Raw genomic sequence first — 54,133 nt, 5'->3', positions numbered from 1 at the left:
CGTAAATCAGTGGTAGGTGTGCTAGCAGCAGAGGGCGTGTTTTCACGAACTGAATCAGCAACTTTTTCTTGAGTTGATGAACTTGGCTGTAGCGCAGATTTTGCTTTCGCTTCAGTGCGTTCATGATCCATCTTATCCTGCATTTTACGTAAGAAGCGAGCTGCAGCTTCTTGACCACCAAGACCAAATGATAGGGCAAAGGCAACGGCTACCGCGCCTAGTGTTAGACCAAATGCTAGGTTAACGATTGAATCGGCAATACCCATCGCTTTTAGACCCATTGCTAATACTAGGCCCATGATTAATACACGTACGATGTTTGCTAGGAATTGTGAACCTTGCTCAGAACGTTCAACCACACCTGCAATGATATTGGCAAGCCAGAACCCGATGAATAGGATAATTGCGCCTAGGATGATATTTGCACCGAATGCGATAAACATCGTGATAATAGCTGAGATAGGCTCGAAACCTAACAAATCAGCAGCTGCAATAGCGGCAAATAGCATAGCGAAGAAGATAATCGCATAACCAACTAGGTCAGAGATTTTCTTATCACCCATGGTTTCTTGTAGACCAACTTTCGCAGGTAATTGATTGATTTGAGTGTTCTCAATCAGACCTTTGATGATGTTGGCAACCATACGTACAACATAGAAAGTCACTACTAGGATAGCGACTGCCATGAAGATGTTTGGCAATGCTTCCATGATTTTGTTAAGCATATTGGTCGCAGGGCGAGCAATTACTTCAATTTTTAATGCGTTTAGAGCAGCAATAATGGTTGGAATAATAACCACTAAAAATGCTAGCGAACCTGCAATGTTAGGCAAGCTATTTTGCTCACTTAAACCTGCTTTTGACGCCAATTCTTGTACATTAAAAGTAGAAACAAGATTGGTGACGATGCCGCGTACGACTTTGGCAATGATATAACCAACGACGAAGACCACACCAGCAATCAAGATATTAGGGATGAAGCTAAAGATTTTGTCTACCATATTAGTTAATGGTGCAAACAAACCATCAAGCTCTAATTGACCAAGTACCATGGTCAACACAACCAATAAGATGAACCAGTAAACCATATCAGCAATCGTGCTGCTCATTGGTTTTACACCAGCTTGTGCACTTAAACGCTCATCCATAGAGGTTTTTGCGAGTGCAGCGTTGATCGCTGTGCGTGCAACAGTAGCCACGACCCAACCGATCACACCAAGTGCGATAGCACCGATAAGATTAGGGATAAATGCCAATACTTGATTAACCATATTTGCGAATGGTGCTGAGATAGAGTTTAAGTTTAATTGGCTCAGTGCGCCTGAGATAGCAATGATGAAAATAAACCAGAAAACAATTTTGGAGATGATACCTTCAAGGTCGTAGGTCTTACCTGTTGAAGAGTTCATACGTTGATTGAGATTAACTTTAGAGAGTACGCCGCGTACCAGCGCTGCGATACCAAGGGCTACTAGCCAACCAATAACGAATATCAAAATAGCACCAATGATGGAACCGATAGGTCCACCGAGATAGCCGTTAAAAGATGTGTACATTGGGTTCATCTTATCCTCCTTGAAGCATCTTATATAACTCGCCAAAAACAATGTTCATACAGCGATTAGTGAGCAAGACATACAGATGGTTGTCATAAATAGTATTTTTAGAATCAGTTATATAGAGATATTATCGTTTTTGAGCATAAATCATTATCAGCAGTATCTCTTATTTATATTACAGTGACTTCGCTATCGATATCTGCTTATTTTTGATAAAAATTAACGCTCGGTTACTTATCTCCTTAACTAATTCAGCTTAGCTTATGTATTGATGGATTTAAAGATAGAAAGCTTTACCTGTTACTATATTTGTGTGATAACTTGTTATTATGATAGAAGATATTAACATAGACTATACATTGACCCGATAATTTCGTGCAAAGCGTGGTTCCCAAAACTAAGATTTGTTATTATAGAGGAATGTGACATCTCGCCACTATTCTTACAATTAGAGAGTACTTTATGAAAAAAATCACTACTTTAGGCGTTAGTGCACTTGCTAGCGCTATGTTGTTAGTAACAGGCTGTAGCACCAACAATGGCAATCAAGAAACAGCCGCTCAAAGCGTTTCCATTACTGAACAAAGCTCAGCTAGTGAAAAAGTAGGTTATAGCTTAGGTTTCATGATGGCAGAAGGCAATAAAGAGGCTGTCAAAGATCTAGACCTAAATACTTTTGAAAAGGGCTTCCGTGATGGCTACGAAGGCAATGAATCAGCATTGACCCAAGAGCAAATGCAACAAGTATTGATGGACTATCAAAAAGAGCAAGAAGAGCAGTTTGTTAAAGACATGGAAACTAAGGCGACAGAGAATAAAGCCGCTGGTACTGCATTCTTAGCAGAGAACGCTAAAAAAGAAGGCGTGAAGCAAACGGAGTCTGGTTTACAGTATAAAGTTATCAAAGCAGGTACTGGTAAATCACCAAAAGCAACTGACGTGGTTGAAGTAAACTACGAAGGTAAATTGCTTGATGGTACGGTATTTGATAGCTCTTATGAGCGCGGTGAGCCGATCGAGTTCCCACTAAACCAAGTAATCGCTGGCTGGACTGAAGGTCTACAGTTGATGAAAGAAGGCGGAAAATACGAGTTCTATATCCCATCAGACATCGCTTATGGCGAAGCGGGTAACGCTGGTATTGAGCCTAACAGCACCCTTATCTTTACTGTTGAGCTATTAAAAGTAAAATAAGTATCTAAAGCAAAAATTATGTAATTTAGGTATTTACCCATAAAAAAGCCTTCATATAATTATGAAGGCTTTTTTATGGGTAATATTTTATCTCAGACTGATACCGAGCTTACAAAGCAAATATCAAATTGGTGATAAATTATAGATTCTTTTGAAAGACTTTAGAGTTACGGCCATTATGGTATTTCTCTAAACGTGCTTCAGGTAAAGCGCTGGCTTCAACTTCAGCAAAGCCTTGCTCGACGAACCAATGTGCGGTACGAGTGGTCAAAACAAATAACTTGTACAAACCATGGCTACGCGCTTGCTGTTCTAGAAACGCTAGTAAATCTGCACCGCGGCTACCACTACGGTACTCAGGGCGCACGGCAACACAGGCAACTTCCGCTGACTCTGAGTCTAGCGTATGCAATGCTGCACAGCCCAAAATCATACCATCGCGCTCAATCACACTATAATTATCAATCTCTTGCTCCAAGCGCTCTCGCGAACGACTGACCAAGATGCCTTGCTCTTCTAGAGGTGACAGTAGCTCAATAAGTCCGACCACATCATCGATATTGGCACGGCGAATCTCTTCATAAGGGTCATGGCTAATCAGCGTACCAGAACCATCACGTGTGAATAGCTCTTCTAGTAATGCGCCGTTTTTGGCATACGAAATAATATGCGTGCGATGCACGCCTTGACGACAGGCCAAGCTTGCACAGTTCAAGAAATAATTGATTTCGCAATTTAAATCACGGTCACGTAAGAAGCGATCAACTTCATTAGGAATCATTTCACGTAATAAACGATCGTCGTCGTTGATACCTGCTTCTTCGCCTAAGAAGATAAGCTTATCAGCGCCAAGTGCTACGGCAGCGCTTAAGGCAACATCTTCCGCCAATAAGTTAAATACTTCGCCAGTCGCAGAGTAGCCCATCGAGCCTAGCACAACGATATGGTCATGAAGTAGATTATTTTTGATGGCTTCCACATCGATAGAACGCACTTCACCCGTCATCTGGTAATCAATACCCTCACGGATACCGTATGGGCGAGCTGTCACGAAATTACCCGATATCGCATCGATACGTGAACCATACATCGGAGAGTTGGCCAACCCCATTGATAGCTGAGCTTCAATCTGTAAACGAATAGCACCAACGGCTTGCAAGATAGACGGCATTGCTGCACGTGGCGTAATACGGATATCTTGATGTAGCGGCGATTCAATGTTAGCGTCTTTTAAGTTCTTTTCGATTTGCGGTCGTGCCCCGTGTACCAGTACTAGCTTGATACCCAAGCTATGCAACAAGGCAAAATCATGAATAAGTGTGCTGAAGTTCGCATGATTGACCGCTTCACCACCAAACATGATCACGAAAGTTTTGCCGCGATGGGTATTAATGTAGGGTGCAGAGTTACGGAACCAATGGACGTATTCAGGGTTAATCTGGGGCATGGAGCTAGTAGTCATAATGGGAGCAGTAGTCGTTAGAATAAGAAAAGGGGCGCAGCAAAAAAATGCCTAACGCTAAAGATTTACCATAGCAAAAAACGCGGTTATGAGCTATCTTTTATTTCAGCTGTATTCAAGCATTCTTATTGCCAATCGCTGATATACACAACCTCAACACTGGGTTAATGTACGTACAAATGCTTTTTGTTATGCTAAGCGCTATTGCTTTACGGATGCTGAGCGAAGATAATCAGGTTAGATAAGTGAGTTCATGTGTTTCATAGATTGTACGAACTATTTTACAGCGATATCTTATATACATCGTAATGCTTTTTATCTGTTGAACAAATTATAAAAATAACTTAAGTTGCACCATCTGTGTTTTACCGATATATCAACCAGGGATAATGAAAATCATGAAAAAAAGTAACCAGTTTGCTAGCCCGTTTAGTGCTTGGAGCGGCCACCGCTTATTTCACGTTGTTGCCGGTACGCTTATCGGTGCGATGGTCGTTACACAAGCCTCAGCAATGCTGCCAACACCAGAGCAAGCGGTTGATAGCTCAATGGCTATTCAAGCAAATGCCAATAAGAGCAGCAACTCAAGTGCTCAGGCCGTTAACAGCAGAATCACAGCGTCATTGGTCAGTGTTGATGCCAACGGTCAAGAAGTACTTGTCCCTGTAGATACCAATACTCGTTTGCAGTCAGGTAATGTATTGGAGTATCAGGGGTACTTTACCAATACTAATGCAGATCGCGTACGTAAAATGACCGTTACGATGAGTATTCCAGAGCAGGTAGAGCTGCTGAAGACTGTTGCTCCTGAATTCCCATATGGCAGTGTAGATGGCAATAATTTTGCTCGTATGCCATTACGTACCAAAGTTGATAATCAACTACAAGATGTCGCGCTTAAATACTATAAAGCGGTACGTTGGGACTTAGAAGGTGTAGGTCTAAATGATACCGTCGCTGTAAAATACCGCGCGCGCGTTAAATAGTCCTGAGTTTTTGGATTAGAATTTAGCTAGTATTGATATAGTTGGCACTGAAAACTATCCGTTTAGTACAGAAAGCTATCAATAAAAAAGCACCACAGTTTATAGCTGCGGTGCTTTTTTATGGTGTGTCAGGACGTTTGATAATTTTACTGATAAGTAAGTAAAAATACTAAGCTACAGCGTGGCATATTTGCTACTAGATTTCTCTTGGATAAGTTGTTTAATAGCATTGATTTGTGGCGTTGTAGCTTGAGCGCCTGCTTGTATTAAATTGCGTCGCTGCCTAGTATCTATCGAACTGTTATGACCGACATTGGGAGTAATAACAATATCCGCTCGATCCCGCTCATTCTGACTTGATACGGAGCGCTTAGCAGGCAGGTTGGTAGCTAGAATATTGGTTTCGAGAAAGCCCCAAAAGTCACTCAATGAGTTCATAGTCGGTATTTGATTATTAGTACTATCACTGCCTTGAGATCCCGTCACATCTACAGCAATGACAATATCCGCACCCAAGTCATAGGCGCTATCTACGGGTACTAAACTGACCACACCACCATCGATATATTTTTTACCGACCTTTTCAGGAATGCGCGGGGCAATAAAAATACTAGGCACGCTACAGGACGCTTGCACGGCAAGCCCAGCATCGCCAGTGGTAAAGACTGTTTTCTTCAGAGTGTGTTTTTCTGCTGCGATTGCCGCAAAAGCAATGGGGAAATCCTCTATGGCTCGCGCATTCACTTTGCTATTGATAAAGTTTTTTAACTTAATACCTTCGATGAAACCTTGATTGGACAAGGTAAAGTCTGTGAGCTGGCTATCAGTAGTGGTCAGTGCCAATTGCTCAAGCTGTGCCGGCGTGTAACCACTGGCATATAAGCTACCAATCAAGCTACCCACACTCGTCCCGACTACCAATGTTGGTTTGATACCGTTTTCTTCTAGCGCCTTGATGACGCCTACATGGGCAAACCCTTTTGCACCGCCACCACCCAACACCAGTGCGACAGTAGGGGCTTTAATAACAGGCTCTGGTGTGGCGGGAGTAGTCGATGGCAAGATGCTACAGGCATTAATGTAAAAACCGAGAATGGGTATTAAGCTCAACCTCAGTAGTTTTAAATTATGACGAATCAGATTGTGACGAAACTGACGAGGCAAAATAGAAACAAGCATAGAAAAACACCTTATGAAATTGCCAGAATTCAAAAAATAAGACATCAGTTATTGGTATGATGAGAAGAAGCGGTTTATCTATAGTAGATGGACTGTATAGATGCTATTTTACTAAATAGCCTAGCATAAGCAATTGTATTGTCAGCTATAATGAAATGAGTCGACGTCTTTATGCATACTATTGTTATCGCTATTTTATGGCATAAGCCATTATATGCAGCCTACTAAAAATGCTCGATTTAGCATACGAAAATTAAAAATAATATTGTTAGGATCTTTAATGCCAATATCGGAGAGTCATGCCTCAGCCAACTCATTAGATCACTTTAGATCTGACATGCCGCTGTCAGCACTAGATATGCCAGTGTCTGCGCTAGCAGGTGTGGGGGTAAAAGTGGCAGAGCAGTTGGCGCAGTTAAATATCAAGCGGATATTCGATTTGCTGTTACATTTGCCCCGTGATTATGAAGATCGTAGTCGACTGGTATCAATCGCCGATGTAGAGCATGGACAATCAGCGCTAATTACAGGTCATATCGTCCATGTTGATACCAAGCGCAGTGGGATGACTGTGATGGTGGACGATGATACGGGTACGATATCGTTGCGGTTTTTTAAGGTCTATCGTGGTCTGGTACAGACTATGAATTTGGGAACACGCTTACAGCTGTTTGGTGAGGTTAAAGTCAATCGTTACGGTAAGCAGATACATCATCCTGAATATCAAGTCATCACTGACAATACAGTTATGACCGATACGGGATTGCAGCCTATTTATCCTACTGTCAAAGGTTTACATCAAAACAAGCTGCGTACTTTAATTAAACTGGCATTGCAAACGGTTCGGAGCCAAGGTCTGCCGATGACATTGTTTACGGCTGAAGATTTTGCGGTTGTATCCGATTTGCCATTAGTGCCTTTTGAGCCATCTAAATCAACAGTATCAGAGGCCGAATATACCGAAGATATTTTTTCGACGTTAGCACGCAGCGTGCCTGATAATGCGATTGGCAATAGCGTATATAAGCCCAATCCTTCTACCTATAAGGCAGATAATGACATACATAACGTCGCTGCCAGTATTGCTCAGCATAATGTCTATAATTTAACGATATTCGAAGCATTGGTACTGCTGCATACGCCGCCTACTTATACCAGCGCGTCTCAGCAATATAAACTATTCACTCAACTTAGTGCTCGTACGCATGCTGCTTGCCAGCGCTTGATTATTGAAGAATTGACTGCGCATCAGCTCAGTCTGCTATATCGTCGCCAACAGCTACATCAGCATAAAGCGCCCAAATGTACTACCAATAGCCCTCTTGCTGACAAGCTGTTTTCTGCATTGCCTTTTGATTTAACGGGGGCGCAAAAAAGAGTGATGAAAGACATCACTGCGGATATGGCGACCTCAATTCCGATGCTACGACTGGTACAGGGTGATGTGGGTGCTGGCAAGACGTTGGTGGCAGCAGGGGCGGCAGGCTATGCGCTCGATAGTGGCTGGCAGGTCGCGGTAATGGCACCAACTGAGATTTTGGCAGAGCAGCATCTACTGAATTTTAAGCAATGGTTTGAACCATTGGGCATTGGTGTCGGTTGGCTCGCCGGTAAGCAAACGGCCAAACAGCGCCGCGAAGCTTTGGAAGCTGTCGCAGAAAATACCGTGCAAGTGGTGGTCGGTACTCATGCACTGTTTCAGGAGCAAGTTCAGTTCGCTAAGTTAGGTTTGGTTATCATTGATGAGCAGCATCGATTCGGTGTTGAGCAACGCATGGCATTGACCAATAAAGGCGTGGCTAACAGTACCCCGCATCAGCTAATAATGACCGCAACACCGATTCCAAGAACCTTAGCGATGAGTGTCTATGGCGATATGGATACCTCAATCATCGATGAATTGCCACCGGGGCGTACACCAATTACGACAGTAACCATCGATCGCAATCGACGCGATGAAGTAATAGAACGTATCGCGATCAATTGCGAAGCGGGCAGGCAAGCGTACTGGGTATGCTCACTGGTAGAAGCGTCTAGTGTCTTGGATGCGCAGGCAGCCGAAGCCACTTATGAGGACTTAAATGAACGTCTAGATATTCGTATTGGACTGGTGCATGGCAAAATGAAGTCTGCTGATAAGCAAGCCATTATGCAGGAGTTCAAAGCAGGTAATTTGGATTTGTTGATTGCGACGACTGTCATCGAGGTAGGGGTCGATGTACCCAATGCATCGTTAATGGTTATCGAAAATGCAGAGCGTTTGGGACTATCACAATTGCATCAGCTGCGCGGGCGAGTCGGACGTGGCTCGACCAAAAGTTTCTGTGTACTGCTATATCAAAAGCCACTATCGGAGACAGGTACTGAGCGACTAAACGTCCTACGTGATAGTACCGATGGCTTCGTCATTGCTCAAAAAGACTTAGAGCTACGTGGGCCAGGAGAGCTGTTAGGCAAACGTCAAACAGGTAACGTTGGTTACTATTTGGCTGATCTAATCCGTGATGAGCAATTATTTGCCATTGCTCAGCGGTTAGCGAAGCATTTGATAGCAGACCCTGCGCGAAAAGCAGATGTCAGTCAATTGATTCATCGCTGGATGCCCGAGGCAAGTCGCTATACCAATGCTTAGCGTTTAGTGTCCATTGTCTAGTAATCAGTGCTTAATGCCTGCAAGTGGGTTCATTATGTCATTGAACACATTTCTAATTATCGTTAAACAGCATGGCCACAACGTTAACATTCTTGATAGACGTTACTCCATCCATAGTCAGTCGCTGAATACATCAGATATTCAGCGACTGACTATACGCGATCTTATTTCTTTGAATTAGTCGATATGCCTTTAATACTGCACATGTATTCGGTCTAGGTTTCAATTAAATTTATGAAAGCTAGACCCTATATATAAAAATAAGATGATGACTAAATATATGCTATTCTCGATAATTTGATGAACTATTATAATAATAAACAGTGCTTTAGAGAACATCGTAATACTCTCTGTAAGTAACGCTCATAGCCCTATATCAGGCTATCCAAACATTGCTTCGATTGCGTGCCACTTTTTATTATTGCTGTGACTGATTGATATTTTTAGTCATTTTATATCGAGTATTTCAATATTGACTGTACCTACAGAGAGTTATCATGAGCGATTTTGAAGAAACCCATTCTAAGCCGTCAGCTGAATCTGAGTTGCCGCCGTATCGTCAAACTGACACTGTATCTCAAAGGCCATCTGCAAAACCACCAATATGGTTATGGCCCGTATTGGCAGCCGTGCTAGTGATAGGGGTGCTACTTGGCAAGTATTGGGGCAATGATAGTAATGCAGCTACAGATGAGTCAGCAGCTTCTAATTCTGTCGCAAACGATCAGTCAACTGGTAGCGATGCCAGTATTGAGCAATCGGTACTCTCAGTAGAAACAGTCAGTCCAAGTCAAGATGATATCGGCAGCACGCTCAGTGCCGATGGAACCATCAATGCTAAGGATACTGCGAACGTCAGTGCAAAAGTCAATGGGGTGGCTATCGAGCGTATTTTGGTCGAAGAAGGCGACCGCGTCAGAGTGGGTCAAGTTTTAGCGGTGTTCGATACTGATGCTATGGAGCAGCAAGTGCTACAGGCGCAAGCAGATGTCGCAGAAGCGGAAGCCACCCTTGCCAATGCCAGCGCTGATGCTGCACGTGTGCTGCCATTGATCGATATCGATGCCATTAGCAAACAAGAAGCCGATCGTTACCGTACCTCGGAAGTCCGTGCCAGAGCTTCTTTACAAGCGTCTAAAGCCCGTTTGAGTAATCAGCGTTTGACATTAGAGAATGCAAAAGTCGTCGCTCCTGTCAGCGGTATCATCAGTGAAAAAATGGTAGAAGTCGGTCAAGTGGCAGGCGGGGATCCGTTATTTACGATTATCAAAGGCGGGGTTTTGGAATGGCGAGCAGATATAGATCCTAAGCTTGTCGGTGATATAAATGTCGGTACGCCTGTACAAGTCAGTCTGCCGGGTGGTGATACAGTGATGGGGCAAGTAAACCGCATCGCACCAACCGCAGACAACAACCGTCAAATTACGATTTATGCTAGCCTAGCTGCCAACTCAAAGATACGTGCAGGCATGTATCAAACAGGCGAATTCCTGTTAGGAAGTACCAGTACGCAAACGATTCCTAATAGCGCAGTGGTCAGCAATGATGGTTATGATTATGTGATGCTCGTTACCGAATCGACTACTCGAGACGATCGATCGATGGGACGTATCAAGCAGCAGCGAGTGACATTGGGTGAGCGATTGGGCGAGAGTGTAGCAGTGCTAGAGCCTTTGCCAAGTGACAGCCGTATCGTAAAGCAGGGCGGCAGCTTCTTAAATGATGGTGACCTAGTACGTGTTGTTGATGGTGTGTCTCAAACCAGTAAGCCAGTGCAGGCACAACCATGAGCTTAAACGTCTCCGCTTATTCGATCAAAAATCCTCTCGTCGCTATCTTGCTATTTGTACTGCTGACGTTGGGCGGCATTTACGGTTTCATGAAAATGAAAGTCCAGCAGTTTCCGGATATAGACTTGCCAGCGGTGGTGGTCACGGTGACGCTACCGGGTGCTGCGCCCTCACAACTCGAAAACGATATTGCCAAAAAGATTGAAAACAAACTGACCAGTATCGAAGGCGTGAGTCATATTCGCACCACGCTACAGACGGGTGCGGCGACCATTGCCACTGAATTTACCCTAGAAAAAGACATTCAAGAAGCGGTAGACGATGTGCGTTCAGCAGTCGGCGAAGTACGTGGTGATCTGCCAGCTGCAGCCAACGATCCTATTATTACTAAAGTATCTACTGCTGGGTTTCCAGTGGTTACGTACTCTGTCGCTGCTGAAAATATGAGCGTGGAGGATTTATCTTGGTTTGTTGATGATACCGTTACCAAACGGCTATCTGATATACCAGGCGTTAGTACCGTGAGCCGTGTTGGTGGGTTGCAGCGTGAAATCACGGTTGCTGCTGACCCAATTGCGTTAAGTGGTCTGAAGTTTTCTATTTCACAATTATCGCAGCAAATCGCTGGTATCCAGCAAGACAGCTCAGGCGGGGAGGCGGAAGTTGGCAATACGACTCAGACCATCCGTGTTCTCGGTGCCGTTGAGCGAGCAAATGAGCTAAACGATTTACAAGTGGCGGTCCCTACGGGGGGCACACAAGCTTTAGGTCGTATGGCAAAAATCACTGACGGCGCAGCAGATCCAAGCTCGATTGCTAAGCTGGACGGTCAAACCGTGGTGGCGTTTAACATCGTTCGATCGCGTGGGGCCAGTGAAGTCGATGTGATGGAGCTGGTTGATGAGGAGCTTGCCAAGCTGACTGCTGATGTCGGTAATATCAGTATTGAAAAAGTCTATGATCGAGCCACACCCATTGCAGAAGATTATGAAGCTTCGTTAAGAATGCTCATTGAAGGTGGGCTGTTGGCTGTAGTAGTAGTCTTCCTGTTTTTGCGCAATATTCGAGCGACTATCGTTGCCGCGGTCGCTTTGCCGTTATCAGTGATTCCAACCTTTTTGGGTATGTATCTGTTTGGCTTTAGTCTTAATATCATCTCACTACTGGCATTATCATTAGTCATTGGGGTGCTGGTCGATGATGCAATCGTTGAAGTAGAAAACATCATACGCCATCTACGCATGGGTAAGACGCCTTATGAAGCGGCGATGGAAGCCGCTGATGAAATTGGTCTGGCCGTTGTCGCCACCACTTTTACGTTGATTGCGGTGTTTTTACCAACAGCCTTTATGGGCGGTATCGTTGGACAGTTTTTCCGTCAGTTTGGTTGGACGGCTGCCTTATCAATTTTTGCCTCGCTGATGGTAGCGCGCCTGATTACCCCTATGATGGCAGCTTATATATTACGGCCTGAGAAAAAGCACGTCGAAAAACAAAGCGCGATGATGAAGTACTATCTTAAGATTGTGTCTTGGACTCTACATCATCGTTGGCTAACCATGGGTGCAACCCTTGTTTTATTTGTAGCATCGCTAGCTCTAGTTAAGCTGCTACCGACGTCATTTATCCCTGATAATGATATCGATCAAACTCGAGTGGCTATTGAGCTGACGCCTGATGTATCGTTGGCAGATACTGAGCGCGTGGCGGCGCTAGCAAGTGATCGCATTTTGGCCATGCCTGAGGTGACCAATATCTTTACCTCAGTGGGAGAGGCGCAGGCGTCGATGGGTGCGTCGGATGGTGGTGGCGGTAAGGCTGAAAACATCGCGGGCCTGGATATCGTGCTTGCTCCGCGTGCAGAACGAGGCACCAAGCAAGAGATAGAACGCAAAATTAGCAAACTGATGACAGAAGTACCAGGAGCAAGGTTTACAGTCGGGTTATCGAGTGGTGGTGAAAGTGGCTATAACTTTTCATTAACCAGTACTAACCCGCAACTGCTTGAACAAACTGCACAAAAAATCATGTCTGAGATTCGCGGGCTACCAAGTGCAGGCGCTGTGACGAGTGATCGCAGTCTACCACGCCAAGAGCTAACGGTAACGCCAGATAGATTGGCAATGGCTGATAAAGGGGTCACTACGCAAGATATCGCTACGACTCTACGTGTGGCGACCGTAGGCGACTATGAACAGCAATTGTCCAAGCTTAATCTTGATACACGCCAAGTACCAATCGTCGTACGTTTACCTGACGTGGCTAAGCAAAATGTTAGCCAACTAGAAGGTTTGTACGTGCCGAGTTCCATGCCTGCAGGTCAAGGTGTGCGCGTCGGTGAGGTTGCTACGCTAGACTTTGGTACTGGGCCTGCGCAGATTAGTAGACTGGATCGAGAGCGTGCTATTAGTATTACAGTACAACCTGCGAGTGGTGAGCTTGGCGATTTGGTACAAGCGGTCAAAGCAGTGCCGACCATGCAGCAACTGCCGCCTTCGATTACCATCATCGATCAGGGCCAAGCTGAAAACATGGCAGACCTCTTTAGTGGCTTTATCATTGCGATGTCCGTCGGTGTGGTTTGTATTTTAGGCGTGCTGATTCTACTTTTTGGTCGTTTATTGCAGCCTTTTACCATCCTGATGGCGTTACCTCTGTCGATTGGTGGGGCATTTGTCGGCTTGGTTATTACCAATAGCAGCTTATCGATGCCTTCGATGATTGGCTTTATTATGCTCATGGGTATTGCGACCAAAAACTCAATTCTATTGGTCGATTACGCGTTGATTGCCCAGCGTCGAGGGCTGGTACGCTTTGAGGCTATCGTAGATGCATGTCGCAAGCGTGCACGGCCTATTATCATGACGACCATCGCGATGGGTGCAGGTATGTTGCCATTGGTATTTGGTTGGGGCGATGCAGATCCTACCTTTAGGCGTCCGATGGCAGCAGCGGTACTGGGTGGTCTGGTAACCTCTACGCTATTGAGCTTGGTTGTCATTCCTGTCGTCTATACCTTGATGGATGATTTATCAGGATGGTTTGCTAAATGGTTAGCTCCACATGGTAAACCTAGTGACCTCTAATAGTCACTTCTCATAGAGAGCCAAATAGCTAACCAAATAGTTAGCTAAGACATGACACAGTAATAGCAATCTGGAAAACGATGTATGATTAACACGCTCTCAATTAGGTCATACACTCGTCAGACTAGAGGACATTCTCATGACTTTCATCAGATTGTTTTGCCTTTGCGAGGTGCAATCAATATCGAAGTTGGGAGCTATACTGGAAAAGTTATCCCGAGCGAATGTGTTGTGGTCAAGTCAAATGAAAAGCACTATTTCAGCGCTGAGGAGAATGCAAAGTTTATCGTTGTGGATACAGATCTATTGCCAGAAAATGTGCTTCATTCATCACAAATTGTTTTTTCTATAAGTTCGCCATTGTTGGCTTTTTTGGAGTTTTCAGAGAGTCAGTTAAGGTATCAAATCAATCCTGAAGTTGAGAGACTGATGTTTGATACCTTTTATAAACTCTTAGAACAACAAAATCTATTTGTGCAATATGACGCTCGAATTAGAGCAGTCGTCGCATATATTCACCACAATTTTTCTAAAAACCTTTCTATCGAAGTGTTGGCGGATATCTCTTGTCTCAGTGCTACGCAGTTCAAAAAGAACTTCAAATTGCAAACAAACCAAACCGTCACTGAGTACATCACAAGGATCAGAATGCAAAAGGCGCAAGCTTTGTTACTGCATACTGATTCACCTATCGCTATCATAGCCGAACTGGTTGGTTATACGGATGTTAGCGCTTTTAGCCGCCGCTTTTCTAAATATTTCGGTATTGCCCCTTCCAAATTAAAACACGTCTAACCAGACATACAAACCGTCCAACCTGCAAAAACAGTAGTCTATAACTCTCTATAATAATGTTATTCATTATAACGTTAGAGGTAGCTACTATGCTGCAGAATAAATCTAGTCTAAGTGCTATTTTATGTGTGATAGCTGCCAGTGTCCTTTGGGGAACGACAGGTACAGCCTCTGCTTTTATACCTGACGTTAGTCCATTAGCCGTTGGTGCATTTTCCATGGGGGTAGGCGGTGTATTGCTAGTATTGAATGCTAAGAATAATTTATTAAGCGATAGACAGAAACTACTTTCTCAGCCCAGTCTCTTATTCATCGGTAGCCTATGCGTTGCTATCTATCCTTTAGCTTTTTATTCCTCTATGAGATTGGCAGGTGTCGCTATTGGTACAGTGATCTCAATTGCTAGCGCGCCATTTTTCACTATTATCATGGAGCGTCTGATTAGCAATAAAATAGTCACTAGTCGATGGGTGGTAAGTTTTATATTTGGTGTGGTTGGCGTTATTTTGCTGACTTTAGGGAAAACCCAATATTTAGATATAAACACACAAGCAAATAATCGAATACTAGGCGTGTTGTTAGGATTAGTTGCAGGACTGACCTATGCCACATATTCATGGTCAGCACGTCAAATGATAGAGAACGGGGTAAACTCAAAATCAGCGATGGCCAGTATGTTCGGTCTGTCGGCAGTCTTATTGTTGCCATCATTATTATTAACAGGGGAAAACCTGTTTTTAGATGCAAAACATATAAGCGTTGCCCTATATCTGGCAATTGCGCCGATGTTCTTTGGTTATTTACTTTTTGGTCAAGCATTGAGAGTAATTGAGGCGAGCAAAGCGACGCTTATCACGTTACTAGAACCTATCGTGGCCACTATATTGGCTATCATTATAATCGGTGAAACATTCTCTCCTATCGGCTGGCTAGGAATGTCACTCATGATAATCTGTCTCTTACTGCAAGTAATAAAGACGCCAAAACTGACGGGTTATCGAGGAAGGCGTGCACTATATAAGTAATCAAACAATATAAGTAACCAAGCAATATTTCTTACGATAAGCAGTATTTTTGATGAGATACTGCTTGGTAAGTATGACTCTTTGTATGACGTTAGTCTAAAACTGGTAAGTTGAATGGATTAGTTGGGACAGTCTTTGCTATAGTCTGTCCAATCAAATCTATTGAAGAAATTGTTTATATCTTATAGCGCTATTTTAATTTTACTAATAGGTGAGTAGCTGCTAGAACGATAAACCAATCTCTACAAACTAATCTTTCAAAAAAACTAGAAAATAAGGAATAACTATGATTAACGCATATGCAGCACAAGAGAAAGGTAGCAAATTTGAGCCTTATGAATATGACCCAGGTGCTCTAGGCGATCACGAAGTAGAAATAGAAGTACATAGCTGCGGTATCTGCCACAGTGATTTATCGATGTGGCAAAACGAATGGGGTATGACTCAATATCCGTTTGTCGGTGGGCATGAGGTTGCAGGTAAAGTCCTCAATAAAGGCAAGCACGTCAAGCATCTAGAATTGGGCGATAAAGTCGGACTTGGCTGGCATAAAGGATACTGTAACGTCTGCGATCTATGCATTGATGGAGACCACAACCTATGCCCTGAGCAAGAAGGTACGATCATTGGTAATCATGGCGGCTTTGCAGATAAAGTACGCGCAAAAGATACTAGCGTCATCAAGATACCTGAAGGGCTTGATTTTAACGCGGTAGGACCACTGTTATGTGGCGGTGTCACAGTGTTTAACCCACTTATGCAGTACGACATCAAACCAACTTCTAGAGTGGCTGTGATTGGTATTGGTGGCTTGGGTCATTTGGCATTGCAGTTTGCCAATGCATGGGGCTGTGAAGTGACGGCATTTACCAGTGAATCAAAAATGGAAGAAGCAAAAGAGATGGGCGCTCACCATTCACTAAACTCAAGAGATGATAGCGAAATTGAAAAAGCCGCAGGTTCTTTCGATCTAATAATTTCAACAGTGAACGTCGATATGAACTGGGATATCGTGATCAAGACGCTAAGACCAAAAGGTAAGCTACATTTTGTTGGACTGTTAGAAGCGCCACTAGAGATATCGGCTGCACCAATGATTATGGCTCAGAACAGTCTATCAGGCTCGCCAGTTGGCTCACCAGCGACGCTACGTAAAATGCTAAATTTTGCTGCTCGCCATAATATTCAGCCAGTCACTGAAACATACAAAATGTCTGAGATTAATGAAGCGTTTGAGCGATTAGAGAGTGGTAATGCTCGCTATAGAGTGGTGCTAGAAAGAGACTAAACGTCGTTACAGGCAACTAAATGTAGCCACCAAATAAGCACAATAATAGTGATACTCTAGTGAATAGATAGAGTGTCACTATTTTTTTTGTATCGAAATTCTGCTTTTCACCAATTTTTAAAATATGCGGATTATTTGGAGCTGGATCTAAGTATCTTTATTTAATTTTTGCTCAGGCAATTATTACTACTTTTTTAAATTGCTAGTAGGTCGTTTTAAAATTATAAAAAACCCCTGCTACTGAGTTCACAATAGCAGGGGTAAATACTTGTCTTTTTCAGAGCTGTCGTAGAGTAATTCTTCTTATTCTACCGTGACTGATTTTGCCAAATTGCGTGGCTGGTCGACGTCTGTGCCACGCATTACTGCTACATGATATGACAACAATTGCACAGGCACGCTGTAGACGATGGGGGCGAGCGTCTCGCAAACATCGGGTACATATACTAAGTGTAGTCTATCTTCCGCGACCATCTGACTGGCTTCACTAGCGAATACAAATAGCTCACCATGACGCGCATGCACTTCTTGCATGTTGGCTTTTAATTTATCAAACATACTGTCTTTAGGCGCCAATACAACGATGGGCATGTCTTTATCGACCAATGCTAATGGACCGTGTTTGAGCTCGCCTGCCGCATAACCTTCTGCATGAATGTAAGAAATTTCTTTTAGCTTTAACGCGCCTTCTAGCGCAATCGGGAACTGTAGCCCGCGACCTAAGAATAGACAGCTTTTCTTATCTTCAAAGCTTTCACTCATGGTCTTGATAGGAGCATCAAGGTTTAAGCTAGCGTAGAGTTGTCCTGGTAATTGATGTAACTCACTTAATAACGTATTTAAGTGTTCGTCAGTCATGCGTTTCTGCGTGACACCAACTTTTAATATCAATAATATCAAGGCTACAAGCTGAGTGGTAAATGCTTTGGTAGAGGCGACGCCAATCTCAGGTCCTGCCAACGTCGGCAAGAAAATATCTGTTTCGCGTACCAGCGATGACGTCGGTACATTACATAATGCCAAGCTGACTAAGCCTGTTGGTGTTTGCTTCTGGATATCACGTAACGCTGATAAGGTGTCAGCCGTTTCACCAGATTGAGAAATACAGATGACCAAAGTGTTATCGACGACGACAGGATTGCGATAGCGGAATTCGCTGGCAACCTCGACCGAACAAGGTATACGAATAAGGCTCTCAAACCAGTATTTTGCGACCATACCAGCGTGGTAACTGGTACCACAAGCAATCACTTGTACATGACGAATACCTGACAGCAGTGCCTCATGACGCTGTAAAAAATCATCGCGTAGTTTAGTCGTTTCACCATTGTCCAAAGCCATTTCTATCGTACGAGCGACGGCATCTGGCTGCTCATAAATTTCTTTGAGCATATAATGTTTGAACTCGCCTTTATCGGCATTGTGCTGGGTGGCATCAATTTCATGTATCTGACGTTGGACTTCAACACCATCTGCATAAACTTGAATGCTATTACGAGTTAATTTGGCGATATCACCTTCTTCTAGATACATGAAGCGATTGGTCACCGGCAGCAAAGCCAACTGATCTGATGCGATAAAATTCTCACCGATACCGACACCGATAACCAAAGGTGAGCCTAGACGTACAGTAATGAGCTCATCAGGGCAATCTACGTGGACGATACCCAATGCAAAAGCACCGTGCAATAACGGAATGATAGTGCGGACCGCTTCCAACAAGTCAGGCGTTTTTTTGTAGATATCATGGATTAGATGCGCCACAACTTCAGTATCTGTCTGTGAAGTAAACACGTAGCCTTTGGCTATTAGTTCTTCTTTCAGCTCAGCATAGTTCTCGACGATGCCGTTATGCACGACCGCAATTTTGCCTGACACATGTGGATGTGCATTACGCTGTGCTGGCTCACCATGGGTTGCCCAGCGCGTATGAGCAATACCAATATGACCATCAAAAAACTCTGGATTGATAGCAACGGCATTAACCAGTGCCTGTACTTTACCCACTTGACGCTCACGGTGTAATTCACCATCACGAATAACCGTCAGGCCAGCTGAGTCATAGCCACGATATTCTAAACGCTTTAGGCCTTCAAGTAAGATATTAGCGATATTTCGCTCAGCAACGGCGCCTACAATTCCACACATGGCTATTCCTTAGATTCAAATTTTATTAGTTCAATATATAATGTTGCAAGATCAAATAATTTGGTTGGTCATTAATGATGAGTCATCAACAGATAAATATGATGAAGCAGCACCACAAAGATTGCCGTACTGCTTAAAATAGTTCAAGAATGACTGAGGTTGACTAAACCACCAATGAGCAATTATTTTTTAGGGGGTCTTTGAAAATCATTTTTTTGTACTTGACGCGCACGACCAAATGCCAACGCACTACTATCAACGTCTTTGGTAATCACAGAACCAGCAGCAACGGTAGCAGTATCGCCAATCGTCACTGGAGCGACTAGACTGGCGTTAGAGCCGATAAACGCATTGTCTTCAATGATGGTTTGCGATTTATTAGCACCGTCATAGTTACAGGTAATGACACCAGCACCGATATTAACGCCTGTGCCAACGGTTGCATCACCGACGTAGCTTAAGTGATTTACTTTACTGCCTTGACCAATAGTCGATTTTTTAATTTCGACAAAGTTACCAATTTTGCTGTTATCAGATAGTACGGTATCAGGACGCAAGTGCGCAAAAGGTCCGATATCAACACCAGCACCAATATCAGCGCGATCGATCACGCAATACGGTTTGATGTAGCAGGCATTACCAATCTGGGCATTTTTGATGACACAGCCCGCTTCGATATAGACGTTGTCACCCAAGGTACAGTCACCTTCAAATACCACATTAACGTCAATAAACACATCTTGACCAGCGGTTAACGTACCACGAATATCGACACGGGTAGGATCGGCAAATTGCACGCCAGCTTCTTGCAAATCAGCAACTAGCTTGCGCTGCCAAGTGCGTTCTAGACTAGCAAGCTGTTGACGATTATTAACTCCTTCAATCTCAAACGTATGCTCAGGCTCAATCGCCGCGATAGTAATACCATCGGCGACTGCCATTTTAACGATATCCGTCAGATAATATTCTTGCTGTGCATTGTCGTTAGAGAGCTCAGGCAAGTATTTGTGCAGTAACGCATTATCGACGCAGTAGATACCGCTGTTAATTTCTTTAATGCTTTGCTCTTCAGCATTGGCATCTTTTTGCTCAACGATGGCTTCAATATTACCGGCTTGGTCACGCTTAATACGACCCAATCCAAACGGATTATCGACCGTCAGCGTCAGCATCGACATGCCATCAATATTGGCAGTTTTCAATGCTGTCAATGTCTTACAGCTTACCAATGGCACATCACCGTAAAGAATAAGACTTTGTCCTGACTTGGGTAAATCAGACAGTGTCACCTTGACCGCATGGCCAGTTCCCAATTGCTCAGTTTGAGCAACCCAAGCAATCGATGCTTGTGTATATTGATTGGTAATCTCTGACTTTACTTGATCACCACCAAAGCCATGAACAATGATGGTTTCATCAACAGTGAGCTGATGACAAGTATCTAGCACATGGCCTAATAAAGACTTCCCAGCCAATGTCTGCAATACCTTTGGCTTTGCCGATTGCATACGTGTGCCTTTACCGGCAGCTAAAATAATTACAGAAAGAGGAGATGTCATAATAGGCTCACAAATGTAACAAAATATAATATTGGATTATAGCGCAAATGTTCATTTATAAAAATGCTGTGATGTGCAGGCTTTGTAATGCCACCTACTAACAATAGATCAATTGTCTATACAGGAGAGTAGCGTTCAAATTGATAACGTTGCTAGGATTAGCGGTTGTAGAGTAGCCAATTCAGCATCGTAGTAGTTAGGGTAGCTTATAACAGCACACCAAACATAACCGCTACCCATACTACTGCTGCCATGATACCGGCGATGATGTCATCGAGCATAATGCCTAACCCGCCAGCAACTCTTTTGTCAGCCCATCCAATCGGTGGCGGCTTAACGATATCAAAAAAGCGAAATAAGATAAAAGCGAAAACAATGGCGAAAATAGAAAGTTCTTGAGACATATTTTGCCAAAAGTTATCGTCAGCAATCCCCATGTAAGAAAGAGGCAGTAGGGTAATCCAAATACCTGCCCACTCATCCCAAACGATATGCGGATCATCATGACCTTGCATCAGCTCAGCAGTGCGTCCGCAAATCCAAACGCCCAAAATACAAGATAGAATTGTCAGAATGAGAAAAGGTATAAAGCCCAAACTCAACAATGGTATTGCAATGATTAACCCACCAACAGTACCCCAAGTGCCAGGTGCACGGCGCGGCAGACCACTACCTAAACCTAGCCCAAGCCAATAAACCACACGGTCAAGCATACTGGCACCGACCGGTAATGGTGGGCAGTCATTTGCTTTACGGATGTCAGGCTTAGATAAGTCGTGATCAGTCATGGATTAGCCTGTAAAGTGTTGGTAACCAGTAAGATTGGGCCACGTCAAAAACGGTGCGGGCTGAGTTGGCGTCACTGGCTGATTTTGATAAAACAGTTCAAGACGTGAGTTATCAGAAGACTTGGTATCTGTCGCTATCGGATCTGCTAGTGCAATTACCTCGCCGATACAAGTGACAGGTGTGTTGCCAGTAGGCGGTTTGATATGTGAAGGCAAAGTAAATGCCAGTTCATAATCATCGCCGCCCGCTAGCTGACCTAATAAGCGATCAGACAAATCGACAGTAGATAATGACTCGCTACTCGGTAGCTTATCTAAATGGATTCGTATGCCGACAGAGCTTTGCTGACAGATATGCCCAAGATCTTGGTAAAGACCGTCGGAGATATCTATCATCGCTGTGGCACCCATCTTTGCCAATGCTGCACCTAGCGCAATACGCGGCGTTGGCATATGTAGACGATGTGCCAACTCGATACCTTGTGCGCTGTCAGGATGTTGCAAGGCGAAAGCAGCATCACCAAGTGTGCCTGAAACATAAACTTTGTCACCCACTTGTGCACCTGAGCGATAAATGGCTGGTGTATCTGCGGCCAGTAATCCCTGCGCGCTGATACTGAGCACTAAACGATCACCACGCGTGGTATCACCACCTATCAGCGTCACGCCAAACAGCTGGCACGCATGAAATAAGCCTTTGGCAAATGTCGTGAGCCAATCGTGATTTGCTAGACGTTCAGGTAGTGCCAACGCTAGCATAATGCTATGTGGCGTCGCACCCATAGCAGCGATATCTGAGACATTAACAGCCACGGCTTTATAGCCAATCGCAAACGCTAATTCGTCGACTCTTTGCCAGTTAGCATGAAAGTGACGACCTTGAACCAGTGTATCAATACAGCTAACCAAGCGTGAGCCTGCTGGCAATGCCATCACAGCCGCGTCGTCACCGATACCCTTTTCGATACCAGTTAATGGCGCATGCGTGGCCTGCATCTGTGAGAATATACGCTCAATCAGCTCAAACTCGTTCATGGCTAGTCTTAGTCTTTGGTATCGTTAGCGTTTTTCTTGCTCGCCTTAAAGTCACTGATATTTGCACTGGCTTTACTGGCACTACTGCGTTTGACGTTAGCTTTGTTAGCACTGATACGCGGCTTGTTTGATGCAGTCGGCTCATCGACGATCGTGCTTTCTGTTTCAGCAGCAGTTTCGATGCTATCCACTGGATTTGCTTCAGACTGTTTAGCCGCCGCTTTTTGTGACGTACGTAGATTGGCATTAGTATCTGCTTGTACCTCTAAAGCGCGCAGCTCACCGGCCATTTTATCCAGTACCGCATTAATCAATTTGTGAGCATCAGTCGCCCCAAAGTGATTATTTAGCTTCATCGCTTCATCAAGCACGACTTTATAAGGAATCTCTACACGGTTTTGTAGCTCATACGCGCCAATCAACAAGATAGCGTGCTCAACAGTATCTAGCTTATCAACCTCACGATCGAGATGCTGACTGATAAGCGCATCGAGTGCTTCAATTTGTTCTGGGATGTCGCGCATCATTTCATGATAATAACCGATATGGACGGTATGCATGGCATTGGTTGCACGCGTGCGAGCAGCAATATCATGCGGAGCATTGGCTTTCCAGCCAAGCTTACCATCTACATCAAAGCGGCGATCAGTAACGAGCCATTCGTATAGGCCCTGCATCGCAAAGCGACGTGCCTTACGGATAGCAGTGTGACTGGTCTTGTAAGAAGACTCACTCATATCGAATGTTTGATCACCCGCACTACTGCTCGCTATACGGGTAGCTTCAGCTTGTCCATCATTGGCTTGTGCGGTTTTCGCAGCGCTAATAGCGCGCTTGAGTTGGTCAGTCATAGGGGGTCTGTACCTAAATTTTTGAGATGATACCCAGTCAAAATATAAATTAACAAAGTAGCTTTTTGACTTTGCTGATTCAAAGCTTTAAAGGGTATAGAAATACGGCGAAAATTCAAAAAGTAGCCAATTGTTTCGATAGCTGGCTAGTGCTATAAGGTGCTGTTATTACTAAATAGCAGCACCAGTTAAACTAATAAACGTGAGCTTTGAAGCTTACGCTTCATCGATACTGTCATCAATATCTAGCTGTGACAAAACAGCGATCATTTCTAGTACAACCATCGCAGCTTCAGAGCCTTTGTTGCCCGCTTTAGTGCCAGAGCGCTCGATAGCTTGCTCGATGCTATCAGTAGTGATGATACCGTTAGCAACAGGGATATTATAATCCATTGCCACAGCACTCAAACCTTTGGCAGATTCGCTAGCTACAATATCAAAATGCGGCGTGCTACCACGGATGATTGCACCCAATGCCACAATCGCGTCAAAACGATCTGATTCAGCAGCACGTTGGGCCACAAGTGGTAGCTCAAATGCGCCAGGCACACGAATAACAGTAATGTTGCTACCCAATACACCATGACGGAGTAGGGCGTCGATTGCACCATCAACCAATGACTCAACGACAAAACCGTTAAAACGACCAACAACGATACCAATGCGAGCATCAGCGTTTTGATGTAGGTTACCATCGATATGAGTCACGTCGTTGCGCTGCTGTTGTAAATTCGACATAAAAAATCCTTTGCTTAATAAGCGTTCAATTGAAATATAGGCGTCAATAAATAGCTAAATAGTCTGATGCGTTCAATCGATTCGGTCGCCTATTATTTTGGCGTTGCCCTAGTTAATTGAACGAAAATAAATGGTTAGCGCTATGATAGCATTTTTTTGGGTTTTATTTGTATATTACGAGCGTGCTAAAGACGCATCTGTATTCCTTGCGCTGCCATATACTCTTTGGCCTCCAATACCGTGTACTCACCGAAGTGAAAAATACTGGCAGCAAGTACGGCATCTACACCGCCTTCTAGTACGCCTTCTGCCAAATGTTGCAGGTTACCGACGCCACCTGAGGCGATAACTGGTACATTGACGCGGCTCGTAATTTGCTGCATCAGTGCCAAATCATAGCCTTTTTTGGTGCCATCACCGTCCATCGAGGTGACCAGTAATTCACCAGCGCCCAACTCTGCCATTTTGCTCGCCCAAGCAACGGCATCGATACCCGTTGGCTTACGGCCACCATGAGTGAAAATCTCCCAACGTGGCACGACAATACCATCGACATTGATATCAGCGACGCGTTTGGCATCGATAGCAACGACGATACACTGGTTGCCAAATTTCTGCGCGGCTTCACCAACGAACTCCGGCGTAAATACGGCTGCTGAGTTAATCGCCACTTTATCCGCGCCAGCATTGAGCAAATTGCGGATGTCAGCGATTTTACGAACGCCGCCGCCAACGGTCAGCGGAACGAATACCGTTTCTGCCATGCGCTCAACAGTATGATAAGTGGTATCGCGCTCATCATTGGTCGCAGTAATATCCAAAAAAGTAATCTCATCAGCGCCCTGTTCGTTGTAGCGTTTGGCTACTTCGACAGGATCGCCTGCGTCTTTGATGTCGACAAATTGCACGCCTTTGACCACGCGGCCATTGTCAACGTCCAAGCAAGGAATGATACGCTTTGCTAACATAGGGTCTTTCACCTTATAATCAATTCATAGGCGCTAGTCTAGCAAAATCACTGCTATTTCAGGCAGGTTTTCGCAAGATTATTACGCTTTTCACCATAGTTTTATCATGCGCGGTACAATTGCTGTCATTACCGCATAAATTTATCCTATTCAACTTCTTATCCAATTGCTATAAGTGAGATGTCATGTCCGTCTATACCCAGTTAACCGATGATCAGTTTGCCGCCTTTTGTCAAAGCTTTGGCGTGTCGTTTGCCCGCGCAATTCCGATTACTCAAGGTATTAAAAACTCAAACTGGTTTATTCAAACAACTGATGATGCAGACGGCACATACTCTTACGTGTTTACATTGTTTGAAGAGCGTCCGCCCGCTGATATCGAAAAAATGGCCGTTATTCTTAATCAATTAAATGGCAAGCTACCAGTCGCCGCGCCGCTAGCCGTTATTGAATCAAATGGTTCGCAAACGGATGGCGACGATAAGCGCTATGTCATCCACTATGAAGACAAAGCGATTACGCTAGTGCCATGCTTAGCGGGCTCACATCCGGATCAAACCACGCAAGCGATGTGTCATGACATTGGCGCGGCATTAGCCATGCTGCATGAGACACTACAAGCATTGCAGCCAAGTGAGCAATATGGCGTGCCTCTGTACCCATGGGCAGATGTGCGCGACCGTGAAATGCAGTTTATGCCAGGTGACGAAGCCAAGCTGATGAGCGATATCTGGCGCTCTTATTCGGAATTGCCATTGGCAACCTTGCCAAAAGGTCTGTGCCATTTAGATATGTTTGCCGATAATACCTTATGGAATCTACAAAAAGGTGAAGCTCGGCTGACAGGTCTACTAGATTTTACCGAAGTCAGTGTCGAGCATTACGTGATGGATATTGCGATCACTATTAATGATTTTTGTACCACGTGGGGCGTTGCAGAACAAGGCGAATCCGTTAACTTTGATCGCAGTAAAATGGCGGCGTTCTTACAAGGTTATGAATCGATCCGCCCGCTAAATAACGATGAAAAGCGTGCACTACCTGTTATGCTGGCAAAGGCGGCGGTGATCTTCTGGTTATTACGCCTAAATGTGATTCACTATAACCGTACCGAAGGCCGTACGGGTGATAACATCATGGTCAAAAACCCTGACTTGATGAAACGTCTGGCCGCTTATCATTGGGCGCATGTTGAAAAGTCGCAAAATACCGTACTTGTACTATTAAGCAAACAAGATAATCAAATAGTCGGCGTGTTTAGCAGTATCACCCAAGCAGAGCAAGCGCAGGAAACATTAAATAGTAGTGAGTTTGCAATCAAAGAATATACGCTAGATCAATTGTCTTAAGCATTGCCTATTCATTTATTCTAGTACCAATGCTAGTACTAATTTTAGCACCGAAACCTTAGAGGCGATCCCATGACCGATCAAGTTGATAACTGGCACAAACTGGCGCGCTACGATACCAATATGCAAGGTGAGCTGCACGCTAACCTACTACGTAATAACGGCATTACCGTGTCCTTGCAGCCGCTTAGCGCTATCCCAGGTATGAACTCGGGTATCGTTCTCTGGGTAGAAAGTACTGATCTGGCAGAAGCTCAGCGCATTTTGGATACCATCCCAACTGATGGTGCCGCTTTGCTTGATGAAATGAGTGATGCTGACTTTGATGCGCTATCTGCTGCTCAAAGTAATCCTAATCAAGGTAACTCGATAATAGACGACAATAACGGCGGTAATGATTAAATGTGTCAACTCTTAGGAATGAACTGTAATACCCCAACGGATATTGGCTTTAGCTTTGCAGGATTTCGCAAGCGCGGCGGGATGACGGACAGTCATGAAGATGGCTTTGGTATTGCCTTTTTTGAGCGCAGCGAATGCAGTAATAATGACAAAACCAACGATGAGACGGCAAATGACTCAACGGGTCTGCGTCTGTTTCATGATAATCGTCCGAGTCATCTGTCGCCAGTCGCTGACTTGGTCAATAACTATCCAATCAAAGCCATGAACGTCATTGCGCATATTCGCAAAGCGACGCAAGGTCAGAACTGCTTGGCAAACACCCATCCATTCGTCCGTGAAGTATGGGGTGAGCAGTGGGTATTTGCGCACAATGGGCAGATGAATAGCGAATTTATCAAACGCTGTCAGCGCTTGCAGGACAACGGCAATGCCTCACACTGTCAGCCAGTTGGTTCAACTGATTCTGAAATGGCATTCTGTTATTTGGTTAATCGTCTAAAGAGTAGCTTTAAATCGCGTCCTGATGACAAAACGTTGTTTAATTTTTTGACCACGCAGTGTCGCTATCTCTCTGCCAATGGGTTATTTAATTGCTTAATATCCAATGGCAGGTGGCAACTGGCTTATGCGGGTAGTTTACTGTTTTATCTCACGCGTAAAGCGCCATTTGGTGAAGCCAAACTCGCTGATGATGATATGGCGATTAACTTTGGTGATGTGACCACAGACACGGATAAAGTCACTATTTTAGTAACTGTTCCCCTTACTGAAAATGAGAAATGGCAACAGTTGGCCGTCAATGAATGCTTAATCTTTCAAGATGGTGATGTCATTTATAAAGACAGCCCAAGCCAGCGCAAGTTTTTGACGGTTGATGAAGGGATTGCAATTGCACGAGCCGTTGGAGCGAGTGTTTAGCTGTTGCTTCTATTTTGAGTTATTAGAGAAGATAACGAAAGGTTATGGTCAAACTCCTATAGAAATAATCTACTTTAAGAAAGTTTTTTAAGAAGTATGACTATAAATTTTTAACTAGATTGAATTATATTCGCTCTTTATTTAATCATCTATTTTATACTTTGCTTTGATTGAGCTGATAATTTGCTGTGTTGATAGTGCATTTTGAGGAACATTAGGTAAATTAAAACCTTTTACTACGACTTGAGTATCGTGTTTAGATACTACAGATGTGACAGGAGCAGATGTTGATGTATTGATGCGTGTTACACCACTGTAGCTATTTATCAAAGTGTTTTGCTGAGTTTGTGACCATTCAACGTTCTTAGCAATGGTACTTGTATCTCCTTGCAGAACAATAAAGTAAGGATAATTATTGTTTTGCATTATTTCAGCTGCCCTCAAAAGAGCAAAATCTCTTGTTTTACTCGCAGAAGTATAACCATTACCTTGAAAATTGACAGCATACGTGTTTTTTGCAAGAGGAGTATCTGAGAAGCCACCTTTCATACCTTGAGCTTTATATGAGGTAGCACAACCCGATAGTCCTATGACAATACCAAAAAAAGCTGCAAAGAATAATGGCTTCATAGTTATCTCTTGAGGTTTGTGAATACACCAGCTAAATATATGACAACTTGTACTAAAACTCAATAAGTTTAAACTAATGTTTTTTCTTAGGAAAATTGAGTAAAAACGAGTGGACATAGCATAGCTTACAAATAACCCCCACAACACCGTTTAAATTTCTCACCAGACCCACAAATGCACGGTTGTTTTTGGCTGACAGTCATCGCAACCGTCGGGTCTAAAAAGTACCAAAGTGCATCTTGATTAGCTTTGCTTTTTACCTTTACGAAAGTAGACAGTTCATGATGCGCCTGTATTTTTTCTGCTAAATCAACTGTATTATCTTTGGCATTAAAATACGCCTTAAATTCAACCTGTGCATGACGTTTACCCAGTTTTGGCGTGTGCTCTACTATCTCTAATCCTGCCCAATGTGTCTCTTTTGCCCAACTTTCAATCGCGTCAAAGTCAAGCAAGCCTTGCTGCGCAGGCACTGTGGTTTTGACGATATACTCTGGCTTAACCAATACAAAGGCACTATAGCGCGTACGCATGAGCCGTTCGGCTGTCTCCGCTTTTGTACCATCTGCTTTATCAATCTCATCATTATAAAAAGCATCATGATATGGCTTGCAGCAGTCTCGATAGGATAGCGGAGCGTCTGCCGTCTCTGCTGTTGGATTGATTTGGCAAGGGCAAATATCTGGGTAAGGTTGCATGTTTTACTCTAATTTTTGTTTGGACTTATTCGTTTAGGCTCAACGGTCTTATGATAACTTTATTGCAGCATGCTTTTTATTAATTCTGGCAATATGCCGACTTTGAGCTGCGCCCATGCAGAAGGATCACTTAATCGTGACCAAAACATCTCAAAAGGCGGGGCGGCATACACCAGTAGCGCAAGGATAGTGTATAGAAGCAAATACCACCATTTGTCTTTTGGCTGATAAAACTTCATCGCTGTGCCCGATGAGCGTTTCATTTTCATATTGGACAAGTTGACGCTATATAGCTCATCCAATGACAAATGTACCATCGCGCCACCAAATAAAAACAGACCATAAAACCAGCTAGTCGTCAGCGGTAGGTGCAAGCCATAGTAACTTAGGCACGTCAGACCTAATCCCAGTATTGCCATATACGGCACAGAGTGGATGACGCCGCGATGCACCGTCATCGTAGTAAAGATATGAAAAACGACATAACGCATAAAACCGTAGCCTGCCAGCCACAATACTATCAATGCCAGTAAGCTCAAGTCACTACGCCAATGCATGACCAGACCAAAGGCAAATATGAACGAGGTGATATTAAAACCGAGCTTAATCGGTGTTGAATTATCAGAATCCAAGTCTGGCAGCAATCCACCGATAGTACCAAGCGCTACGCACACCAAAAATCCCGAATCATCAATCAATCCAGCTTTATAAACTGTCAAACTCAGTGTGCCGCTGACCATAAAAGCGACATTTAAGTGGGTATTAAAATTTGCCATAAAACTCATTCATCCATAGCGCTCAAAAAGTCCTTTCGAGCGGCGTATCTAGCAGTAAAAAAGCGCACCATGATACCATAGACCGTCCATACGTCTAATAGAGATAGCCCGTAAGAGAGAGCTTCTATGCCTGCCAGTGATTTACCCGCCACACTTAACTCTGATACTCATACTAAGCAGCCGCCTGTAGTAGAAGGTCAGCTTGATAACAGCTTTGCTACCATTGACTGGCAAGTGCCTTGGTTATCGCATATTACTCAATTGATTTATATCAGCAACACGATTGAGCGGCTTAGTCGCTCGAAATCACAGAGAAATAGCTTGGATGGTTCGAATGATTCAAAAGGTTTGGATGATGTGAAAAGCCTAGATGAGCACGATATAAATGCTTCTGACATCAATACGCCTGACACGATTGCCAAAGTCTTAAAAACGGCGATGATGCAGCAGGCTGAACATTTGCAACAGCCGTTACCACAGACCATACCAGCTCATGATAACAAGCCGCAGACACTACAGTTCGTCTCTCAAAATGTATTGCCTGAAGGGGAGGCTTATGAGCATTTCATCGGCACAACTGGCAATATCCCGACGCGTGATAATTTGCATGATTTGTTTAACGGCAGTATTTGGCTGACCTTTCCGAAGACTAAAGCTATGCTCAATTACTACCATATGATAGAAATCGCAAAGCAGGGCATTAGTGAGCGTCGAGGGCGTGTGCGCGACACTATTACTGTCTTTGATGAGAATGGCGCAGTGCTAGTGACTTCTGACTCTAGTATCGGTGAGGCGTTGGTTAATTTTGACTGGCAGACAAGTTTGGTGAAACCACGTGCTAAATGGGACAACCCAACTCAGCCTGATAACAGTGTTCAGGCAGCAGTCTATATCTTTGGCCATGCACTGCTTGAGCAGTTGGTACACCCACGCAAACCTCTATGCGCTCATAGCATTGTCATTCATGTTGCACAAGAATTCTTTACCTTATCGTTAGCTGAACGTATGCGCTATTTGGATGACAAGATTACCAAATACATGGACACATTATTATCAAATGATGATGTGAAACCACGCCAGCTTGCGCCATTACCTATTTTAGGGGTGCCGCATTTTTGGGCAGAAAATGCCAATACTGGCTTTTATGAAGACCGCTACGTGTTCCGCAATGGACGACGTAAAAAAGACAAAAAATAAATAGAAAGGGATTGCTCAAAAATAGCTCGCTAAACCGTTGTTACGTTTACGATTGTGCCACGATTCGACAACGTCCAGACGTTAACAAAGCCTTGTATGTTTGTTATGGTAAAAGGAAGTTTCTGTTAATCACTACAGATATGATTATCTCTTTTGTTAACACTGACTTATATCAGACAGTTTTGCGAAACTGCGATATTGATTCAAAACAGATCAATCATTTATTGAGCCACCAGTCATACATAAACTTATAATAATTTATGTCCAGGATTTATAACAACGATAAGGAAGCTATCATGAGTGATATTTTTGATGTAAAAGACACCCTTTCGGTTGCTGGCAAGGAACATGCTTACTACAGCCTACCAAAGCTGACCGAAACTTATGAGCATATCAAGACACTACCATTTTGTATGAAAGTGGTATTAGAAAACCTATTGCGTAACGAAGACGGTGGCCAGTCGGTTGGCAAAAACCATATCGAAGCGGTTGCCAACTGGGATGCAGGGGCTGAGGCGTCAAAAGAAATCGCCTTTATGCCAGCGCGTGTGGTATTGCAGGATTTCACTGGTGTACCATCAGTAGTCGATTTGGCCGCGATGCGTGATGCAGTGGTCGAGCTTGGCGGAAAGGCTGAGCAGATCAATCCGTTTATCCCTAGTGAGCTGGTCGTCGACCACTCTGTACAGGTTGATGCTTATGGTCGCGAAGATGCGCTAGATTTGAACGAAAAAATTGAATTTAAGCGTAATAACGAGCGCTATGAGTTTTTGCATTGGGGCAAGCAAGCCTTTGAAAACTTCGTCGTGGTACCGCCAGCGACAGGTATCGTGCATCAGGTTAACCTTGAGTATCTAGCCCGTGTGGTGATGGCAGCAGACGTCGATGGCGAGCTGACCGCTTATCCAGATACAGTGTTTGGTACAGATAGTCATACCACGATGATTAATGGTATCGGTGTACTTGGCTGGGGTGTTGGCGGTATTGAAGCTGAAGCGGCGATGCTAGGCCAACCGTCATCAATGCTGATTCCACAAGTGGTCGGTTTTGAGTTAAAAGGTAAGCTAACCGAAGGCGTCACGGCGACCGATTTGGTATTACGTGTGGTTGAGATGTTGCGCGCACATGGCGTAGTGGGCAAGTTCGTCGAGTTTTATGGCGAAGGCTTACACAGTATGCCGTTAGCGGACCGCGCCACCATTGCCAATATGTCACCAGAGTATGGCGCGACTTGTGGTATTTTTCCAATTGACCAAATGGCGATTGATTACCTGCGTCTATCAGGCCGTGATGAAGAACAGATTGAACTGGTTGAAAAATATGCTAAGGTGCAAGGCTTATGGCACGATGCCGATACACCTGCGGCGACTTATTCAAGCAAATTAGAACTAGATCTGTCGTCAGTACAACCAGCACTTGCTGGTCCAAACTTGCCACAGCAGCGTATCAATTTGTCTGATATGCATGAGAAGTTTGGCGAAACGCTAGAAAAAATGACCAAAGATCGTAAGTCAGAAGTAGAAGGCAAAGTACGCTTTGATCAAGAAGGCGGCGAGCAAGAGCAAGCTGAACACTTGGCAGCTGAACCGAATATCGAAGTTGATACCAGTGATGACAATGCAGGTTATGCGCCAGCCAACAATGTCTTCTCAAATGTCAGTATCGATGATAAGCAACACAAACTACGAGACGGATCGGTAGTTATTGCCGCCATTACTTCTTGTACCAATACTTCAAACCCAGCAGTAATGATTGGTGCAGGTCTAGTTGCCAAAAAAGCGGCTGCCAAAGGTCTTAAAGCCAAGCCTTGGGTTAAGACATCGCTCGCACCGGGTTCTAAAGTGGTCACCGACTATTTAGAAAAGACCCATCTGATGGATGAGCTAGAAAAAACGGGCTTCTACCTAGTAGGGTATGGGTGTACCACTTGTATCGGTAACTCAGGACCATTGTCAGAAGAGATCGAAAAAGGCATTGAAGAAAATGACTTAGTCGCAGCGGCTGTACTGTCTGGTAACCGTAATTTTGAAGGTCGTATTCACTCGCATGTCAAAGCCAGTTACTTAGCATCACCACCGTTGGTCGTTGCTTATGCGCTGGCCGGTACTGTTGATATTGACTTGACGACTCATCCACTCGGACAAGATCAAGATGGCAATGATGTATTCCTAAAAGACATCTGGCCGACCTCGGAAGAAATTAACGAGTTAATTGCCAACAATATTGATGCTGATATGTTCCGCAAGAACTATGGCGAAGTATTTGACGGTAGTGCAGCGTGGAACGCAATTAGTTCAGCGGATAGCCAATTGTATCCATGGGATGAAGGGTCAACGTACATCAAAAATCCACCGTTCTTTGATGGTATGACCATGGAGCCAGAAGGTATCCCTGATATCGAAGGCGCGCGTATCCTAGGTCTATTTGGTGACTCGATTACTACCGATCATATCTCACCAGCAGGTAATATCGATCCAGACTCACCAGCAGGTAAGTACTTGCAAGAGCGCGGTGTGATGGAAGCAGACTTCAACAGCTATGGCTCACGCCGTGGTAACGATGCAGTCATGACTCGTGGTACCTTTGCCAATATACGTATTAAAAACACCATGATGGGCGGTAAAGAAGGTGGCTATACTTATTACTTCAAAGATGACAGCGCTACGTTACAAGATGGCGAAGAAATGCCCATCTACAATGCAGCAATGAAGTATAAAGAAGATAAGCGTCCGTTAGTGGTATTGGGCGGGGCAGAGTATGGTTCTGGTTCGAGCCGTGATTGGGCAGCTAAAGGTACCATCCTGCTAGGCGTAAAAGCAGTTTTAACCAGCTCGTTTGAACGTATTCACCGTTCAAACCTAGTCGGTATGGGTGTGCTGCCATTGACGTTTAAAGATGGTCAGAATGCAGAAACCTACAAACTAGATGGTTCTGAAGTGCTGAGCGTCACAGGTCTGGACAATGGCGAAAGTAAAACAGCTACGGTTACGGCTACACGTGCTGACGGATCGGTAGAAACCTTTGAGGTAAATGTCGGTCTACAAACGCCAAAAGAGCGCGAATATGTGCGTCATGGCGGCGTATTGCACTATGTACTACGTCAACTGGCAGCTGAGAGCAAAGAAGCTAGCTAGTAGTTAGTTAAGTTTTATATGACAAAAAGCCCAATCTCCGTCAAAGTAGGGGATTGGGCTTTTCTATGGAAGACGTTTTTTCTGCTTGTTACTTTACTATTCAAGCCTTTTCAGTCAACAGCTTAATTCCTAGCCCCATAAATACGACACCACTTATTTTATTCATCATGGATTCAACTTTTGGATTCTCTCTTAGTTTTTTGCTGAACTTTGACGCCAGCAGTGCCAAACTCAAGCACCATATAAAGCCTGTGATGGCAAAAGTCAGTCCCAACATCAAAAATGACAGCATGCCATAAGCATAACTAGCGTCGATAAACTGAGGGAAGAACGCCAAGAAGAATAAAGCGACTTTTGGGTTAAAAGTATTGGTCAACACACCTTGCTTATATATTTGCCAACCATCTACAGCCTTTCGGCTAGTCACGTTCTGATCTTTGGACAAATGGTTCGTTACTGAGTTCGAGTTTTTGCTTAGCAGCATTTTTAGACCCAAATAGCACAAATAGCTGGCCCCAATATATTTAACAATCATAAAAGCGGTAGGGGAATTGGCAAGCAATACGGACAATCCTAGCGCCGCCAATAATGTATGTACCAAAATACCCGAAGTAATGCCAAGAACAGAATAAACCCCTGCTGTTTGCCCCTGTGAGACACTACGGGTGATGATGTACATGCTATCTGTACCTGGCGTTAGGTTTAACAAAATAGCCGCTAAAATAAACCCTAGATAATTCTCGATACCAAACATAGCAATCACTTCCCTTTAATCACGCTAGGCCCCATCATGTATAGTAGATAGGTACGCTTTGTAAATATGCTTGTCAGATCGATATTAACGAGTATTAGATAGGTTGGCAATAGCGCTATCAACACTAAGCTAGCAGCTATTAATAATAAGCTAACGACAATAGAATAGAGGATTTTGAGAAATGACAGATATAAAAAAGCCCAGTCACCGTATGATGACTGGGCTTTTTTATTGTTCGCTTATTAGTCTAATCTGATGCTAAGCAAAAGTGCTAATAAGTGACGCCGAATAGTGGCGTCCCCAGGGGGATTCGAACCCCCGTTACCGCCGTGAAAGGGCGGTGTCCTAGGCCTCTAGACGATGGGGACGCATAGAGTGTTATAACCAGTGGTTACAACGGTACTTCACAATATCAGATAGCTTATTAAATAAGCATTGCCTAGGTGCTGATATCGTCCTACTAGCGAGTATTTATTATTACGTTTCAGTAATACTGAGCGTTGCTATAAATAAGTATGGTGGAGCTAAACGGAGTCGAACCGTTGACCCCTTGCATGCCATGCAAGTGCTCTACCAACTGAGCTATAGCCCCTCGCTAAGAGTGTGCGTATTTTATGTAAGAGCGGCAGTCTTGTCAACAACTATTTTAAAAATAATTCATAAATATGCAAAAAAAAGCGATTTAGCCTATTTTAAAGTCTCAATAAGTCCAAATTAGCGTGGATTTTGCTTCAGCGCGATCTCTTTGATGGCTTTATCGGTATAAAGCTCTTCTTCGCTACCATCAGAAAAAATAATCGCACAGCATTCAGTTGGTATATATTGACCGCCTTTTTCTCGGATCGTTCTTATGCCTTTGACGCCAATGATGTCATATTCGCCCAATTTATCTAGATTATGCTTGGTGTAACTACAGTAAGTGCTGTATATCCATTTTAAATCTTCGAAGTCTTGGCCCTTGGTCAGGGTCAAAGTTGCATCAAAAAGCTCCTTTACGATGGCATCATAGTATTTCTGTGCTTCTTTTAGGGTGTTAAAGACGTAGTCTTTGCTTTCTATCGTGACGGTTTTGGCGGCCATATTTATTTCCAATTAAAATATTTAACGAAAGACGTTTAATAGTACGAGGGTAATTGTACTGATTAACAACGAAAAAAGGGCCAGAGATGGCCTGACCCTTTTACATTCGACAAGTTTCGCTAATTAACTGTTTAGCAGATAAGTTATTCAGTTTCTAAACTACTCAGCAGCAGCTAAGAAATCTGGCAATTCTGTCGCTTGTTTCTCAAGTTTTTTCAGTTTCTTTTTGCCAAGACCGCCTAATACATCAACTGCATGGCGCAAGCGAGTCAAGGTCATATCAGCACCGATAATCGCCATAGAGTTCATGACTGGCGTCGATGAGGTACTACCAGCGATCGCGATAAAGAACGGCGCCATAAAGTCACGCATCTTGATATCAAGGTGAGCAGCAAGGCCTTTTAGCGTGGCATAGATGTTTTCTTCTGACCACGTTGGTAAGACTTCTAACTGCCAAAGCGCTAATTGTAGCATCTCAATAATTTGCTCAGGGGTGAGCGATTTATGTGTGAAGCTTTCAGCGTTGATGTCAGGTAGGTTTTGGAAGTAGAAACCACCCCAATTAACCGCATCAGACAATAGCTCAATACGTGGCTGAATCGCGGCTGCGATAGCAGTCAGTTTGTCACTGTTACTGGCCCACTCAAGGATTTTATTCTTTAATTCTTCAGGGCTAAGCGCACGTAGCCATTCTGCATTGAGCCAGTTTAGCTTCTCGATATCGAAGATAGGGCCGCCAAGCGACACACGCTGAATATCAAAGCTGGCAATCATTTCTTCTAGCGTAAACTGCTCGGCATCATTAGGCATTGAGTAGCCCATACGACCGAGATAGTTTAGCAGCGCTTCAGGTAGCACGCCTGCATCACGATAGTAGGTGATAGAGGTTGGGTTTTTACGCTTAGACAGTTTTGATTTATCAGGGTTACGCAGTAGCGGCATGTGGCAAAGCGTTGGCATTTCCCAACCAAAATAATCATAAAGCAGTTGATGCTTAGGTGCAGAGTTCAGCCACTCTTCACCGCGCATCACATGGGTGATTTCCATCAAGTGGTCATCAACGACGTTGGCGAGATGATAGGTTGGCATGCCGTCTGTTTTTAGCAGTACTTGCATGTCGACTTGGGTCCAAGGGAACTCAACCGTACCGCGCAGCATGTCTTGTACCTGACAAGTGCCTTCGGCCGGTACACGCATACGAGTCACGTGTGGCTTGCCCTCGCTTACCAATTGCTCGGTCTTTTCTGGTGCAAGATGAGCACAGCGACCATCATAACGAGGGGTCTCGCCATTGGCCATTTGCTCAGCGCGCATAGCGTCTAACTCTTCACTGGTACAAAAACAGCGGAACGCATGGTCTTTTTCTATGAGTATCTCAGCGTGTTTTTTGTAGATATCGCTACGCTCGCTCTGACGATAAGGAGCGTGTGGGCCGCCAATATCTGGGCCCTCGCTCCAATCTAGACCAACCCAACGTAAAGCGTCCAAAATCATTTGTTCTGATTGCTCAGTCGAGCGCGTCTGGTCGGTATCTTCGATACGTAAAATGAATTCGCCACCGTGAGCTTTGGCAAAAGCCAAGTTAAACAGGGCAATATAGGCAGTACCTACGTGTGGAAAGCCAGTTGGTGATGGGGCGATACGCGTACGCACAGGGCGCGTGCTGTCAGTAGAGGTTTGCATGATAAAAGTCTCAAAGTTTGCTATCGATATAAGCTATCAGTATAAATAGCGATGAAAGATATGAAGTCGATGTTAAGAAATAGCGTAAAATATAGCGCTAGTATAACAGAGACATGTGATATTTTTAATGAAAAGCCCTTCTAGTGCTTGACTAGCCGTGTATCCTTGCGATAATAATGCTAGGCAAGTCATAACTTGTTTATTTTCATCCAATTACTGGCCAGTATGGTCGTCATCTATTGAGTTGTTTGTGTCCCTATCAAAGTCTAAGCCAAAATCGAAAGCCAGTCCTTCTGCCGCCGCTGATCTCTCTGAGTCAGTGTCTAGTCCTTTTGCTATAAAGGATGCGTCTACGCAAGATGTCGATCTGGATGTTACTCACGCCAGTCATGAGGGCGATATCACGTCTGATGAATTAAGTTTTGTCCATGATGCGGTGCTGCTGCAAGAGACTGTCGCTGCGGTGCTCGGCGTAAAATCCTTGCCTAAGCAAACAGAAGGTGACCAAAATAGCTTAAATATAAGTGGCATCTACGTTGATGCGACTTTTGGCCGTGGCGGCCATAGCCGACTGCTATTAAGTCAACTTGCCGATGATGCAACACTGATTGTCTTTGACAAAGATCCGACAGCCATCAGCGTGGCGCAAGAGCTGGCAAGCAAAGACAGCCGTGTGCATGTGGTTCACGATAGTTTTGCGACGTTGACCGACAGTCTGGCTGCTATGGGCATCAGTGAAGTTGATGGCTTGATGGCAGATTTGGGCATTTCATCACCGCAGATTGATGATGGTAGTCGCGGCTTTAGCTTTATGCGCGACGGGGCAGTAGACATGCGTATGGATACCAGTCGTGGCCAGTCAGTTGCGGAATGGCTTGAAAAAGTCGATGATGAAACGTTGGCCAATGTGCTTTATGAGTTTGGCGAAGAGCGTCACAGTCGCCGTATTGCACGAGCTATCAAACAGATGGAGAGCTACGAGTCTACGCTTGAGTTGGCAGAAGTGATTAAAGTAGCGCATCCCAACTGGCAACGCGGTAAACATCCAGCCACACAAAGCTTTCAGGCCATGCGTATTTTTATTAATAATGAGCTGGGCGATGTTGACGACTTTTTAGCGCAAAGCATTCCTATCTTAAAGTCAGGTGGGCAGTTAGCGGTCATTAGTTTTCACTCATTAGAAGATCGCCGTATCAAGCAGTTTTTGCAGCGACATAGTAAAGGGCAGTATCCAGAAGACGAAAACCTGCCAATGCCGCCAAATCGCCCGCGCTATTTTAGCAAGCCAAAACGTGTTGGCCCAAGTAAAGCTGAGACGAGTCAGAATCCGCGCGCGCGTAGTGCATGGCTGCGTATGGCAACGCGTACTGACACAACTTATGAGCAGACAACAACATCATAGAACAACATGACGCCGCAAGTCATAGTCGAATATGATTATTGAGTAGTCTAAGATTGCTAATACTTGTCTAAATGATGCGCAAATGTCCTAATGGCTACGCCACTGTTAAAAATCTGTAAATATTGTCTGTTAGGCTCAGCAGTTGGTTTTTATCTGCATGATAGTTGTATGGCTTTATATGTAGTATAGCCATGCAACGTGTTTGGTTTTGGTATGACATATTGATAGCCATAAGTTGTAATGATTTATGGCTCCTAAATATATTAGCTATCGAATATATTTTCTATGTTCGGTTTTTTAGGTTTAGTTTTTACATTTATAAGTGTCTTTGGTTTTATATTTATCGATGGTATGACCGAATAATGACACGTTCATCTTTCGCAATCCGTTATCTACTCTATCGTTTACGTTCACCTTTTTGAGATCGTCATGGCAATATCTGACAAACCTGCGAATCGCCGCACTGCTACACCTTATAATACCGATGTCGGCGAGCTATTCGTGCGCCGGTTTAATGTGGTGAGCATTTATGTGGTCGTGCTACTGCTATTGGCAGCCACGATTGTATGGAGTGGTATCAAAACTGCCGAAGAAGTTCAGCAATATCATCAGGACTACAAAACCTTGCAAGACATGAAAAAACAAGAACGTAAGCTACAAGTAGAGCATCAGCGTCTATTGATTGAGCAGCAAACCTTTAGCGCCACACCGCAGATTGCCAGTCGAGCGGTTGCCGAATTGGGTATGTATTCGCCAACATTAAAGGATAAGCTGATTATCCAGCCTGGTGTAGCAACGGCATTGGTGCCAGTGGTTATGGAAGACTCAGATGAAGATATGAATGACGTTATTGGGCCACGTGCCTCTACCGACATCTCTCCTGAAGAATCAGCGACGGAGGCAGGACAATGAGTGAGAAAAAGTCTAAATCCACCGCAAAAAACACCAGCAAAAAACCAGCCAGCGGCAAGGTAACCAAACCTCTCCGCCGAGCCAGTGCGGCTAAATCTGGTCAGACGAGCAGCAAGCCCGATAAAGCTGCAAGCAATCGTAAGGCAAAATTGTTCGGACGCATCAAAAAAAGCGACACCCAAGGCGCTTATACCAGTGTAAAAAACCGCAAAAGTAAAATGGTTTTTTCGAGCAAAGCATCAGGTGCTTCTGCTCTTGGCGGTTTTGAACAAGACAAAAACCGTTTTCGTATGGTCTGGGGTCTAGCGCTGGTCATATTAGCGCTACTGATTAGTCGCGCCTATTATATTCAGGTTGCTAATGCACAGTTTTATCAAGACAAAGGCAATGAGCTCATTACCAGTGAGCGCACTCAAAAATCTTATCGCGGTATGATTACTGATCGTAATAATCTACCGCTTGCGGTCAGCGCGCCGCTTGCAACGGTTTCGTTTAGTCCGCATGATTATTCGCGTGAATACTATGAGCTAAAGCGCATTATCATTACCAACCCTAGCAGTCCACAATTACAGGCGCGTATGCAAAAGCGTCTAGATAATATGGACCTGACCAAGCTAGCCGCTGCTGCCAATATCTCGGTCGATGATTTGAAAAAAGTCACTGCTATTGATGACAGTATCGATGTGACCGATGAGAAAGCCGTAAAAGCAGCTTTGCCATCTGGCGCAGGATCGCACTATTTGCCATTGCTTAATAAGGTTACACCTGAGATTGCCCAAAGCGTCAGCTCGCTTGATTTCCCTGGTGTCTATGAAAAGAATTTCTTTCAACGTTATTATCCGCAGCCACAGTCTAATGCACAGCTGCTGGGCTTTATGGGTCAGAACGCTAAAGATCCTGAAGGCGGTTACGAAGGCCGTGCTGGTATTGAGCGTCAGTATGAAAAAGATCTGGCGGGTGATGACGGAAAAGTACTGGTTCTAAAAGACGCCAAACAAAACAGCCTAAAAGAAATTAAGCAGATTGAGCCAGAAGTACCCGGCAAAGATGTGGCATTGACGATTGATTCGCGCTTACAGTATTTGCTATATAAAGAGCTAGAAAAAGCTGGGCGTTTGCAAAAAGCACGTTGGTCAACGGGTATGATTGTTGATGTGCAAACTGGTGAAGTGCTGGCACTATCAACATGGCCGTCGTTTAACTCGAACAACCTTAACGAGATGACGGGTGAAAACCAGCGTAACCGCGCACTGCTAGATGTGTTTGAGCCAGGTTCGGTGATGAAACCGTTTACTGTTGCAGCGGCGCTAGACTCGGGTAAATATACGCCAACGACCTTGATTGATACCAATCCTGGTTCGATTCGCGTACGTGGCTATACCATTCGAGATCATAACAACTTGGGCATGATTAACATGGCCACGCTATTACAGAAGTCTAGTAACGTTGCCTCCACCAAAATTGCATTGTCGCTACCGCCCGATGCCATCACCAATATGCAACGACAGTTTGGCTTTGGCTCGAAGACTCCGTTACAGTTCCCAGGAGAAGGTAGTGGGCTAGTCGTGACGCCAGAAGAAAAAGAGACCTCACGTCGTGCAACGATCAGTTATGGTTATGGTATGGAAGCGACGCTAGCGCAGGTGGCGCAGGCTTATTCAGCGTTGGCGGCAGGCGGGGTCATGCATCCATTGACCTTGACCAAAACTGACAAACCCCAGCCAAGTAAACGCATTATGGCGCATGAGCAAGCGATGTCTATCGTGCAAATGCTCGAAAGCGTTACAGAGCCTGGTGGTACGGCAAAAGCCGCCGCTATTGATGGCTATCGCGTGGCAGGTAAGACGGGCACTTCGCGCCGTATCAACCCAGCAGGTGGTTACTATACGGATCAGTATCGTAATGTCTTTGCTGGTATGGCACCTGCATCTAATCCAAAGCTGGTAGGCGTAATGCTTATCGAAGACCCACGTGGTCAGATTTATGCTGGTCTCACAGTCGCACCTGTTTTTCATAATGTGATGAAAGAAGCATTGCGATTGTATAATGTGCCTTTGGATAAGCCACTAAAAACGGAAGCGCAGTAAGCGTTCAATTATTTTAAATGTCCAGTTCTACTGAGCTGACACGTTTTAACTGTTTAGGATTTATCTATGACTATATCATCGCTAGATAGCGCTACTGTTACTTTACAACGGCTTATAGATGCTAATAAAAGCCAGCAGCAAAAACTGGCTGAGCAGCTTACAGTGATGATAGCAGCATCGATTCAGGAAGCATCCAATCAGGTATGTTCAGGTCAAGCTCAGTCTATTGCCCATATTCCGTTTCAACAATTTCGCTTAGACAATCGCCAATTGGATGCGAATGACGTATTTGTCCTTTTAAAAAGTCAAACAGCCAACCCTCAAAAAAGTCGCGATTATCTACTGCAAGCCGCTGAGCAAGCCGCGTTTATTCTCTCAGAGATTGACCCTAGTATTTTGCTTAGCGAAGCAACAAATCTCTCAAATACCAGTAGTGAACCTAAGACAGATAGTATTGCTAATGCACAGCAGCAACTAGCAGCATTACCATGCCCTGTATTATACGTTCCTAACATTCGCGACTTTTTGGGTAGCTTAATTCAAGCGCGCCTGCAATATCAGCAGCCAGTGACTCTACCGACCGTGGTTGCGGTGACTGGTACGAATGGCAAAACAACCATCAGTCAATTAGTGGCACAGCTTACTCAGTTGATGGGCCAGAGTAGCGCGGTCATGGGTACGGCAGGTAATGGTAGACTTGGCGCTCTAGTGCAAGCCAGTCATACCACAGGCGATGCTTTAGCTGTCCAACAGTTTCTATATCAAATGGGGACAGAGCAGGCAGAAATATTGGCATTAGAGGCCAGCTCTCACGGATTGGACCAGCAACGTCTACAAGGTATGCCAGTCACTGTGGCGATTTATACCAATTTGAGCCGTGACCATTTAGATTACCATGCTGATATGGCAGAATATGCCGCTGCCAAAGCCAAGCTGTTTGATAAAGCCCATTTTCCAAATTTGACCCATGCCATTATTAATATTGATGATGAGCACGCTCAGGTTATGTTAGATACGGCAAACGCCAGCGGTTTGACGGTATGGACATACAGTTTGGATTCATCAAAAACTGCTACTTTTGTTGCCGCTGATATCATACCAAGTCTGCAAGGCGTCAAAATAAATCTGCGTACTAATTTTGGCGATGACAAAGCTGACAGCATAGAGGTTGTTAGTCCATTATTAGGTCGCTTCAATGTTGCCAATTTGCTCGCAGCGATAGCAGCTGTCGTAGCACTCGATGTTGACTTGGCTATGAATATCGAGCGTATTGCGCCTGCTGTTGCACAGTTGCAAGGTGCGGTTGGGCGTATGCAGCGCGTACCGTCAGATGATGGCTGCTTCATCGTTGATTATGCGCATACTCCAGATGCGCTAAGCCAAGTGCTGGCAAGCTTAAAGACCCACTGTAAAGGTCAGCTTTGGGCAGTATTTGGTTGCGGCGGAGATCGTGATGCAGGCAAGCGACCATTGATGGCGCAAGCAGGTCTAGCAGGTGCTGATCAAGTTGTTTTGACCGCGGATAATCCACGCACCGAAGACCCTAATATGATTTTGCAAGATATGCAGGCTGGTATGACCGCTGAGCAATATCAACGAACCCATATCGAGCCTGCCCGTCAGACGGCCATTGAATATGCAGTTAGTCACTCAGGTGTAGATGATATCGTTGTCATCGCAGGCAAAGGTCATGAGACCTATCAAGAGATTAACAACGTTCGCTATGATTTCGATGACAGTGTTGTTTTGCAGCAGGCATTGAATCAAGCTGGCCGTGTGTAATTGATTGGCTCGCGATGCATGCATTAGTAAGAATTGATCATTAAATATAAAAATTAAGTAGTCATCATATAAGGTAATCATTATGACAGCCGACACCGATAATACTGCCCAGACGCAAGGGCTCTATGTCTGGCAAATGGACAATATGCTCGCAGCGACCACGTCGCTCGATGGGCATTGGCAACTACCACAAGGCCATACAGCAGAACAGACGGCCTTAGCCAGTAAGCGTATAGCCACTGATACCCGCACGATAAAGCCAGGTGATATATTTTTGTCGTTAAGCGGCGATAATTTCGATGGTCACGATTATATCGAAACAGCAATATCAAAAGGCGCTGTTGCCGCTGTCGTCTCGCGTCCTATTTCGTTGTCCGGCCCAAATGCTATTCCGCAATTGGTAGTCAGCGATACCCGTTTGGCGCTAGGTCAATTGGCAGCATATCGTCGTCAGCAGCATACAGATTTAACCGTGATTGCTATTACGGGCTCTAGTGGCAAGACCACCTGCAAAGAAATGCTAGGCAGTATCTTTGGTAGATTGGCACCGACCTTAATCACTCGTGGTAACCTCAATAACGATTTGGGTGTACCAATGATGTTGCTTGAGCTATCAGACCATCATCGTTATGCTATTTTAGAGTTGGGCGCAAACCATATTGGCGAGATTGCTTATACGACTGAAATTGTTCAGCCTGATGTGGCCTGTATCTTAAACATCGGTACAGCGCATTTGGGTGAGTTTGGTAGCCGTGAAGGCATCTGCCAGACCAAAGCAGAGATTTACCATACGTTGACGGACGCGCAGTTTGCGATTGTTCCTGATAAGGATGACTTTACCAATCAGTTGCGTCGTATCGCTGAAAAGCACACCTCACATGTGATTGGCTTTGGTAATACGGATGTAAGCGCAAGCCATCTAGACGTAGAGCCTGAACGTAGCGAATTTAAGCTACATATCGGTAACCAAGTCCATGATATCAACTTGCCATTGGCAGGTGAGCACAATGTCAATAATGCCTTGGCCGCTGCTGCCTGTGCACATGCGCTGAATATTGAGGTGAGCGACATCGTCATTGGGCTCGAAAATGCGCGTCCTGCTAAAGGTCGTCTAAATAGCCAGATACTTGGTATGCATCGTCTTATTGATGATACTTATAATGCCAACCCTCATTCGGTACGTGCCGCCGCCAAAGTATTGGCCGCGCAAACAGGTACGCAGGTCATGGTGCTGGGCGATATCGGTGAGCTAGGAGAGGCTGCTATTAGTGAACATCAAAGCTTGGGCCGTACTATCGCGACCACAGGTATCAATGTGCTGCTTTGTGTTGGCGAATATGCCCCTTATACCGTTGCAGGTGCGCAAGAGGTGTCTGATATCAGTGCTCATGCTTTTGCCGACAAAGACAGTTTATTACAGTATTTACAGCCGTATTTGCAAGCGCAACAAGCTAAGCCTTGTACTGTGTTATTCAAAGGCTCTCGTTCCATGGGAATGGAAACACTTATTCATGCGCTAGTAGAGGAGTAGGCGGTGTTAGTTTGGTTGTTCGGCTGGCTTGGCCAGTATTATACGCCGTTTTCTGCGGTTTCTTCGTTGACACTACGAGCATTGCTTGCAGTTGTTACCGCCCTTGTATTTAGCATGATGTTTGGTGGCCGTGTCATTCGGCACTTGCGTTCGCTCAAATATGGTCAGGCCATTCGTAATGATGGGCCTCAATCGCATTTGGCCAAGACTGGTACACCAACCATGGGCGGGGTATTGATCCTAAGTGCGATTGGCATATCGACGCTGCTGTGGGCACGATTGAACAATCCCTATGTTTGGATTTTGCTCGTGGTTATGGTTATCTTCGGCGCCGTAGGTTGGGCTGATGATTGGCTAAAAATTAAGTACAAAGATCCAAAAGGCTTAATCGCTCGCAAAAAGTACTTTTGGTTGTCTATGGGTGCGTTATTTGTCGGTGTGTCTTTGTATTATATCGCCACATTACAACCCGATATCAACACCACGCGTGAGATGCAAGATTTGCTATTGCCAGTATTCAAAGACTGGATGATTCCATTTTCAGCAGTGCCATTTGGTATTGGCTTCATCATCTTTACCTATTTTGTGATTAATGGTGCTTCTAACGCAGTCAATCTAACCGATGGTTTGGATGGTTTGGCGATTTTGCCAGTCGTTCTCGTCGCTGCAGGTTTGGGCGCGATGGCCTATGTATCAGGCGATGTACGCTTTGCTGATTACTTGCATGTGCCTTATATTCCTTATAACTCCGAAGTCATCATCGTCTGCGGTTCAATGGTCGGAGCAGGCCTTGGTTTCTTATGGTTCAACGCGCATCCAGCACAAGTATTTATGGGTGATGTTGGCGCGCTAGCATTGGGTGCAATGCTGGGTACTATCGCCGTAATGACCCGTCAAGAGATTGCCTTTGCGATTATGGGTGGTTTGTTTGTCGCCGAAGCGCTATCAGTTATGTTGCAAGTTGGCTCGTACAAACTACGCAAAAAACGCGTCTTCCGTATGGCACCGCTGCATCATCATTTCGAAGAAATTGGCTGGAAAGAAACACAAGTGGTGGCGAGATTTTGGATTATTGCTATTATTCTTGTCATCCTCGGGTTAATGACGCTAAAGCTGCGTTAAGCTATAACAGCCGAATATCTATATAGCTATCAATTTGCAAAACTCCAAAAAGCCGTCTCAATTATTATTGAGACGGCTTTTTGTCGCTCAAGACCCATGAATTTTGTTAAAATGCGAAGCATATTGCTATCACTTTGAGATGCCCGTGTCGTTATTTATTTGTCCACTTTGTCAGTCATCACTACAGCTTGCCGCAGATACTTGGCGCTGTGATGGTAGTTTGCACCCTAAGCAAATTTCGCATCCTTTTGATGTAGCGCGTCAAGGCTATGTCAACCTGCTGCCAGTACAACAAAAAAAGTCCAAAGCACCTGGGGATAGCCAAGAGTCTATCGATGCGCGTAAACGGTTTTTGAATCATGGGCACTATGCACCGCTCCAAAAACTAATTAGTCAAAAAATGACAGAGTTGCTGTCTAACGATGAGTTTATAAACGAGCAAGATAGCAAGCCAGTCAGTTGGCTTGATATTGGCTGCGGAGAAGGCTATTACACGCAGGCAATGGCACAAATGGGGTTGAAGGTTATAGACACGCTGATAGCCGCTGACATCAGTAAGCCTGCAGTGGTTGAGCTGGCCAAAGTCAGTAAACTAGCAGGTCGTCTATGGTATCAGCCGCGCCAAGAAGATACTGCCAAAACGACAGCGGTCTATCCATTAGTGACCAGTGCTGCACATTTACCATTACGCCCGCACAGTATGACGGGTATTAGCAGTATTTTTAGCCCTATCTTGCCCGAGGCGTTTGATAATGTGTTGATGTATGGTGGCTATCTGATCATTGCCAAGCCTGATGTCGGGCATTTGGCAACGATGCGTGATGCGCTATTTGATGATGTACGTGAGCATGATTCTGATAAATTTTTGCAAGAATTGGCACCATATTTTACGTTGGTTGAGACCTGCCGTGTCAGTACAGAGCTAACGTTATCCGCAGAGGATTTGGCTGATTTGATGACGATGACACCTTATGCGTACCGTGCCCGCAGCGAAAAAAGGCAAGTACTATTGGCTGCCGTAGAAACAGCAGCATTTAGCACAGAGGCGAAGTTTGTGGTTTATATTTTGCAGAAAACGTCTGTTTAGCACATTTAGAGCATAGCAGTATGGAGTATTGCTATGCTCGTTTTAAATATTAGCCAGCAACTTCACCGTTTCCGTATTTGCATTCTTCAACAATCAGCTAGTCATTCGCGTTTTTATAAATACCCTTTCTACGATGCTTACCGATGAATCGTAAATAGTCTGTCATTTAACCAAACATTACGCCAACACCTAACATTCCTTTGATCGCGTATGCCCTCGTAACAATCGCAACCTTTCTTCAAGTTTCATAAATCTACTTAATACTAGAATCATTTATCATTCTCTTTGTCGATAGAGTAAAGCTTTATCACGATAGTTCATTTAACACTAAGTGAATTATCTATAGCTACTCTAAATATGAATTCAAAGGAATAAAATGATGAAAAAGATACTAGTTAGCTCGATTTTAGCCGCTACTGCTTGTTTGTCGATGGTCGGTCAAGCCAATGCTGCACCTAATTTTGATAAGCATCATTCAGCTCAAGTACAGCAACAAAAGCACAGCAACAATAAAGCGAGTAATAACTATAAGCAGGCCAAAGCTAAGGCAGCCAAGTCACATCACAAAGCGAACGTAGTGGCTGCTAAGCACAAAACAACAGCTAAAAATGTCCATGCTAAAAACAGCCACGACAAAAACGGTCATGATAAAAATAACCATGATCGTCGCTCATAAAAATACAATCCTAGAATCCAAAAATAGCGCCTTAATTAGGCGCTATTTTTTTTGTTCTTATATGACACTATTGATCGTTACTAATTGAGCAAATGCTACTGACTGATAAACGTCATTGATTTGGATATGCCGCTTTTATTAGGCTGAGTGAGTGTGACTTTACTACTCAAAACATCGCCTTTGGCATTGATTTTATAGCATTCTGAAGACGTACCTGCAGCACCAGAAGTCAAAAGTAGATTGCCTGAGGTTTCTATACAGAGCCACGCCGTGTTATTTGTATCTTGTGTGAGCGACCAGTCCTGCTTATAGGTAGCGGTTTTCTGACGCATACTGCTGTCAGCATATACGTTTTCAGTGATAAGCTGACTTGAGTCGCCTACAGTAGCCATTTTAGGGATACTCGTCGTTTGGTTAGCGATTGAATACTCACCCGTACTATCCGTAAAACCATGGAACACCAAGGGATTTAGCGTAAAGTAATTGATAGCGACTGACTGATCCGTGATCTGCTGATTCACTGTGTTGATTGTGCTGACTTCTGCGCCTTGTACCATTTTATTATTAAAGCGCATGCTGCCTTTAGGGGTGATTTGAATATCTGCGGCTACGTTTTGTCCGCCGACAGTAGCGACCAATTTTTCACTACGTTGTTTGGTATAGATATTGAGTAGGGCAGTCTCAACTGGGTATTGAGTGACCACTTTATCAGAGCTATTACTTTGACTGGTATTACCTGTTGCCGTGCCGCCCATGCCAGTCGCGCAAGCACTCAACCCGAGTCCTGCTACGATACACATTCCTAGTGTTTTCATCGTTGTATCCTTTAGTTTATTTAAATAAATACTACCGATATCTACTATAATCCAATTTTTGGACAATGGCATCTGCCGAGTATCAGTGACCTTACTGTTATTACATTTTTGTACGGTATAGCAATGATGGTAAATATAGATATAAAGCTAGATTAAGCGCCACAGGAAAACTAAAAGCCTTTTAGCATAAAGGTTTAGGGATAAAATTAAGCTGATAATAAAACGAATCGTAATAGAATATCGAATCATTTAACGGTAATTTCATATGGCCAAACACGACTGAAAAAATGCTTGTAATCTGCACCACTGTAAAAAATCTATTCAAAAAGAGATAAAGACGAAGCTTGCTAATACGACTCGGCTTTATTCGAATGCGTGAAAATAGGTTACAATAGCTGTTCAAGAAAACATATCTCTAGTACGTCATAAATAAGCCACTTTAAGTGGCTTATTTATTGGTAAAAATAAAAAAGTGCAAAAAGATTAGATGGTTTTTCGCTGTCCAAAAGTTGATAGCGCGTATCAATGCCAACGTCGGTATATCAATACATACTCTCAAAGGGAAAAATAAATGTCAGTTAATGAAGCATTATTAGATGAAGTCAAACAATGGCGCAAACAGATTCATAGCCAGCCTGAGCTTGGATTCAAAGAATTTAAGACCTCTTCATTCATCGTAGATAAATTACAATCTTTTGGTATTGAAGTCCATCAAGGCTTGGGTGGCACTGGTGTGGTTGGCACTTTGAAGAATGGTGTAGGCCCTACTATCGGTATAAGAGCCGATATTGACGCGTTGCCAATTGCAGAACAAAACGACGTTGATCACAAATCTACCCATGCAAACTGTATGCACGCCTGTGGTCACGATGGTCATACCTCTGTTCTGCTAGGAGCGGCAAAACACTTAAGTCAACATAAAGAGTTTAGTGGCACCATTCACTTTGTTTTTCAGCCTGCAGAGGAAGTGTTAGGCGGCGCCAAAGCCATGATTGATGATGGCTTATTTGATAAATTTCCGATGGATGCCGTTTATGGCTTGCATAACTGGCCTGGGTTGCCAGTGGGGGAAATCGCTGTAAACAATGGTCCTATGATGGCTTCTTTTGATACTTTTGAGATTACATTGACGGGTAAAGGCACGCATGCTGCCATGCCGCATTTGGGTGCTGACCCTATAGCCGCAGGTGCTGCACTAATCACCAATATTCAATCTATTATCTCTCGCCGCGTCTCGCCATTGCAGTCTGGCGTTATCAGCGTGACGCAAATGAACAGCGGCGATACCACCAACGTGATTCCAGATGTTGCCATCTTAAAAGGCACGGTTCGTAGCTTTGATATGGATGTGCGCCAATCTATGCAAGAGATGCTCACAGAAATGGTCGCCACTCTGCCGCCTTTATATGGTGTCAAAGGCGAGATGGATTACCACATTCGTTATCCAGTAACCACCAACGACAGTCAGGCTTACCTTGAGATTAAAGAAGCGGCTACTAAGGCGTTGGGCGTTGATAAAGTCAATACCGATGTAGAACCTTCTATGGCTTCTGAAGACTTCTCATTTATGAGTCAGGTAGTTAAAAGCGCCTATTTTTGGTTGGGCGTTGATGGCAGCATACCTTCTAAGCCACTGCACAATGCCTCTTATGATTTCAATGATGATGCTATCGAGACCGGTATCAAGGTATGGGTTTCTTTGGTTGAGTCGGGGTTACCAAAGAGCGCTGAATAAAATTTTATTATCGACAGATAAAACTCAACAGACCAAGTTCAATCAATAGAGTCATCATCATACTCAAAGGGAATTCATATGAACAACAATAGCGTGCTGTCACCTACTATGACAAAGCACCTGCTTGATTGGAAACTGCATTTATTAGTGATTGCGGTATCGTTATTAGCAGAATGGATAGGTATTATAAAAATCCCTATCGGTATTGGCATTTTGGTGTTACTGCCATTACTTTATGCTTTCATCTTTGCGATTTTATTAAATCCCAATGTCGTGCCTTCGATGAAAGCGGTTATAACCAAAAAACGCGCCAAGTTTGCCAGTTATGCCATTCTGTTAAGTATTATGCCTTTTATCGCCAAATTCGGTGTTGGTGTTGGTCCCAATATCGAAGAAATCATCGCTGCTGGTCCAGCACTACTATTGCAAGAGTTAGGTAATGTAGCGACCGTTTTGATTGCGCTACCGGTTGCAGTGCTTGTCTTTGGCATGGGCCGAGAAGCTATCGGTGCCACGCACTCCGTTGCTCGTGAACCTAACGTTGCTTTGATTGCTGATAAATACGGCTTACAAAGTCCAGAAGGCATCGGTGTGATGGGTGTCTATGTCATGGGTACGTTGTTTGGTGCAATTTACTTCTCACTAATGGCAGGTATCATTGCTTCGATGGATATCATGGATGTACGCGCACTTGCTATGGCATGCGGTATTGGTAGCGGTAGTATGATGGGTGCTTGTTCAGCAGCATTGGCAGAGACGGTTCCTGCCCAAGCAGAAACTATTACTGCATTTGCCGCCACTTCTAACCTGTTAACGTATGCCACTGGTTTATTTGTTAGTTTATTTGTGGCACTGCCTTTTACAGAGTTTTTGTATAAAGTAGTCAGTAAATTTAAGAAGAGCCAGCAGACAGTCGCTACGTCAGAAACCAATCTCGATGCAGTCATGGAAGAGCCTGCCAGTCTGTCAATCATGCAGTCTTTTATTTTATTAGCTGTGATTTGTGTGGTCTTGCTACTAAGCAATTGGGTAGGGCAAGATGTAAATCCATTAGTAGCATTACCTGCCATGCTCATTTTATTTGCATGTTGCGTGATCGGCATGCTGTTAAAGCGATTTATCCCAGTCAATGTACCGGCGATTGCTTGGATATCTATTGTAGCTATTTTAATCTCTCTACCACAGTTTCCATTTAATGCTTATGTTTTGGAAGAAACCGCCAAACTAGGCGTTCTGCAATTATTAACGCCAGTCCTTGCTTATGCTGGTTTTGCCATCTCGCAAATGGAAGTCGATTTGTTTAAGAAGTCTGGCTTTAAAATTGCCATTGTTGCGGTATTAACCTTTACAGGTACGTTTATCGGATCAGCGATGATTGCGCAAGCTATGCTCTAAAAGCTAGGTTAGTATTTGAAGATAGTAAAAAACCCCAGTTGATCAACTGGGGTTTTTGTTTTTTATCCTACAGCAGGGCATATAGTTATCTTGGTTTATAACCCTTGTATGAGTTACTCTCAGCCCATGGTAAGAAATTTTTAGTTTGGTCAAATAATGTGTTGTTTGACTAGATATATAGTTATTAGATTCATTCAGCACACGAAATCAAGGTTAAACAGAAGTATAGGATAAGTATAGACTGAAAGTCTTACTGTTAAACTGTCAAAAAATATTTAGAGAAGGGTAGAATAAGATAGAAAAACAAAGGCTTTGCTTACGCAAAATAAGATTGGCGGTGAAGGAGGAATTCGAACTAATATAATAAGTATTTGATTTAATTATATTTTTTATAATAAATAATTATGTTAGACCAGCATATAGACCAACAGCGACGCAGTATTGAAGGCAAGACAAGTAATAAGATTTTTCTCACAAATATTTGAGACTAAATATTTCTAAAATCTTATTTAGTCTCAAATATATATTATCAGTAAAAAATCATCTTCTGCTTCAGTTTATTTCATTTGTCATCGAACAGGTGATACTCGACTTCGAAAATCTAAGTCGATGCAATTTTTTATCAGCTAAAGAGGAGGGCCAAATGAGTTATTTGATCTTCTAATGTTTGCATCACCTTTTAAGTTATTCTTGAACTACAAAATTACTTTATGCGATTGAGATCCATATTGCAACTGTGAGTTGCAAGTGTTTTTGGGAATGTTTAGATTTTAGCATGGGTTATTAGTATGAATATTTTATCGAGTGAAACAAAAAAAGAGACCAGTTAATGGTCTCTTTTTATTTGCATTAGATTTTGTTTCGAGTTATCTCACCGTTAAGCAATCTCAGAATATTGAATGGATTCTCATCCTTCAATGCTTCTGGTAATAAGCTTTGAGGATAGTTTTGATAACACACAGGGCGTAGATAACGGTCAATTGCCAGCGTTCCGACCGAAGTGCCACGTGCATCAGACGTTGCCGGATAAGGTCCGCCATGAACCATTGCCTCACAGACTTCTACACCTGTTGGATAACCGTTTAATAGTAAGCGTCCGGCCTTCTCTTCTAATACAGGTACAACATCTGAGAATCCATCAAAATCTGCTTCATCTGCGATTAAAGTTGCCGTTAACTGGCCGTTCATGCTACTTAGTGCTTGAATCAGCTGCGCTTTGTCTTTGACTTCAATGACTATCGTCGCAGGACCAAAAATCTCTTCCTGTAGTAACTGGTTGCCTGCCAGCAGTAATTCCACATCTGCTTTAAACAACTGCGGTTGAGCTTGATCCCCTTGTTGAGGCTGGCCCGCTAAATGTTGGAACCCTTCATGCCCCATTAAATCTTCTAGACCCAATGAGTAGCTTTCTAACGTACCTGCATTCAACATGGTTTGTGCAGGTTTGTCATCGATAATAGTTATCAATTTTTCAAGAAATCGACTGTATTCAGGTGATTTAATCCCAATGATTAAACCAGGGTTGGTGCAAAACTGTCCACATCCCATCACGACAGAATCTGCTAAATCTTGAGCAATGCTATCACCACGATTTTTTAGGGCAGCTGGCAGCATGAGCATAGGATTTATACTGCTCATTTCTGCAAATACTGGAATAGGGTTGGGGCGAGCGGCTGCCATAGCGCCTAAGGCTTGACCACCTTTTAGCGAACCTGTAAAACCAACCGCTTGAATCAACGGGTGTTTTACTAGCGTTTCACCGACACCACTGCCATAAAGCATACTAAACACGCCTTTAGGCATACTAGTGCTTGTAACAGCTCTATCAATCGCTTGTGCTACTTGATCCGCCGTTACCATA

At 44.0% G+C, this 54,133-nt stretch carries 41 protein-coding genes and 2 tRNA genes (1 of these 43 running past the window's edge); 23 read left to right on the top strand and 20 right to left on the bottom strand.

All coding sequences use genetic code 11. The annotated features are described in order from the left end of the window. A partial coding sequence (locus tag B2863_RS12950) for a mechanosensitive ion channel (protein ID WP_296211313.1) occupies window positions 1-1,565 on the bottom strand: 1,565 nt, incomplete at its 3' end. Between the two features lie 456 nt (window positions 1,566-2,021). On the opposite strand from B2863_RS12950, the gene B2863_RS12945 reads away from it, so the two are divergent. Beyond that, entirely contained in the window at window positions 2,022-2,753 is a 732-nt protein-coding gene (locus tag B2863_RS12945; RefSeq protein WP_296211311.1) for an FKBP-type peptidyl-prolyl cis-trans isomerase, read from the top strand. Window positions 2,754-2,892: 139 nt separating this feature from the next. Here the strand turns inward: B2863_RS12945 and argA are convergent, their stop codons facing one another. Next, window positions 2,893-4,215 carry an amino-acid N-acetyltransferase gene (argA, locus tag B2863_RS12940; protein WP_057762129.1) on the bottom strand — a complete coding sequence of 441 codons (1,323 nt, stop codon included), beginning with the start codon at window positions 4,213-4,215 and terminating at the stop codon, window positions 2,893-2,895. 398 nt (window positions 4,216-4,613) lie between these two features. On the opposite strand from argA, the gene B2863_RS12935 reads away from it, so the two are divergent. Next, window positions 4,614-5,201 carry a hypothetical protein gene (locus B2863_RS12935; protein ID WP_296211310.1) on the top strand — a complete coding sequence of 196 codons (588 nt, stop codon included), beginning with the start codon at window positions 4,614-4,616 and terminating at the stop codon, window positions 5,199-5,201. A 174-nt stretch (window positions 5,202-5,375) separates the two neighbouring features. On the opposite strand, the gene B2863_RS12930 is transcribed toward B2863_RS12935, so the two are convergent. Beyond that, window positions 5,376-6,380, bottom strand: a complete 1,005-nt coding sequence (locus B2863_RS12930; RefSeq protein ID WP_296211309.1) for a patatin-like phospholipase family protein — start codon at window positions 6,378-6,380, stop codon at window positions 5,376-5,378. Window positions 6,381-6,660: 280 nt separating this feature from the next. Between B2863_RS12930 and recG the strand changes: the two genes are divergently transcribed. The 6 genes from recG (at window position 6,661) to ahr (ending at window position 17,017) form a co-directional block, all read left to right on the top strand. Further along, on the top strand, window positions 6,661-9,012 hold the full coding sequence (gene recG, locus B2863_RS12925) for an ATP-dependent DNA helicase RecG (protein ID WP_296211308.1): 2,352 nt from the start codon (window positions 6,661-6,663) through the stop codon (window positions 9,010-9,012). A gap of 518 nt (window positions 9,013-9,530) precedes the next feature. After that, the gene (locus tag B2863_RS12920; protein ID WP_296211307.1) at window positions 9,531-10,823 is read left to right on the top strand and encodes an efflux RND transporter periplasmic adaptor subunit; all 1,293 of its coding nucleotides are present in this window, start codon (window positions 9,531-9,533) and stop codon (window positions 10,821-10,823) included. After that, window positions 10,820-13,909, top strand: a complete 3,090-nt coding sequence (locus B2863_RS12915) for an efflux RND transporter permease subunit (RefSeq protein WP_296211306.1) — start codon at window positions 10,820-10,822, stop codon at window positions 13,907-13,909. The genes B2863_RS12920 and B2863_RS12915 overlap by 4 nt, the downstream gene beginning before the upstream one ends. Window positions 13,910-13,993: 84 nt before the next feature. Further along, the gene (locus tag B2863_RS12910; RefSeq protein WP_296211304.1) at window positions 13,994-14,704 is read left to right on the top strand and encodes an AraC family transcriptional regulator; all 711 of its coding nucleotides are present in this window, start codon (window positions 13,994-13,996) and stop codon (window positions 14,702-14,704) included. A gap of 89 nt (window positions 14,705-14,793) precedes the next feature. Beyond that, complete coding sequence (locus B2863_RS12905; RefSeq protein ID WP_296211303.1) at window positions 14,794-15,729, top strand: DMT family transporter; 936 nt, start codon at window positions 14,794-14,796, stop codon at window positions 15,727-15,729. A gap of 286 nt (window positions 15,730-16,015) precedes the next feature. After that, window positions 16,016-17,017, top strand: a complete 1,002-nt coding sequence (gene ahr, locus B2863_RS12900) for an NADPH-dependent aldehyde reductase Ahr (RefSeq protein WP_296211302.1) — start codon at window positions 16,016-16,018, stop codon at window positions 17,015-17,017. Window positions 17,018-17,320: 303 nt separating this feature from the next. Here the strand turns inward: ahr and glmS are convergent, their stop codons facing one another. The 7 genes from glmS to hisF form a co-directional block, all read right to left on the bottom strand. Next, window positions 17,321-19,165, bottom strand: coding sequence for a glutamine--fructose-6-phosphate transaminase (isomerizing) (glmS, locus tag B2863_RS12895; protein ID WP_296211301.1), 1,845 nt, complete (start codon window positions 19,163-19,165; stop codon window positions 17,321-17,323). Window positions 19,166-19,347: 182 nt separating this feature from the next. Continuing rightward, window positions 19,348-20,724 carry a bifunctional UDP-N-acetylglucosamine diphosphorylase/glucosamine-1-phosphate N-acetyltransferase GlmU gene (gene glmU, locus B2863_RS12890; RefSeq protein WP_296211299.1) on the bottom strand — a complete coding sequence of 459 codons (1,377 nt, stop codon included), beginning with the start codon at window positions 20,722-20,724 and terminating at the stop codon, window positions 19,348-19,350. 206 nt (window positions 20,725-20,930) lie between these two features. Continuing rightward, window positions 20,931-21,512, bottom strand: coding sequence for a phosphatidylglycerophosphatase A family protein (locus tag B2863_RS12885; RefSeq protein WP_296211298.1), 582 nt, complete (start codon window positions 21,510-21,512; stop codon window positions 20,931-20,933). A gap of 3 nt (window positions 21,513-21,515) precedes the next feature. After that, window positions 21,516-22,547, bottom strand: a complete 1,032-nt coding sequence (gene thiL, locus B2863_RS12880) for a thiamine-phosphate kinase (RefSeq protein WP_296211297.1) — start codon at window positions 22,545-22,547, stop codon at window positions 21,516-21,518. 8 nt (window positions 22,548-22,555) lie between these two features. Next, window positions 22,556-23,398, bottom strand: a complete 843-nt coding sequence (gene nusB, locus B2863_RS12875; protein WP_201569309.1) for a transcription antitermination factor NusB — start codon at window positions 23,396-23,398, stop codon at window positions 22,556-22,558. Between the two features lie 216 nt (window positions 23,399-23,614). Next, window positions 23,615-24,136 carry a 6,7-dimethyl-8-ribityllumazine synthase gene (gene ribE, locus B2863_RS12870; protein ID WP_075106501.1) on the bottom strand — a complete coding sequence of 174 codons (522 nt, stop codon included), beginning with the start codon at window positions 24,134-24,136 and terminating at the stop codon, window positions 23,615-23,617. A gap of 185 nt (window positions 24,137-24,321) precedes the next feature. Then, window positions 24,322-25,104 (bottom strand): imidazole glycerol phosphate synthase subunit HisF, encoded by a 783-nt coding sequence (hisF, locus tag B2863_RS12865; protein WP_101205985.1) that lies wholly within the window; start codon window positions 25,102-25,104, stop codon window positions 24,322-24,324. Between the two features lie 185 nt (window positions 25,105-25,289). On the opposite strand from hisF, the gene B2863_RS12860 reads away from it, so the two are divergent. The 3 genes from B2863_RS12860 to B2863_RS12850 all read left to right on the top strand — a co-directional run bounded on the left by B2863_RS12860 (window position 25,290) and on the right by B2863_RS12850 (window position 27,776). Beyond that, on the top strand, window positions 25,290-26,453 hold the full coding sequence (locus B2863_RS12860; protein WP_296211296.1) for a homoserine kinase: 1,164 nt from the start codon (window positions 25,290-25,292) through the stop codon (window positions 26,451-26,453). A 72-nt stretch (window positions 26,454-26,525) separates the two neighbouring features. Beyond that, entirely contained in the window at window positions 26,526-26,855 is a 330-nt protein-coding gene (locus B2863_RS12855) for a hypothetical protein (RefSeq protein WP_296211295.1), read from the top strand. After that, entirely contained in the window at window positions 26,856-27,776 is a 921-nt protein-coding gene (locus tag B2863_RS12850) for a class II glutamine amidotransferase (protein ID WP_057762068.1), read from the top strand. Window positions 27,777-27,917: 141 nt separating this feature from the next. Here B2863_RS12850 and B2863_RS12845 read toward each other — a convergent pair whose 3' ends face one another. The 3 genes from B2863_RS12845 to B2863_RS12835 all read right to left on the bottom strand — a co-directional run bounded on the left by B2863_RS12845 (window position 27,918) and on the right by B2863_RS12835 (window position 29,880). Then, the gene (locus B2863_RS12845; RefSeq protein ID WP_296211293.1) at window positions 27,918-28,406 is read right to left on the bottom strand and encodes a CC0125/CC1285 family lipoprotein; all 489 of its coding nucleotides are present in this window, start codon (window positions 28,404-28,406) and stop codon (window positions 27,918-27,920) included. A 125-nt stretch (window positions 28,407-28,531) separates the two neighbouring features. After that, the gene (locus B2863_RS12840) at window positions 28,532-29,104 is read right to left on the bottom strand and encodes a YchJ family protein (RefSeq protein WP_296211291.1); all 573 of its coding nucleotides are present in this window, start codon (window positions 29,102-29,104) and stop codon (window positions 28,532-28,534) included. A gap of 59 nt (window positions 29,105-29,163) precedes the next feature. Continuing rightward, on the bottom strand, window positions 29,164-29,880 hold the full coding sequence (locus B2863_RS12835; protein WP_101205981.1) for a metal-dependent hydrolase: 717 nt from the start codon (window positions 29,878-29,880) through the stop codon (window positions 29,164-29,166). 126 nt (window positions 29,881-30,006) lie between these two features. On the opposite strand from B2863_RS12835, the gene B2863_RS12830 reads away from it, so the two are divergent. Together B2863_RS12830 and B2863_RS12825 are read left to right on the top strand one after the other, a co-directional pair. Further along, window positions 30,007-31,077: a DUF3025 domain-containing protein gene (locus B2863_RS12830; RefSeq protein WP_296211289.1), complete on the top strand. Its 1,071-nt coding sequence runs from the start codon at window positions 30,007-30,009 to the stop codon at window positions 31,075-31,077. Window positions 31,078-31,373: 296 nt separating this feature from the next. Then, the gene (locus B2863_RS12825; RefSeq protein ID WP_296211288.1) at window positions 31,374-34,211 is read left to right on the top strand and encodes an aconitate hydratase; all 2,838 of its coding nucleotides are present in this window, start codon (window positions 31,374-31,376) and stop codon (window positions 34,209-34,211) included. Window positions 34,212-34,311: 100 nt separating this feature from the next. Here the strand turns inward: B2863_RS12825 and B2863_RS12820 are convergent, their stop codons facing one another. The 5 genes from B2863_RS12820 to gltX all read right to left on the bottom strand — a co-directional run bounded on the left by B2863_RS12820 (window position 34,312) and on the right by gltX (window position 37,731). Next, entirely contained in the window at window positions 34,312-34,965 is a 654-nt protein-coding gene (locus tag B2863_RS12820) for a LysE family translocator (RefSeq protein WP_296211287.1), read from the bottom strand. Window positions 34,966-35,257: 292 nt separating this feature from the next. Further along, a tRNA-Glu gene (locus B2863_RS12815) sits at window positions 35,258-35,333 on the bottom strand. 148 nt (window positions 35,334-35,481) lie between these two features. After that, window positions 35,482-35,557, bottom strand: a tRNA-Ala gene (locus B2863_RS12810). Between the two features lie 122 nt (window positions 35,558-35,679). After that, the gene (locus B2863_RS12805; RefSeq protein WP_296211286.1) at window positions 35,680-36,045 is read right to left on the bottom strand and encodes a hypothetical protein; all 366 of its coding nucleotides are present in this window, start codon (window positions 36,043-36,045) and stop codon (window positions 35,680-35,682) included. A 159-nt stretch (window positions 36,046-36,204) separates the two neighbouring features. Continuing rightward, window positions 36,205-37,731 (bottom strand): glutamate--tRNA ligase, encoded by a 1,527-nt coding sequence (gene gltX, locus B2863_RS12800; RefSeq protein ID WP_296211325.1) that lies wholly within the window; start codon window positions 37,729-37,731, stop codon window positions 36,205-36,207. 397 nt (window positions 37,732-38,128) lie between these two features. Between gltX and rsmH the strand changes: the two genes are divergently transcribed. The 8 genes from rsmH (at window position 38,129) to B2863_RS12760 (ending at window position 48,327) form a co-directional block, all read left to right on the top strand. Then, the gene (gene rsmH, locus B2863_RS12795; protein ID WP_296211324.1) at window positions 38,129-39,130 is read left to right on the top strand and encodes a 16S rRNA (cytosine(1402)-N(4))-methyltransferase RsmH; all 1,002 of its coding nucleotides are present in this window, start codon (window positions 38,129-38,131) and stop codon (window positions 39,128-39,130) included. 429 nt (window positions 39,131-39,559) lie between these two features. Further along, a complete protein-coding gene (gene ftsL / locus B2863_RS12790) occupies window positions 39,560-40,042 on the top strand; it encodes a cell division protein FtsL (RefSeq protein ID WP_296211284.1) in 483 nt (160 codons plus the stop codon). After that, complete coding sequence (locus B2863_RS12785; RefSeq protein ID WP_296211282.1) at window positions 40,039-42,129, top strand: peptidoglycan D,D-transpeptidase FtsI family protein; 2,091 nt, start codon at window positions 40,039-40,041, stop codon at window positions 42,127-42,129. The genes ftsL and B2863_RS12785 overlap by 4 nt, the downstream gene beginning before the upstream one ends. Window positions 42,130-42,195: 66 nt before the next feature. Beyond that, window positions 42,196-43,911 (top strand): UDP-N-acetylmuramoyl-L-alanyl-D-glutamate--2,6-diaminopimelate ligase, encoded by a 1,716-nt coding sequence (locus tag B2863_RS12780; RefSeq protein ID WP_296211280.1) that lies wholly within the window; start codon window positions 42,196-42,198, stop codon window positions 43,909-43,911. 82 nt (window positions 43,912-43,993) lie between these two features. Further along, entirely contained in the window at window positions 43,994-45,442 is a 1,449-nt protein-coding gene (locus tag B2863_RS12775; RefSeq protein WP_296211279.1) for a UDP-N-acetylmuramoyl-tripeptide--D-alanyl-D-alanine ligase, read from the top strand. Between the two features lie 3 nt (window positions 45,443-45,445). Next, window positions 45,446-46,564, top strand: a complete 1,119-nt coding sequence (mraY, locus tag B2863_RS12770) for a phospho-N-acetylmuramoyl-pentapeptide-transferase (RefSeq protein WP_101205970.1) — start codon at window positions 45,446-45,448, stop codon at window positions 46,562-46,564. Window positions 46,565-46,703: 139 nt separating this feature from the next. Beyond that, window positions 46,704-47,651 carry a putative RNA methyltransferase gene (locus B2863_RS12765; protein WP_296211277.1) on the top strand — a complete coding sequence of 316 codons (948 nt, stop codon included), beginning with the start codon at window positions 46,704-46,706 and terminating at the stop codon, window positions 47,649-47,651. Window positions 47,652-48,030: 379 nt separating this feature from the next. Beyond that, entirely contained in the window at window positions 48,031-48,327 is a 297-nt protein-coding gene (locus tag B2863_RS12760) for a hypothetical protein (protein ID WP_296211276.1), read from the top strand. A 95-nt stretch (window positions 48,328-48,422) separates the two neighbouring features. Here B2863_RS12760 and B2863_RS12755 read toward each other — a convergent pair whose 3' ends face one another. Further along, complete coding sequence (locus tag B2863_RS12755; RefSeq protein WP_296211273.1) at window positions 48,423-49,142, bottom strand: hypothetical protein; 720 nt, start codon at window positions 49,140-49,142, stop codon at window positions 48,423-48,425. A gap of 571 nt (window positions 49,143-49,713) precedes the next feature. On the opposite strand from B2863_RS12755, the gene B2863_RS12750 reads away from it, so the two are divergent. Continuing rightward, the gene (locus B2863_RS12750) at window positions 49,714-50,877 is read left to right on the top strand and encodes a M20 aminoacylase family protein (RefSeq protein ID WP_296211271.1); all 1,164 of its coding nucleotides are present in this window, start codon (window positions 49,714-49,716) and stop codon (window positions 50,875-50,877) included. A gap of 78 nt (window positions 50,878-50,955) precedes the next feature. Next, on the top strand, window positions 50,956-52,272 hold the full coding sequence (locus B2863_RS12745) for a DUF3100 domain-containing protein (RefSeq protein WP_296211270.1): 1,317 nt from the start codon (window positions 50,956-50,958) through the stop codon (window positions 52,270-52,272). An 849-nt stretch (window positions 52,273-53,121) separates the two neighbouring features. Here the strand turns inward: B2863_RS12745 and B2863_RS12740 are convergent. Continuing rightward, window positions 53,122-54,133: the 3' portion of an aldehyde dehydrogenase (NADP(+)) gene (locus B2863_RS12740; protein WP_296211268.1), read on the bottom strand. Its footprint extends 563 nt past the window's final position; 1,012 of the gene's 1,575 nt are visible here — the last part of the coding sequence; the start codon falls outside the window, past its right edge; the stop codon is at window positions 53,122-53,124.

The sequence above is a fragment of the Psychrobacter sp. UBA3480 genome, from assembly GCF_002377945.1.
Taxonomy (GTDB): Bacteria; Pseudomonadota; Gammaproteobacteria; order Pseudomonadales; family Moraxellaceae; genus Psychrobacter.
The sequence above is the reverse complement of the archived record's forward strand: the minus strand, read 5'-3'. Positions and strand labels throughout refer to the sequence as shown.

What these genes read in the sequence shown, in the direction of transcription:
- B2863_RS12945 (WP_296211311.1), top strand. Translation starts at nt 2,022, where the DNA reads ATGAAAAAAATCACTACTTTAGGCGTTAGTGCACTTGCTAGCGCTATG.
- argA (WP_057762129.1), bottom strand. Translation starts at nt 4,215, where the DNA reads ATGACTACTAGCTCCATGCCCCAGATTAACCCTGAATACGTCCATTGG.
- B2863_RS12935 (WP_296211310.1), top strand. Translation starts at nt 4,614, where the DNA reads ATGAAAAAAAGTAACCAGTTTGCTAGCCCGTTTAGTGCTTGGAGCGGC.
- B2863_RS12930 (WP_296211309.1), bottom strand. Translation starts at nt 6,380, where the DNA reads ATGCTTGTTTCTATTTTGCCTCGTCAGTTTCGTCACAATCTGATTCGT.
- recG (WP_296211308.1), top strand. Translation starts at nt 6,661, where the DNA reads ATGCCAATATCGGAGAGTCATGCCTCAGCCAACTCATTAGATCACTTT.
- B2863_RS12920 (WP_296211307.1), top strand. Translation starts at nt 9,531, where the DNA reads ATGAGCGATTTTGAAGAAACCCATTCTAAGCCGTCAGCTGAATCTGAG.
- B2863_RS12915 (WP_296211306.1), top strand. Translation starts at nt 10,820, where the DNA reads ATGAGCTTAAACGTCTCCGCTTATTCGATCAAAAATCCTCTCGTCGCT.
- B2863_RS12910 (WP_296211304.1), top strand. Translation starts at nt 13,994, where the DNA reads ATGATTAACACGCTCTCAATTAGGTCATACACTCGTCAGACTAGAGGA.
- B2863_RS12905 (WP_296211303.1), top strand. Translation starts at nt 14,794, where the DNA reads ATGCTGCAGAATAAATCTAGTCTAAGTGCTATTTTATGTGTGATAGCT.
- ahr (WP_296211302.1), top strand. Translation starts at nt 16,016, where the DNA reads ATGATTAACGCATATGCAGCACAAGAGAAAGGTAGCAAATTTGAGCCT.
- glmS (WP_296211301.1), bottom strand. Translation starts at nt 19,165, where the DNA reads ATGTGTGGAATTGTAGGCGCCGTTGCTGAGCGAAATATCGCTAATATC.
- glmU (WP_296211299.1), bottom strand. Translation starts at nt 20,724, where the DNA reads ATGACATCTCCTCTTTCTGTAATTATTTTAGCTGCCGGTAAAGGCACA.
- B2863_RS12885 (WP_296211298.1), bottom strand. Translation starts at nt 21,512, where the DNA reads ATGACTGATCACGACTTATCTAAGCCTGACATCCGTAAAGCAAATGAC.
- thiL (WP_296211297.1), bottom strand. Translation starts at nt 22,547, where the DNA reads ATGAACGAGTTTGAGCTGATTGAGCGTATATTCTCACAGATGCAGGCC.
- nusB (WP_201569309.1), bottom strand. Translation starts at nt 23,398, where the DNA reads ATGACTGACCAACTCAAGCGCGCTATTAGCGCTGCGAAAACCGCACAA.
- ribE (WP_075106501.1), bottom strand. Translation starts at nt 24,136, where the DNA reads ATGTCGAATTTACAACAGCAGCGCAACGACGTGACTCATATCGATGGT.
- hisF (WP_101205985.1), bottom strand. Translation starts at nt 25,104, where the DNA reads ATGTTAGCAAAGCGTATCATTCCTTGCTTGGACGTTGACAATGGCCGC.
- B2863_RS12860 (WP_296211296.1), top strand. Translation starts at nt 25,290, where the DNA reads ATGTCCGTCTATACCCAGTTAACCGATGATCAGTTTGCCGCCTTTTGT.
- B2863_RS12855 (WP_296211295.1), top strand. Translation starts at nt 26,526, where the DNA reads ATGACCGATCAAGTTGATAACTGGCACAAACTGGCGCGCTACGATACC.
- B2863_RS12850 (WP_057762068.1), top strand. Translation starts at nt 26,856, where the DNA reads ATGTGTCAACTCTTAGGAATGAACTGTAATACCCCAACGGATATTGGC.
- B2863_RS12845 (WP_296211293.1), bottom strand. Translation starts at nt 28,406, where the DNA reads ATGAAGCCATTATTCTTTGCAGCTTTTTTTGGTATTGTCATAGGACTA.
- B2863_RS12840 (WP_296211291.1), bottom strand. Translation starts at nt 29,104, where the DNA reads ATGCAACCTTACCCAGATATTTGCCCTTGCCAAATCAATCCAACAGCA.
- B2863_RS12835 (WP_101205981.1), bottom strand. Translation starts at nt 29,880, where the DNA reads ATGGCAAATTTTAATACCCACTTAAATGTCGCTTTTATGGTCAGCGGC.
- B2863_RS12830 (WP_296211289.1), top strand. Translation starts at nt 30,007, where the DNA reads ATGCCTGCCAGTGATTTACCCGCCACACTTAACTCTGATACTCATACT.
- B2863_RS12825 (WP_296211288.1), top strand. Translation starts at nt 31,374, where the DNA reads ATGAGTGATATTTTTGATGTAAAAGACACCCTTTCGGTTGCTGGCAAG.
- B2863_RS12820 (WP_296211287.1), bottom strand. Translation starts at nt 34,965, where the DNA reads ATGTTTGGTATCGAGAATTATCTAGGGTTTATTTTAGCGGCTATTTTG.
- B2863_RS12805 (WP_296211286.1), bottom strand. Translation starts at nt 36,045, where the DNA reads ATGGCCGCCAAAACCGTCACGATAGAAAGCAAAGACTACGTCTTTAAC.
- ftsL (WP_296211284.1), top strand. Translation starts at nt 39,560, where the DNA reads ATGGCAATATCTGACAAACCTGCGAATCGCCGCACTGCTACACCTTAT.
- B2863_RS12785 (WP_296211282.1), top strand. Translation starts at nt 40,039, where the DNA reads ATGAGTGAGAAAAAGTCTAAATCCACCGCAAAAAACACCAGCAAAAAA.
- B2863_RS12780 (WP_296211280.1), top strand. Translation starts at nt 42,196, where the DNA reads ATGACTATATCATCGCTAGATAGCGCTACTGTTACTTTACAACGGCTT.
- B2863_RS12775 (WP_296211279.1), top strand. Translation starts at nt 43,994, where the DNA reads ATGACAGCCGACACCGATAATACTGCCCAGACGCAAGGGCTCTATGTC.
- B2863_RS12765 (WP_296211277.1), top strand. Translation starts at nt 46,704, where the DNA reads ATGCCCGTGTCGTTATTTATTTGTCCACTTTGTCAGTCATCACTACAG.
- B2863_RS12760 (WP_296211276.1), top strand. Translation starts at nt 48,031, where the DNA reads ATGAAAAAGATACTAGTTAGCTCGATTTTAGCCGCTACTGCTTGTTTG.
- B2863_RS12755 (WP_296211273.1), bottom strand. Translation starts at nt 49,142, where the DNA reads ATGAAAACACTAGGAATGTGTATCGTAGCAGGACTCGGGTTGAGTGCT.
- B2863_RS12750 (WP_296211271.1), top strand. Translation starts at nt 49,714, where the DNA reads ATGTCAGTTAATGAAGCATTATTAGATGAAGTCAAACAATGGCGCAAA.
- B2863_RS12745 (WP_296211270.1), top strand. Translation starts at nt 50,956, where the DNA reads ATGAACAACAATAGCGTGCTGTCACCTACTATGACAAAGCACCTGCTT.